Source organism: Streptomyces sp. NPDC036764 (assembly GCF_055609385.1).
Window position 1 is genome coordinate 1,695,916 of the sequence record NZ_JBVJPT010000001.1, and the last position, 53,845, is coordinate 1,749,760.

The 53,845-nt window shown below is 71.8% G+C and carries 55 protein-coding genes and 2 pseudogenes (2 of these 57 running past the window's edge); 29 read left to right on the forward strand and 28 right to left on the reverse strand.

Annotated elements, in window-relative coordinates; translation table 11 throughout:
• Positions 1-30, forward strand: partial view of an SDR family NAD(P)-dependent oxidoreductase gene (locus ACZ69Q_RS06610; RefSeq protein WP_471037386.1) — the end only. Its footprint begins 750 nt before the window's first position; only the last 30 of its 780 coding nucleotides appear in the window; the start codon falls outside the window, past its left edge; it ends in the stop codon at positions 28-30.
• Positions 31-49: 19 nt separating this feature from the next.
• Here ACZ69Q_RS06610 and ACZ69Q_RS06615 read toward each other — a convergent pair whose 3' ends face one another.
• Both ACZ69Q_RS06615 and ACZ69Q_RS06620 read right to left on the reverse strand, forming a co-directional pair.
• A complete protein-coding gene (locus ACZ69Q_RS06615; RefSeq protein ID WP_471037389.1) occupies positions 50-622 on the reverse strand; it encodes a GNAT family N-acetyltransferase in 573 nt (190 codons plus the stop codon).
• Between the two features lie 57 nt (positions 623-679).
• Positions 680-1,333 carry a phosphoribosyltransferase gene (locus tag ACZ69Q_RS06620; protein WP_471037392.1) on the reverse strand — a complete coding sequence of 218 codons (654 nt, stop codon included), beginning with the start codon at positions 1,331-1,333 and terminating at the stop codon, positions 680-682.
• A 259-nt stretch (positions 1,334-1,592) separates the two neighbouring features.
• On the opposite strand from ACZ69Q_RS06620, the gene ACZ69Q_RS06625 reads away from it, so the two are divergent.
• The 3 genes from ACZ69Q_RS06625 (at position 1,593) to ACZ69Q_RS06635 (ending at position 3,007) form a co-directional block, all read left to right on the forward strand.
• On the forward strand, positions 1,593-1,832 hold the full coding sequence (locus ACZ69Q_RS06625; RefSeq protein ID WP_393504667.1) for a hypothetical protein: 240 nt from the start codon (positions 1,593-1,595) through the stop codon (positions 1,830-1,832).
• A gap of 109 nt (positions 1,833-1,941) precedes the next feature.
• Positions 1,942-2,274 (forward strand): hypothetical protein, encoded by a 333-nt coding sequence (locus tag ACZ69Q_RS06630; protein ID WP_471037394.1) that lies wholly within the window; start codon positions 1,942-1,944, stop codon positions 2,272-2,274.
• Between the two features lie 91 nt (positions 2,275-2,365).
• Entirely contained in the window at positions 2,366-3,007 is a 642-nt protein-coding gene (locus tag ACZ69Q_RS06635; protein ID WP_471037397.1) for a phosphoribosyltransferase, read from the forward strand.
• A 3-nt stretch (positions 3,008-3,010) separates the two neighbouring features.
• Here ACZ69Q_RS06635 and ACZ69Q_RS06640 read toward each other — a convergent pair whose 3' ends face one another.
• The gene (locus ACZ69Q_RS06640; RefSeq protein ID WP_471037400.1) at positions 3,011-4,129 is read right to left on the reverse strand and encodes a CapA family protein; all 1,119 of its coding nucleotides are present in this window, start codon (positions 4,127-4,129) and stop codon (positions 3,011-3,013) included.
• Between the two features lie 49 nt (positions 4,130-4,178).
• Entirely contained in the window at positions 4,179-4,634 is a 456-nt protein-coding gene (locus tag ACZ69Q_RS06645) for an archease (RefSeq protein WP_471040112.1), read from the reverse strand.
• Between the two features lie 105 nt (positions 4,635-4,739).
• Between ACZ69Q_RS06645 and ACZ69Q_RS06650 the strand changes: the two genes are divergently transcribed.
• The 3 genes from ACZ69Q_RS06650 to ACZ69Q_RS06660 all read left to right on the forward strand — a co-directional run bounded on the left by ACZ69Q_RS06650 (position 4,740) and on the right by ACZ69Q_RS06660 (position 8,049).
• The gene (locus tag ACZ69Q_RS06650) at positions 4,740-5,192 is read left to right on the forward strand and encodes a TIGR03668 family PPOX class F420-dependent oxidoreductase (RefSeq protein ID WP_471037403.1); all 453 of its coding nucleotides are present in this window, start codon (positions 4,740-4,742) and stop codon (positions 5,190-5,192) included.
• Between the two features lie 153 nt (positions 5,193-5,345).
• Positions 5,346-6,683, forward strand: a complete 1,338-nt coding sequence (locus tag ACZ69Q_RS06655) for a gluconate:H+ symporter (protein ID WP_471037405.1) — start codon at positions 5,346-5,348, stop codon at positions 6,681-6,683.
• A 37-nt stretch (positions 6,684-6,720) separates the two neighbouring features.
• Complete coding sequence (locus tag ACZ69Q_RS06660) at positions 6,721-8,049, forward strand: enolase C-terminal domain-like protein (protein ID WP_471037407.1); 1,329 nt, start codon at positions 6,721-6,723, stop codon at positions 8,047-8,049.
• Between the two features lie 17 nt (positions 8,050-8,066).
• Here the strand turns inward: ACZ69Q_RS06660 and ACZ69Q_RS06665 are convergent, their stop codons facing one another.
• Positions 8,067-8,330 (reverse strand): amidohydrolase family protein, encoded by a 264-nt coding sequence (locus ACZ69Q_RS06665; RefSeq protein ID WP_471037408.1) that lies wholly within the window; start codon positions 8,328-8,330, stop codon positions 8,067-8,069.
• A gap of 196 nt (positions 8,331-8,526) precedes the next feature.
• Here ACZ69Q_RS06665 and ACZ69Q_RS06670 point away from each other — a divergent pair, with 196 nt between their 5' ends.
• Positions 8,527-9,006, forward strand: a complete 480-nt coding sequence (locus ACZ69Q_RS06670; protein WP_471037410.1) for an SRPBCC domain-containing protein — start codon at positions 8,527-8,529, stop codon at positions 9,004-9,006.
• Between the two features lie 108 nt (positions 9,007-9,114).
• Positions 9,115-10,002, forward strand: coding sequence for a polyphosphate kinase 2 (gene ppk2, locus ACZ69Q_RS06675; protein ID WP_471037413.1), 888 nt, complete (start codon positions 9,115-9,117; stop codon positions 10,000-10,002).
• A gap of 24 nt (positions 10,003-10,026) precedes the next feature.
• On the opposite strand, the gene ACZ69Q_RS06680 is transcribed toward ppk2, so the two are convergent.
• From ACZ69Q_RS06680 to ACZ69Q_RS06700, 5 genes are all read right to left on the reverse strand, one after another.
• Entirely contained in the window at positions 10,027-10,410 is a 384-nt protein-coding gene (locus tag ACZ69Q_RS06680; RefSeq protein ID WP_471037417.1) for a luciferase domain-containing protein, read from the reverse strand.
• A 103-nt stretch (positions 10,411-10,513) separates the two neighbouring features.
• Positions 10,514-11,416, reverse strand: a complete 903-nt coding sequence (locus ACZ69Q_RS06685) for a YceI family protein (RefSeq protein WP_471037420.1) — start codon at positions 11,414-11,416, stop codon at positions 10,514-10,516.
• Positions 11,417-11,483: 67 nt separating this feature from the next.
• Positions 11,484-12,566, reverse strand: a complete 1,083-nt coding sequence (locus tag ACZ69Q_RS06690) for a maleylacetate reductase (RefSeq protein ID WP_471037423.1) — start codon at positions 12,564-12,566, stop codon at positions 11,484-11,486.
• Positions 12,563-13,420, reverse strand: a complete 858-nt coding sequence (locus ACZ69Q_RS06695) for an intradiol ring-cleavage dioxygenase (protein WP_471037425.1) — start codon at positions 13,418-13,420, stop codon at positions 12,563-12,565. The genes ACZ69Q_RS06690 and ACZ69Q_RS06695 overlap by 4 nt, the downstream gene beginning before the upstream one ends.
• Positions 13,421-13,512: 92 nt before the next feature.
• Positions 13,513-15,252, reverse strand: a complete 1,740-nt coding sequence (locus ACZ69Q_RS06700; protein WP_471037428.1) for an FAD-dependent oxidoreductase — start codon at positions 15,250-15,252, stop codon at positions 13,513-13,515.
• A gap of 172 nt (positions 15,253-15,424) precedes the next feature.
• On the opposite strand from ACZ69Q_RS06700, the gene ACZ69Q_RS06705 reads away from it, so the two are divergent.
• Positions 15,425-17,188, forward strand: a complete 1,764-nt coding sequence (locus ACZ69Q_RS06705; protein WP_471037431.1) for a helix-turn-helix domain-containing protein — start codon at positions 15,425-15,427, stop codon at positions 17,186-17,188.
• Between the two features lie 12 nt (positions 17,189-17,200).
• On the opposite strand, the gene ACZ69Q_RS06710 is transcribed toward ACZ69Q_RS06705, so the two are convergent.
• A complete protein-coding gene (locus tag ACZ69Q_RS06710) occupies positions 17,201-17,785 on the reverse strand; it encodes an AMIN-like domain-containing (lipo)protein (RefSeq protein ID WP_471037433.1) in 585 nt (194 codons plus the stop codon).
• A gap of 193 nt (positions 17,786-17,978) precedes the next feature.
• On the opposite strand from ACZ69Q_RS06710, the gene ACZ69Q_RS06715 reads away from it, so the two are divergent.
• The 4 genes from ACZ69Q_RS06715 to ACZ69Q_RS06730 all read left to right on the forward strand — a co-directional run bounded on the left by ACZ69Q_RS06715 (position 17,979) and on the right by ACZ69Q_RS06730 (position 22,753).
• The gene (locus tag ACZ69Q_RS06715; RefSeq protein ID WP_471037435.1) at positions 17,979-19,133 is read left to right on the forward strand and encodes an FAD-dependent oxidoreductase; all 1,155 of its coding nucleotides are present in this window, start codon (positions 17,979-17,981) and stop codon (positions 19,131-19,133) included.
• Positions 19,134-19,264: 131 nt separating this feature from the next.
• Positions 19,265-21,364, forward strand: a complete 2,100-nt coding sequence (locus ACZ69Q_RS06720; RefSeq protein WP_471040114.1) for a xanthine dehydrogenase family protein molybdopterin-binding subunit — start codon at positions 19,265-19,267, stop codon at positions 21,362-21,364.
• A 22-nt stretch (positions 21,365-21,386) separates the two neighbouring features.
• The gene (locus tag ACZ69Q_RS06725; protein ID WP_471037437.1) at positions 21,387-21,842 is read left to right on the forward strand and encodes a (2Fe-2S)-binding protein; all 456 of its coding nucleotides are present in this window, start codon (positions 21,387-21,389) and stop codon (positions 21,840-21,842) included.
• 44 nt (positions 21,843-21,886) lie between these two features.
• Complete coding sequence (locus ACZ69Q_RS06730) at positions 21,887-22,753, forward strand: fructosamine kinase family protein (protein ID WP_471037440.1); 867 nt, start codon at positions 21,887-21,889, stop codon at positions 22,751-22,753.
• Positions 22,754-22,803: 50 nt separating this feature from the next.
• Here the strand turns inward: ACZ69Q_RS06730 and ACZ69Q_RS06735 are convergent, their stop codons facing one another.
• On the reverse strand, positions 22,804-23,670 hold the full coding sequence (locus ACZ69Q_RS06735; RefSeq protein ID WP_471037442.1) for a hypothetical protein: 867 nt from the start codon (positions 23,668-23,670) through the stop codon (positions 22,804-22,806).
• Between the two features lie 91 nt (positions 23,671-23,761).
• The gene (locus ACZ69Q_RS06740; protein ID WP_471037445.1) at positions 23,762-24,598 is read right to left on the reverse strand and encodes a helix-turn-helix transcriptional regulator; all 837 of its coding nucleotides are present in this window, start codon (positions 24,596-24,598) and stop codon (positions 23,762-23,764) included.
• 101 nt (positions 24,599-24,699) lie between these two features.
• On the opposite strand from ACZ69Q_RS06740, the gene ACZ69Q_RS06745 reads away from it, so the two are divergent.
• Complete coding sequence (locus ACZ69Q_RS06745; protein WP_471037448.1) at positions 24,700-25,407, forward strand: SDR family NAD(P)-dependent oxidoreductase; 708 nt, start codon at positions 24,700-24,702, stop codon at positions 25,405-25,407.
• 21 nt (positions 25,408-25,428) lie between these two features.
• Here ACZ69Q_RS06745 and ACZ69Q_RS06750 read toward each other — a convergent pair whose 3' ends face one another.
• Positions 25,429-26,622: a CaiB/BaiF CoA transferase family protein gene (locus tag ACZ69Q_RS06750; RefSeq protein WP_471037450.1), complete on the reverse strand. Its 1,194-nt coding sequence runs from the start codon at positions 26,620-26,622 to the stop codon at positions 25,429-25,431.
• A gap of 122 nt (positions 26,623-26,744) precedes the next feature.
• On the opposite strand from ACZ69Q_RS06750, the gene ACZ69Q_RS06755 reads away from it, so the two are divergent.
• On the forward strand, positions 26,745-27,668 hold the full coding sequence (locus tag ACZ69Q_RS06755) for an NADP-dependent oxidoreductase (RefSeq protein WP_471037452.1): 924 nt from the start codon (positions 26,745-26,747) through the stop codon (positions 27,666-27,668).
• Between the two features lie 27 nt (positions 27,669-27,695).
• On the opposite strand, the gene ACZ69Q_RS06760 is transcribed toward ACZ69Q_RS06755, so the two are convergent.
• The 4 genes from ACZ69Q_RS06760 to ACZ69Q_RS06775 all read right to left on the reverse strand — a co-directional run bounded on the left by ACZ69Q_RS06760 (position 27,696) and on the right by ACZ69Q_RS06775 (position 32,493).
• A complete protein-coding gene (locus ACZ69Q_RS06760) occupies positions 27,696-28,154 on the reverse strand; it encodes a MarR family winged helix-turn-helix transcriptional regulator (RefSeq protein WP_471037455.1) in 459 nt (152 codons plus the stop codon).
• 453 nt (positions 28,155-28,607) lie between these two features.
• On the reverse strand, positions 28,608-29,600 hold the full coding sequence (locus tag ACZ69Q_RS06765; RefSeq protein WP_471037457.1) for a helix-turn-helix domain-containing protein: 993 nt from the start codon (positions 29,598-29,600) through the stop codon (positions 28,608-28,610).
• 449 nt (positions 29,601-30,049) lie between these two features.
• The gene (locus ACZ69Q_RS06770; protein WP_471037459.1) at positions 30,050-31,024 is read right to left on the reverse strand and encodes an alpha/beta hydrolase; all 975 of its coding nucleotides are present in this window, start codon (positions 31,022-31,024) and stop codon (positions 30,050-30,052) included.
• Positions 31,025-31,260: 236 nt separating this feature from the next.
• A complete protein-coding gene (locus ACZ69Q_RS06775; RefSeq protein ID WP_471037462.1) occupies positions 31,261-32,493 on the reverse strand; it encodes an MFS transporter in 1,233 nt (410 codons plus the stop codon).
• Positions 32,494-32,549: 56 nt separating this feature from the next.
• Here ACZ69Q_RS06775 and ACZ69Q_RS06780 point away from each other — a divergent pair, with 56 nt between their 5' ends.
• The gene (locus tag ACZ69Q_RS06780; RefSeq protein ID WP_471037464.1) at positions 32,550-33,530 is read left to right on the forward strand and encodes an ArsR/SmtB family transcription factor; all 981 of its coding nucleotides are present in this window, start codon (positions 32,550-32,552) and stop codon (positions 33,528-33,530) included.
• Positions 33,531-33,598: 68 nt separating this feature from the next.
• Entirely contained in the window at positions 33,599-34,480 is an 882-nt protein-coding gene (locus ACZ69Q_RS06785) for an LLM class F420-dependent oxidoreductase (RefSeq protein ID WP_471037467.1), read from the forward strand.
• Positions 34,481-34,490: 10 nt separating this feature from the next.
• Here ACZ69Q_RS06785 and ACZ69Q_RS06790 read toward each other — a convergent pair whose 3' ends face one another.
• Positions 34,491-34,715 carry a hypothetical protein gene (locus ACZ69Q_RS06790; RefSeq protein WP_471037469.1) on the reverse strand — a complete coding sequence of 75 codons (225 nt, stop codon included), beginning with the start codon at positions 34,713-34,715 and terminating at the stop codon, positions 34,491-34,493.
• A 116-nt stretch (positions 34,716-34,831) separates the two neighbouring features.
• On the opposite strand from ACZ69Q_RS06790, the gene ACZ69Q_RS06795 reads away from it, so the two are divergent.
• Entirely contained in the window at positions 34,832-35,737 is a 906-nt protein-coding gene (locus tag ACZ69Q_RS06795) for a LysR family transcriptional regulator (RefSeq protein ID WP_471040116.1), read from the forward strand.
• A 61-nt stretch (positions 35,738-35,798) separates the two neighbouring features.
• Here the strand turns inward: ACZ69Q_RS06795 and ACZ69Q_RS06800 are convergent, their stop codons facing one another.
• On the reverse strand, positions 35,799-36,362 hold the full coding sequence (locus ACZ69Q_RS06800) for an NAD(P)H-dependent oxidoreductase (RefSeq protein WP_471037472.1): 564 nt from the start codon (positions 36,360-36,362) through the stop codon (positions 35,799-35,801).
• 100 nt (positions 36,363-36,462) lie between these two features.
• Between ACZ69Q_RS06800 and ACZ69Q_RS06805 the strand changes: the two genes are divergently transcribed.
• From ACZ69Q_RS06805 to ACZ69Q_RS06820, 4 genes are all read left to right on the forward strand, one after another.
• Complete coding sequence (locus tag ACZ69Q_RS06805; RefSeq protein WP_471037474.1) at positions 36,463-37,137, forward strand: TetR/AcrR family transcriptional regulator; 675 nt, start codon at positions 36,463-36,465, stop codon at positions 37,135-37,137.
• Positions 37,138-37,216: 79 nt separating this feature from the next.
• Positions 37,217-38,263, forward strand: a complete 1,047-nt coding sequence (locus tag ACZ69Q_RS06810; RefSeq protein ID WP_471037476.1) for a LacI family DNA-binding transcriptional regulator — start codon at positions 37,217-37,219, stop codon at positions 38,261-38,263.
• Positions 38,264-38,359: 96 nt separating this feature from the next.
• Positions 38,360-39,538 carry a 4-hydroxybenzoate 3-monooxygenase gene (locus ACZ69Q_RS06815; RefSeq protein WP_471037478.1) on the forward strand — a complete coding sequence of 393 codons (1,179 nt, stop codon included), beginning with the start codon at positions 38,360-38,362 and terminating at the stop codon, positions 39,536-39,538.
• A gap of 30 nt (positions 39,539-39,568) precedes the next feature.
• Positions 39,569-41,005 (forward strand): benzaldehyde dehydrogenase, encoded by a 1,437-nt coding sequence (locus ACZ69Q_RS06820; protein WP_471037481.1) that lies wholly within the window; start codon positions 39,569-39,571, stop codon positions 41,003-41,005.
• A gap of 46 nt (positions 41,006-41,051) precedes the next feature.
• Here the strand turns inward: ACZ69Q_RS06820 and trxA are convergent, their stop codons facing one another.
• Entirely contained in the window at positions 41,052-41,438 is a 387-nt protein-coding gene (trxA, locus tag ACZ69Q_RS06825) for a thioredoxin (RefSeq protein WP_471037484.1), read from the reverse strand.
• A gap of 122 nt (positions 41,439-41,560) precedes the next feature.
• On the opposite strand from trxA, the gene ACZ69Q_RS06830 reads away from it, so the two are divergent.
• Entirely contained in the window at positions 41,561-42,994 is a 1,434-nt protein-coding gene (locus tag ACZ69Q_RS06830; protein ID WP_471037487.1) for a dihydrolipoyl dehydrogenase family protein, read from the forward strand.
• 23 nt (positions 42,995-43,017) lie between these two features.
• On the opposite strand, the gene ACZ69Q_RS06835 is transcribed toward ACZ69Q_RS06830, so the two are convergent.
• Positions 43,018-43,665, reverse strand: a complete 648-nt coding sequence (locus ACZ69Q_RS06835) for a peptide deformylase (protein WP_471037489.1) — start codon at positions 43,663-43,665, stop codon at positions 43,018-43,020.
• A gap of 145 nt (positions 43,666-43,810) precedes the next feature.
• On the opposite strand from ACZ69Q_RS06835, the gene ACZ69Q_RS06840 reads away from it, so the two are divergent.
• Positions 43,811-45,223, forward strand: a complete 1,413-nt coding sequence (locus tag ACZ69Q_RS06840; protein WP_471037492.1) for a PepSY-associated TM helix domain-containing protein — start codon at positions 43,811-43,813, stop codon at positions 45,221-45,223.
• Between the two features lie 76 nt (positions 45,224-45,299).
• Here ACZ69Q_RS06840 and ACZ69Q_RS06845 read toward each other — a convergent pair whose 3' ends face one another.
• The 3 genes from ACZ69Q_RS06845 to ACZ69Q_RS06855 are packed head-to-tail and all read right to left on the reverse strand — an operon-like array spanning position 45,300 to position 46,652.
• Positions 45,300-45,647, reverse strand: a complete 348-nt coding sequence (locus ACZ69Q_RS06845; RefSeq protein ID WP_471037495.1) for a tetratricopeptide repeat protein — start codon at positions 45,645-45,647, stop codon at positions 45,300-45,302.
• A 49-nt stretch (positions 45,648-45,696) separates the two neighbouring features.
• Positions 45,697-46,152 (reverse strand): MarR family transcriptional regulator, encoded by a 456-nt coding sequence (locus ACZ69Q_RS06850; protein ID WP_471037497.1) that lies wholly within the window; start codon positions 46,150-46,152, stop codon positions 45,697-45,699.
• Entirely contained in the window at positions 46,149-46,652 is a 504-nt protein-coding gene (locus ACZ69Q_RS06855; RefSeq protein WP_471037499.1) for a MarR family winged helix-turn-helix transcriptional regulator, read from the reverse strand. Before ACZ69Q_RS06855 ends, ACZ69Q_RS06850 begins: the two co-directional genes overlap by 4 nt.
• A gap of 113 nt (positions 46,653-46,765) precedes the next feature.
• Between ACZ69Q_RS06855 and ACZ69Q_RS06860 the strand changes: the two genes are divergently transcribed.
• Positions 46,766-47,731 carry a pirin family protein gene (locus ACZ69Q_RS06860; protein WP_471037501.1) on the forward strand — a complete coding sequence of 322 codons (966 nt, stop codon included), beginning with the start codon at positions 46,766-46,768 and terminating at the stop codon, positions 47,729-47,731.
• Between the two features lie 976 nt (positions 47,732-48,707).
• Here ACZ69Q_RS06860 and ACZ69Q_RS06865 read toward each other — a convergent pair.
• Together ACZ69Q_RS06865 and ACZ69Q_RS06870 are read right to left on the reverse strand one after the other, a co-directional pair.
• Positions 48,708-48,872, reverse strand: a pseudogene (locus tag ACZ69Q_RS06865) (MFS transporter); the annotation flags it as partial.
• A 371-nt stretch (positions 48,873-49,243) separates the two neighbouring features.
• Positions 49,244-50,197, reverse strand: coding sequence for a LysR family transcriptional regulator (locus ACZ69Q_RS06870; RefSeq protein ID WP_471037504.1), 954 nt, complete (start codon positions 50,195-50,197; stop codon positions 49,244-49,246).
• A 172-nt stretch (positions 50,198-50,369) separates the two neighbouring features.
• Between ACZ69Q_RS06870 and ACZ69Q_RS06875 the strand changes: the two genes are divergently transcribed.
• Both ACZ69Q_RS06875 and ACZ69Q_RS06880 read left to right on the forward strand, forming a co-directional pair.
• Positions 50,370-51,488 (forward strand): PrpF domain-containing protein, encoded by a 1,119-nt coding sequence (locus ACZ69Q_RS06875; RefSeq protein WP_471037507.1) that lies wholly within the window; start codon positions 50,370-50,372, stop codon positions 51,486-51,488.
• Between the two features lie 107 nt (positions 51,489-51,595).
• A complete protein-coding gene (locus tag ACZ69Q_RS06880; RefSeq protein WP_471037510.1) occupies positions 51,596-52,849 on the forward strand; it encodes an SLC13 family permease in 1,254 nt (417 codons plus the stop codon).
• A 109-nt stretch (positions 52,850-52,958) separates the two neighbouring features.
• Here ACZ69Q_RS06880 and ACZ69Q_RS06885 read toward each other — a convergent pair.
• A pseudogene (locus tag ACZ69Q_RS06885) lies at positions 52,959-53,183 on the reverse strand (ANTAR domain-containing protein); the annotation flags it as partial.
• A 473-nt stretch (positions 53,184-53,656) separates the two neighbouring features.
• Between ACZ69Q_RS06885 and ACZ69Q_RS06890 the strand changes: the two are divergent.
• A protein-coding gene (locus tag ACZ69Q_RS06890) for a hypothetical protein (RefSeq protein ID WP_471037513.1) crosses the window boundary here: on the forward strand, positions 53,657-53,845 show its start. 258 nt of this gene lie beyond the right edge of the window; 189 of the gene's 447 nt are visible here — the first part of the coding sequence; the start codon lies at positions 53,657-53,659; its stop codon lies off the right edge, out of view.

The window sequence follows — 53,845 nt, forward strand, 5'->3', positions numbered from 1 at the left end:
TTCGTCGACGGCGGATTCTCGGTCCACTGAGCCCGCGAGGTCCGACCCGTCAGCGCAGGTCGAGCCGCATCAGGATCCGGGGGTGGCCGGCCAGTACCGAGGTCGTGTCGGCGACGTGGACGAACCCCGCGCGCTCGAAGTTCTTGCGGATCCCGGCGTACGCCATCGTCAGGTCGACCCGGGCGTCGCCGTTGTCGAGCGGATACGCCTCGATCGCCGGAGCGCCCCGCTCGCGGGCGAACTCGACCGCTCCGGTGATCAGGGCGTGGCTGATCCCCTGCTTGCGATGGCCGGGGCGGACGCGAATGCACCACAGCGACCACACCGGCAGGTCGTCGACGTGCGGGATCTTGCGGTTGCGGGCGAAGGACGTGGCCGAGCGCGGCGCCACCGCGGCCCAGCCCACCGGCTCGTCACCGTCGTAGGCGAGCACCCCCGGAGGGGGATCGGCGCGGCACAGCTCCGCGACGAACTCGCCGCGGGCCGGTCCGCGCAGCTCGTTGTTCAGCTTCGACGGGATGCGGTAGCTCAGGCACCAACAGACGCTCGCCGTGGGCGACTTCGGGCCGATGACCGGACGTACGTCCTCGAAGACGGATGCCGGGCGGACTTCTATGGCCATGGCGCCACCCTGTCATGGGCGCCGACCAACCGGTGAGAGGAGCCGGCCGGACCCGCGTCAAGCCGTGGCGTGGAACCCGTGCAGCGTCTTGGTGACCTGTGTGTCGGAGACCCAGCCGAAGTCGTCGTACCACTCACCGACCACATGCAGGCCCGGCGGCTGTTCGAGGCAGACGAGGTCGTCGCACTCGGGGCGCAGGGCGGCGACGGTCCGCGCGCTGCCGACGGGGACGGCCAGGACGAGCCGCGCAGGACCGTGACGGCGCAGGAAGCGCAGCGCGGCGGTGGCGGTCAGGCCGGTGGTCAGGCCGTCGTCGACCAGGACGACGGTGCGGCCGTTGACGGACGGGGGCGGGCGGCGGCCGCGGTAGAGGTATTCGAGGCGGTGCAGCTCGTTGCGTTCGTGTACGACGACGTCGCCGAGCCGATCCTCGGACAGATGCATCATGGCCAGGCTCCGCCGGTCGTACAGCGGCGGGTCGTCGGCGACGACCGCTCCGATCGGCGTCTGCGGCCGGATCGGCGTGCTGATCTCCCCGGCGACCAGTACATCCAGCGAGGCGCGCAGCGCACGTGCGACCTCGCAGGCCACAGGCACGCCACCCGGGGGCAGGGCCAGCACGAGCACGTTGACCGGGTCGCCCGACCCGGCCCGATCGACCAGCCGCAGGCCGAGCTCCAGTCCGGCGTGGGTACGGTCGCGAAATGGCACGGCGGTCCTCCCTCACGTTGGGCGCAGCCGCCGAGTGCCCGGCGCGACCTGGGCGAAACGCCTGCCGAAGCCGAGTGTGGCCGTCACCCGACCGGGTAGTGCGCCCATGACAGCCGTCGGACTCAACGGTCCGGCGTTCGACGACCACGCGATGGACACCCGCCGGTACGCCGAACGCCGACAACCCGAATTGATGACGATTCAACCGTGGCCGGTACGCCGGGCTGCGTACCCGCCACTCAGAATGCATGGTGGTGGCATGAGCACGCGTCCCCCCGTGGTGGTGTCGCCGCCGGAGCCGGACGGCGGGCGTCAGGTGACGATCCGTGACGAGCCGACGGGCACCGCCTACAGCCTGTTCGACGTCATGGACCTGGTGCACCGCGCGGGCCTGCCCGCCGAGGACCGGGCCGTCGACGACCCCGAGCTGATCGAGTGGCGCGGCGGCGGGCCGTACGACTGGAACAGCCCGGACCCGTCCGACAAGGCGAAGGGGTGAAGGGCGAGTGCCGCCCCCACCCTGGTAAGTCCGAGGTTCCCGGCGACGAGTCCGTGGCCTTCACTGAAGTCGGAAAGTCCGAACGGACCACGACTTCACGGGGACTCACATGAACCGCAGGAAGAGCATCGTCACGGCAGGCCTGACCACCACCCTGTCCGCCCTCGCCCTCACCCTCGGCGGCCTGGCCGCCCCCGCGCAGGCGGCGGGCACCGTCGACTGCGACGGCTGGGTGCACAACAACAACCCGGACCACGGCATCGCGGGCTGCCACAACAACACCGACCGCACCATCACCTTCCGTGCCGAGGTCGTCTGCGGCTGGGCCCCGGACGTCTCCGGGCAGTGGGTGACGCTGGCACCGGGTCAGTACGGCGAGTCCTCCGGCGTCTGCGCGATCTACAGCTCGGGCGTCGGCAGCGTCGGCTGGACCATCCAGTAACGGCCGTCCGGCCCTGACCCGGCGGGCGAGCCCGGAGGGGTGTCCGGTACCGGAGGGCGGGGTACGCGGCGACGGACGGAAGGGGAGACCCATGCAGTTCCGTGACCGCGCCGAGGCCGGCCGGGAGCTGGCGGAGCAACTGCGTATCCGGCAGGACAAGGGGGACCTTCCGCAGCCGGTCGTCCTCGCGCTGCCCCGCGGCGGCATCGCGGTCGCCCGGGAGATCGCCCGGGTTCTTCGGGCCCCGCTGGACGTGCTCGTGGTACGCAAGATCGGGGCGCCGTTCCACGAGGAGTTCGGCGTCGGCGCGCTCGCGGGCGAGGACCCTCCGCTCTTCGACGAGCAGACCCTGTTCCAGTTGGGGCTGAGCGAGGCCGACCTCGCACCGGTCGTCGAGCGGGAGCGCAAGGAGCTGCGGCGGCGCGAGGAACGCTATCGGCAGGGCCGCCCGGCTCCGGAGCTGGGCGGCCGTACCGCCGTGGTGGTGGACGACGGGGTGGCGACCGGCTCCACCGCGCGCGTCGCGCTGCGCGCCGTACGCAACCGGTCGCCCGAGCGCCTGGTCCTCGCCGTACCCGTCTGTGCTCCGGAGGCGGCCGAGGAACTGCGCCGGGAGGTGGACGACTTCGTCTGTCTGCACCAGCCGCGCCTGTTCAGCGCGGTCGGCGAGTGGTACGAGGACTTCCGGCAGCTCACCGACGCCGATGTGCTGGAGGCGTTGCGGGGCGACTGAGGCTCACCCCAGGGCGGCGGGCTTGCCGAGGGCGAGCGCGCCGTCCGGGCCGAGGGTGACATGGACGCCGTAGCCGATGCGGTCGAGGGTCGTGTGCAGCCAGCCGCGGGCCTCGGCCGGCGCCGGCTCCAGACGCATCCGGCGGGCCAGCAAGGGCTCCATGCGCAGGCCGGCGAGTTCGCCCGTGTCCGACGTCAGTGTCACGAAGTAGGCGATGCGCAGGTCGTCGCGGTACTGCTCGTAGCCGGGGATGCCCTCGTAGTCGTCGATGAAGTCGCCGCAGCCGTGCAGGATGAGCCGGTCCCGGTAGACCTCGACGGCTCGCGGGTGGTGCGAGGAGTGGCCGTGGACGACGTCGGCGCCGCCGTCCACCAGGGCGTGGGCGAAGCGGCGCTGTTCGCGGGGGACCGGGTAGCCCCAGTTGGAGCCCCAGTGCACGGACACGACCACGATGTCGCCGGCCCGCTTCACCTGCCGAATCCGCCGTACCGCCGCGGCGGCCGCGGCCGGCGACAGTTCGGGCACGTAGGCGACACCGGGCAGGTCCTCGGTCGCCGCCCAGCCCGCCGGGATGCCGCTGTCGGCGGCGCCCAGGGCGAAGACGAGCACGCGGCCGCCATGGGGGAGCCCCAGCGCCACGGGCGCGTACGCCTCCTCCGCGCCACGCCCGGCACCCGCCGTGTGCAGGCCCGCCCCGTGCAGCACGTCGAGCGTCTCCTTGAGACCGGGGCGGCCGAAGTCCTGGACATGGTTGTTGGCCAGGACACAGACGTCGGGCCGGGCCACCGTGAGGGCCGGCAGGTTGGCCGGGTGCATGCGGTAGTGGACCGCCTTGCCGGGCTCGAACGCGTCACTGCGCGTGACGGACGTCTCCAGGTTGACGATCCGGACGTCCGCACCGCTCGCCTCCAGCAGCCGCAAGGCCTCGCCCCACGGCCACGACGCGTCCACCGGGACCGGGATCCGGCCGCTCACCGACTCCGCCATGCTCACGTACGCGCGGGCGTCCGTGATGTATCCCTCCCGCAGCACCGGATCGCCGGGCCGGGCCAGGATCTGGTCGACGCCGCGTCCGAGCATCACGTCGCCACAGACGAACAGCGTCACCGTGCCGCCGCTCATGCCTCCACGGTACGAGCCCTGCGCGCCCGTGCCGAGCGCCGGGTGCGCCTCATACGTCCACGGTCAACCTGCACGACCACCCGTACGGATCCGGACCGATGCGCAGCCCGTGCCAGGAGACGTCCTCGAGACTGGCGCCGGTGACCTCCACGTCGGACAGATCGGCGAGGGCGATCCGTACGTCGACGTCGCCCTCCGTGGCGTCGGCCTCCAGGTCCACCGGTACCCGGCCGTCCTCGTCGAGGCGCACCGCGACTTCATCGAGGAGCGCCGTCAGGAGCCCCTCGTCGGTGTCCTCGGCGAGCCGCACCCGCTCCACCGAGGTGGGTCGTACGGTGGTGACGTCGGCGAAGCACTCCACCATCCCCAGCGCGGCCTCCACCAGACACCGCTCGCGACTCACCGCCCACGCCTCGATCCGTACGTCGGCCGCGTGCGGCACGGCCCGATGGCCGCTCTCGCCGCGTCGCCGCGCCTGGATGACGTCGTCCGTGTCGCCGACCATCGGCATCACCTGATCCACCGAGTCGTCCCCGAGGAGTGCTACACGGACAGGGATACCCGACCACGGGCACGGCATACCGCCACCGCCGAGGCCGAAGGAGCCGACATGCCGGACATGGAGCAGGACGAAGCACGCGGGCGGTTCGCCGCGGCACCCGTCGCGCGGCTGGCGACGGTCGACCCCGAGGGCCGGCCGCATCTGGTGCCGGTCGTGTTCGCGTCCAACGGCGACGAGATCGTGACCGCCGTGGACGCCAAGCCGAAGCGGTCGAAGGGGCTCAAACGGCTGCACAACATCTCCGTGCGCCCGGCTGTCTGCCTGCTGGCTGACGAGTACGACGCCGACTGGGACCGGCTGTGGTGGGTCAGAGCGGACGGCGGCGCCCGGATCCTGCAGCCCGGTGCGGCGGATCAGGCCACGAGCGCCGAGTACGCCGACGCCGTGGAGCTGCTGCGGCAGAAGTACCCCCAGTACCGGCAGGAGCCCCCGAACGGGGCCGTAATCGTGATCACGGTGCTGCACTGGAGCGGCTGGCGGGCCGTGCCGGGCGACGAGTGATTCCACTGGCTCGGTAATCCACAGCCGCAGACCCATTGACCTTGACCATCCACGAACATAATCTCCGTCCTCATATGTAGACGAGGTCTGCATGTGAGGACCCCATTCAGTGGGGTGAACGTAAGCGGCCGGCGTTCAAAGGAGAACTGACATATGCCGCTCGTGGTGGTCGGGATCAGCGTCCTGGTCCTGCTCGTCCTGATGACCAGACTCAAACTGAACGGCTTCGCGGCCCTGCTCCTGGTGGCGGTCGGCGTCGCCCTGGTCCAGGGGATCGCGCTGGAGGAGATCCCCGACGTCCTCGCCGAGGGCATCGGCGGCCAGATCGGCGACACGATGCTCACCATCGGGCTCGGCGCGATGGTCGGCCGGGTGCTGGGCGACTCCGGCGCCGCCCAGCGAATAGCCGGCCGGCTCCTCGACGTGTGCGGGCCGCGCTGGGTGCAGGTGGCCATGGTGCTGACCGCCATGCTCATCGGCGTGACGATGTTCTACGAGGTCGCGTTCGTCATCATCGTCCCGATCGCCTTCACCCTCGTCCGGGTCACCCGGGCGAACCTGCTGTGGGTGGGGCTGCCGATGTCGATAGCCCTGTCCACCATGCACAGCTTCCTGCCGCCCCACCCGGGCCCCACCGCGGTGGCCGCCACCTTCCACGCCTCCGTCGGACTGACCCTGTTCTACGGCCTGTTCATCGCCGTCCCGGTCGGCGCGTTCATCGCCCTGCTGTGGCCGCGCCTGCCGTTCGTGCGGGCCATGAACCCCGCCATCCCCGAGGGCCTGGTCAGCGAACGGGTCTTCGAGGACGACGAGATGCCCGGCATGGGCATCTCGCTGTCCGTCGCCCTGCTGCCCGTCGTGCTGATCGCCGGGGCGGCCGTGGCGGACCTGGCCGGGGCCGGCGACGGCGGCCCGATGCACTTCGTGGCGTTCATCGGCTCCGCGCCGATCGCCCTGCTGCTCACCCTGCTCGTCGCGATCTGGGCGTTCGGGCCGCGCATCGGGCGCAGCCTCGCCGAGGTCAGCGCCTCGTGCAAGGAGGCCGCCCAGGCGATGGCGATGATCCTGCTCGTGATCGGCGCGGGCGGAGCCTTCAAGAACGTCCTCGTCGAGGGCGGGATATCCGACTACATCAAGGACGCCACCGGCGGCTGGTCGATCTCCCCGATCATCCTCGCCTGGCTGATCGCGGCCATCCTGCGCGTCGCCCTCGGCTCCGCGACCGTCGCCGTCGTCACCGCCTCCGGCGTGGCGCTGCCCCTGCTCGCGGGCAGCGGCGTCCACCCCGAGGTCATGGTCCTCGCCGTCTCCTGCGGCTCGATCGCCTTCTCCCACGTCAACGACCCGGGCTTTTGGATGTTCAAGGAGTACTTCAACCTGTCCGTCCTGGACGCCATCAAGGCCCGCACCACGTACACGACGGTCCTCGCGATCCTCGGCCTCGGTGGCGTACTGGTCCTGGAACAGGTCCTCGACGCCCTCAAGGTCTGACCCACCGCCCGCCCTCACGAGAACGGCACCTCCCGCCATGAGTCAGCCCGTCGTCACCCGCTTCTCCGTGTATCCGGTCGCCGGCCGGGACTCGATGCTCCTGAACCTCTCCGGGGCCCACGCCCCGTACTTCACCCGCAACGTCGTCGTTCTGGAGGACTCCGAGGGCCGCACCGGCCTCGGCGAGGTACCCGGCGGGGAGAAGATCACACGGACCCTGCGGGACACCGAACCCCTGGTCGTCGGCGCGCGCGTGGGCGACTACAAGAACGTCCTGCGGGCGATCGGGGCCACGTTCGCCGACCGTGACGCGGGCGGTCGCGGCGCGCAGACCTTCGACCTGCGCACGACGGTGCACGCGGTCACCGCCGTCGAGTCCGCGCTGCTCGACCTGCTCGGACAGCACCTGGAGGTCCCGGTCGCCGCCCTGCTGGGCGACGGCAAACAGCGCGACTCCGTACGGGTCCTCGGCTACCTCTTCTACGTCGGCGACCCGGACCGCACCGACCTGGACTACGTCCGCGCGCCCGACGCGGACGTCGAGTGGTACCGCGTCCGGCACGAGGAGGCGCTGACCCCCGAGGCGATCGTCCGCCAGGCCGAGGCCACCTACGACCACTACGGCTTCCGCGACTTCAAGCTCAAGGGCGGCGTCCTGGCCGGCGAGGAGGAGGTCAAGGCCGTGACCGCGCTCAAGGAACGCTTCCCCGAGGCGCGGATCACCCTCGACCCCAACGGCGCCTGGTCCCTGAGCGAGGCCGTCGAACTGTGCCGCCCGCTCCTGGGCACCCTCGCCTACGCCGAGGACCCCTGCGGGGCGGAGGCCGGCTACTCCGGCCGGGAGATCCTCGCGGAGTTCCGCCGGGCCACCGGCCTGCCCACGGCCACCAACATGATCGCCACGGACTGGCGCCAGCTCACCCACGCCCTGGCACTCCAGTCGGTGTCGATCCCGCTCGCCGACCCGCACTTCTGGACCATGCAGGGCTCGGTCCGGGTCGCCCAACTGTGCAACGCGATGGGGCTGACCTGGGGCTGCCACTCCAACAACCACTTCGACATCTCGCTGGCGATGATGGCCCACTGCGGAGCCGCCGCGCCCGGTGAGTACAACGCCCTGGACACCCACTGGATCTGGCAGGAGGGACGGGAACGGCTCACCGTCGAGCCGCCGCGGATCACCGGCGGCGAGGTCGCCGTGCCGGACACACCCGGACTGGGAGTCGACCTGGACATGGACCGGCTACTCGCCGCGCACGCGCTCCACGAGGAGAAGGCGCTGTCCGGCCGGGACGACGCCGTCGGCATGCGGTACCTGATCGAGGGCTGGACCTTCGACCCGAAGCGGCCCTGCCTCGTGCGCTGAACCACTTCCGGATGCCGTCACAGGGCGAAGACGCGGCGGGCGTTGCCGTGCAGGAACAGCTCCCGCGTCTCCTCGTACAGACCCAGCCCGTCCAGGTGCTCCAGCGCCCGACTCGGCGTGATCATCGGGTAGTTGGAGCCGAACAGCACCTTGCGCCGGCCCCGGCCGCGCAGATACTCCACCAGCTCCGGCGGATACCGGCACACGGTGCAGGCGCTGGTGTCGGTGAAGACGTTCTCGGGTTCACCCGGACCACGGCCGCGATGCGGGCACTGGCCCACTGGGGAGCCTCTGACGGGGGCGGCTGAGCGGGCTCCTGAGGGCGATTTGCTGACGCGGGGTGGGTGACCGGAATCCTGGGCGCCCCCTGACGCGGGATGGATGACCGGGAGTCCTGGGCGCACCCTGGCGCGGGCGCGTGACCGCGGCTCCGCCGTGGCCGACCGCCGCTGCCTGCCCCGCCACTATCGTGAGCCCATGCACTCGACGCGAGTCTCCCGGCATGTCGACGCCCCGCGTGCGGCCGTCTACCGAGCGCTCCTCGACGCGGACGCCGTCGCGCGATGGCGGGTGCCGGACGGCATGACCGCCCGGGTGCACGAGTTCGACGGCCGGGAAGGCGGGACGTTCCGCGTCTCGCTCACCTATGACCTGCCCACCGGCACGGGAAAGTCGGACGAGCGGACCGACACCTACCACGGCTCCTTCGTGCGGCTTGTGGCGGACGAGCTGGTGGTCGAGGAGGTCGAGTTCGAGACCGACGATCCCGCCCTGCACGGCACGATGACCATGACCACCACCCTCGCCGACGCCTCGGGCGGCGGCACCGACGTCACGATCGTGCACGACGGGATCCCCGACGTCGTGCCCGCCGCGGACAACGAGGCCGGCACCCGCATGGCCCTCGCCAACCTGGCCCGGCTCGTGGAGAGCGCACCGCCGCCGCACCACGTGTGAGCCGACGCTCACGACGCGTCGGACCTCACTTACAAGTGACCTGGCGCTTACGTGATCTTTGCCTGGGGTTCGCCGCCCGTACGAAAGCGCTCGCTTCGATGCGGAAGTATGGACACCGAACTGCTGGCAGGGCTGCGCGTCGACTACACCGACCAGGACGACCCGGTACTGATCCGGCCGGATGGCAGCCCGGTGGACACCTGGCGCGAGAACTACCCGTACCAGGAGCGCATGGAGCGCCCCGAGTACGAGTGGCACAAGCGGCTCCAGCAGATCGAACTGCTGAAGCTCCAGAGCTGGATCAAGGAGTCCGGCCGCCGGCTCGTCATCGTGTTCGAGGGGCGGGACGCGGCAGGCAAGGGCGGCACCATCAAGCGCTTCACCGAGCACCTCAACCCGCGCGGCGCCCGGGTGGTGGCATTGGAGAAGCCGACCGAGCGTGAACGCGGGCAGTGGTACTTCCAGCGGTACGTCGAGTATCTGCCGACGGCCGGCGAGATCGTGCTGTTCGACCGGTCCTGGTACAACCGGGCCGGCGTCGAGCGAGTGATGGACTTCTGCACCGACGACGAGTACCGGCGCTTCATGCGGCAGGCCCCGGCCTTCGAGCGGATGCTCGTGGACGACGGCGTGGACCTGGTCAAGTTCTGGTTCTCGGTCTCCCAGAGCGAGCAGCGCACCCGCTTCACCATCCGCCAGGTCGACCCCGTACGGCAGTGGAAGCTCAGCCCCATGGACCTGGCCTCGCTGGACCGCTGGGACGACTACACCGCCGCCAAGGTCGCCATGTTCCGTGAGACGGACACCGAGCACGCGCCCTGGACCGTGGTGAAGAGCAACGACAAGAAGCGGGCCCGTGTCGAGGCCATGCGCAGCGTGCTGGCCCGCTTCGACTACACCGACAAGGACGAGGAGGTCGTGGGCACTCCCGACCCCCGGATCATCGGTGCCGCCGCCGGACTGCTGGAGGCCGGCGAGGACGACACCGGGCACTAGGACTGAGGTCCCGCAGCCCAGGCGCTAGCCGCGGGGGAGCACTGTGACTCGACGGAAGTTGCAGGGCTTTCCCGGCGTCTGCCCGGCGGGCGCCGACCGGTGCTGATGGGCCTTGAGCGCGGCGCTGACCAGGCTCATCAGCAGGTCGACGTCCGTGTCGCAGTCCAGGTGGACGGTCACCCAGTCCGATCCCGGGACGAGCCTGATCGCGGTGGAGACCTGAAGGTCGTCGCGCAACCGCCGGATGGCCGGCACGGTCAGGTGCAGGTCCACATCCCGGTCGGAGTGGAAGTGCACGATCTCGCTGTGGACGGTGCGCAGTGCCCGCCCGGTGCCGCAACCGGCCGGGCCCGAAGTGAGATCGGGCCAGGCTTGCAGTTGTTCGATGGCACGTTGGGCCAGTGTCATAGCCCCATGGTCACCCGATCACCGCGTCGCAACCAGAGGTTGAGCGATTCGTAACCGGTGTGTGAGGTGTCTGACAGCCGCCCGCCGTCGGCCGTGAGGACCCTCAGTCCGGCGGTGTCGGGGTGTCGTGCGTGCGGTACATCGCCTGTACGTCCAGCTCGAGCTGCACCGTCGGCCCGACCACCGCGATGCCGCGGGCCAGCATGGTGCGCCAGTTCAGGGTGAAGTCCTCCCGGTGCAGCTCGGCCTTGGCCAGCGCCGCGCACCGCAGTTCCTCGCCGTAGCCGCCGTTGACCGAACCCAGGTAGGTGGTGTCCAGATCCACGGACCGGCTCACGCCGTGCATGGTGAGCGAACCGTGCAGGGTCCACTTGGCGCCGCCGCGGTAGGCGAAGCGGGTGCTCACGAAGTCGATGTACGGGTAGCGCTCGACGTCCAGGAAGTCCCCCGAACGCAGATGGGTGTCCCGGGTGTTGTTGCCCGTCGTGATGCTGGCCGCGTCGATCCGCACGGACACCTGCGACTCGGCCATGTCCGGTGCGACGCGGATGCCGCCGGTGAACCGCTCGAAGCGGCCGTGGACATGGGCCATGCCGACGTGCTTGGCGATGAACCGGATCGCCGTGTGCGGCGGGTCGAACAACCAGGTGCCGGGCGCCGGCAGCTCCAGTTGCCGGGCCGACACGAGCTGGACCCGGACGGTCTGCTGGGCGGGACCGGCGACCACGTCCACGGGTTCGCGGTGCGGGGACAGGCCCTCGGCCGTGATCATGAGGCTGTACCGGCCCGGGGGCAGGGCGGCGAAGAAGAGGCCATACGGGTCCGTCGTACCGGACGCCACGACCTGGTGCGAGTCCAGCGCGGTCACGGTCACGTCGGCGCCGCGCATCGGCAGCCCCAGCGGATCCACGACCTCACGGCCCACGACGCCCGCTCCGGGCGGCACGGGCAGGGGAACGCCCGGAGCTCCTCGGGAGCGTCGACTCCTGAGCAGACCGAGGGGCATGCTGATCACCTTTTCTTCCAGCGTGGGGGGAACTTCGAACGGGTGGGGGGTGAGTTCGGGGGAGGGGTCAGCCGGCGACCGTGGCCGGCGGAGCGCCCTCGTAGGCCGCCCGCAGCACGGCGAGCACGCCGTCGGCCGTCACCGGGCGGGGATTGGCGTACGCCTGGCCCGCGGTCTGCTCGGCGGCCGTCGCCAGGTCTGCTTCGGTGAGGCCCAGTTCGGCCAGCGAACGGGGCGCGCCGAGGCGTCCGGCCAGCTCCCACAGGGCCGTCGGCGCGTCGGCCGTGTCCAGCGCGCGAGCCACCGCGGCGGCCGCGTCCGGCGCGGCGGAGGCGTTGTAGGCGAGGACGTACGGCAGCACCACAGTGTGCGTCTCGGCGTGCGGCAGCGAGAAGGTGCCGCCCAGGACATGGCACAGCTTGTGATGCAGGCCCATGGTGGTGGCGCCCAGACAGGACCCGCACAGCCAGGCCCCGTACAGGGCACGCCCGCGGGCCTCCCGCGAAGCCGGGTCGGAGGCCACCGCCGGGAGCGCCCGCGCCATCGCCCGTACGCCCTCCTCGGCCATCAGCGCGACCAACGGCGAGGTGTCGGGGGCGTACAGGGCCTCCACGGCGTGCGCGACGGCGTTGACGCCGCTGGTCACCGAGAGCGGCACGGGCAGTGAGAGGGTGAGCTCGGGGTCGTACACCACGCTGCGGGGCAGCACCTTCGGATCGCGGCCGGTGCGCTTGACGCCGTGCTCGGTCAGGCCCCACACCGGGGTCATCTCCGAGCCGGAGTACGTCGACGGCACGGCGATCAGCGGCAGGCCGGTGCGCAGGGCGATCGCCTTGCCCAGCCCGATCGCCGAGCCGCCGCCCACCGCCACGCACCCGTCCGCGGCCGCCGCGCGGGCCGCCTGGACGGCTCCGTCGGCGACCTCGGCGGGAACGTGCATCCGCGCCCGGTCGTGCAGCCCGGCGCACGCCGGACCGAGCGCGTCGGCGACCGCCCGCGCGGTGTCCGCGCCCCGCGTCCCGCACACCACCAGCACCCGCCGCAGCCCGAGCCGTTCCACCTCGCCGGGCGTCGCCGACACCGCAGCGCCGGCGCGGAAGACGACCCGCCCGGGCCGGCTCTCGTAGGAGAAGTCGAGGACGTCCGTCACGACGGCTCCAGTACGAGGTCGAACCGAGCCTGCCGGAAGGGGTTGGCCACACCGAACTCGTCTGCCGCGGACGGGTCGTCGACGGGGGCGAAGTCGGTGACGAGGCCCGGCTTGACGGCGAACACCGCGTCCGAGTCCAGGTAGTCGCTGCCCGCGACGAAGATGTGCGTGGTCACCGGGGTGTGTCCGGCGGCGGAGGCGATGAAGTGGATGTGCGCGGGCCGGTAGGGGTGCCGTCCGGTGGCCCGCAGCAGCCCGCCCACCGGCCCGTCCGTCGGGATCGGGTACGGGCTCGGCACGCACGTGCGGAACCAGAACCGTCCCTCGCCGTCCGCGGTGAACAGGCCGCGGCCGTTGCCCGCGGGCTGCACGTCCGGCTGCTGCACGTCGTAGAAGCCGTTGCCGTCGGCCTGCCAGACATCGACCAGCGCGCCGGGCAGCGGGGTGCCGTCCCGGGACAGCACCCGCCCGCTCACCACGCACGGCTCGCCGCCGCCCACAAGGTCGATGTCCGTGCCGAGTTCGCGCACGGGCGAGGCGGTCATGTGGAAGGGGCCCAGGACCGTCGACTCGGTGGCGCCGGGGCCGTGCCGGTCGTTGAGCGTCTCCACCAGCATCGAAAGACCGAGCACGTCGGACAGCAGGATGAACTCCTGCCGGGTGTCCGTGCACATCTGCCCGGTCGCCGTCAGGAAGCCGATCGCCCGCTCCCACTCCTCCTGCGTCAGCCGCGTCTCCCGGGCGAAGGCGTGCAGATGCCGCACGAGCCCGGTCAGCAGCTCCCGCAGCCGCGGATCGGCGGTGTCCCGCACGCTGGCGACGACCTCGTCGGTGACTGTCGGCTCGTCCGCCATGCCGGTTCCCTCTCCGTGCTCCTGTGCGCCCGTCCCATCTGTGCCCGTCCCGGCTGCGCTCATTCCGGCCGTGCCCATTGCGGCTGTGCCTCTCAACCGTGCCCGAGGATCCGCCGCAGCGCGTCCGTGAGCAACCGTTCGGCGTCCTCGGCCGCGTCGGTGTGCCGGAACGCCACATACCCGTCGGGGCGGACCAGAAGGGCGCCCGCGTCGGAGATCTCGCTCAGGCCGGCCCAGTCGCCGTAGGGGTCCTCGTACTGCTGTCCGGGGCCGACGACGACCGTCGCGATGTCGAGGGGCTGGGCCTCGGCAGCCCGCAGCCAACCGTCGCCACCGATGCCGGTGAGCAGCGTGAAACGTCCCTTGCCGACGGTGTCGAGGGTGGACAGGGTCCGCGTCCCGGAGGTGATCCAGGCGTGCGGGAGCTTCGCGCCGGGGCGGGAGGTGGGCTGGTGGTGCAGCTCGGGATCGCGGGCACAGGCCGGGTCGGGGGTGCCGTCGGGGACGATCGCGGCGGAGGCGTAGCGCTGGTTGAGGTCGACGCCGTGCGCGTTGAACTCGTACGCCTTGAAGGCGATGGCCTCGCGCAGCGCGGCGCGCTGCTTGGCGGCGGCCTCGGTGGCGTCCTTGCGGGCGGCGATGTTGGCCCACAACTGCTCGGGCGTCTGCGGGGACAGCCCGTCGAGCGCCTCGAAGATCGGGGCGGTCTCGGCGATGGACTTGTTGGCGCGGGTCACGATCTGCCTGCCGACCGGCGCGCGCTCCACGGTGTAGGTGTCGAGGAGCCGCGGCGAGGCCTCCCCGCCGAGGACGAGCTTCAGCTTCCAGGCCAGGTTGTAGGAGTCCTGGATGGAGGTGTTCGAGCCGAGCCCGTTGGACGGCGGGTGCCGGTGCACGGCGTCCCCGGCGCAGAACACCCGCCCGTTGGCGTACGTCTCGGCGTACATCTCGTTGACCGTCCACGCCGAGGACGACTTGATCGTCACGGGGATCTCGTCGTCGCCGACGAGCTGCCGTACGACGGACAGGGCGTACTCCTCGGTGAGGTCGGGCGCGCCCGCCGTCACGTCGTAGCCCCACACGATCAGCCACTCGTTCCACGGCCGCACACAGCGCACCAGGCCCGCGCCGATGCCGCCGACCGTGGCGCCGGGCGCGAGCACCCAGTACAGGGTGGAGGGGCGGTGCGCGGTGTACTTGCTCAGGTCCGCGTCGAAGACGATGTTGATGCTGCCCGCGACACCCATCTGACCGCCCATCGGCAGCCCGGCGTCCTCGGCGACCTGGGAACGTCCGCCGTCGGCCCCGATCAGATACCGGGCACGGATGGTGTACTCGTCGCCGCGCAGCCGGTCCTCGACGGTGACCGTGACGCCCGAGTCGTCCTGGACGAAGGACTTGGAGACCGTGCTGAAGCGGAAGTCGGTGCCGCGGGCGATCGCCGCGTTCACCAGCACCGGCTCCATCAGGTGCTGCGGCATGTCGCACATGCGGGTCGGGCTCGCCAGCTCGTGCGCGGCCTGCACGAGCGGATCGTTGCCCCATGAGCGGACCCGGCCGAGTTCCTCACCGGCCAGGCTGGTGCAGAACGTCGTGTTGCCCATCAGATGCTGGGGCGTCGCCTGTGCGATCACGTCCTGCTCGACGCCCAGATCGCGCAGCACCTCCATGGTGCGCTGGTTGGTGATGTGCGCGCGGGGAGTGTCGGCGAGGCTCGCGTACCGCGTGACGACCATGTTGCGCACGCCGTAGGTGCTCAGCGCGAGTGCCGCCGACGCGCCCGCCGGGCCGCTGCCCACGATCAGTACATCGGTCTCGACGACGGTGTGCACGACAGAACGCTCCAGGAGATGAGAACAGACCCCGACCTTTCAAGATCATGGAGCGCGACGGCCGGATGCGGGTGTCTCATTACGAGACAACCCGCCGGTCGCCGACGTGCGGTGGAGCGGGACGACCCGCCGTCGCCACCGTCGCGACGCCCCGGATACGGTGAGGGACGCCATGACCACAGCGGAACACTCTCCTGCCCTCGCCCCGCTGCGCCAGGCCCGCGAAAGGTTCCTGACGGGGCGACCCCTCCCGGACGGCGTACCGGACGACGTCCTGGCCGCCTGGCGCCGCGCCCGCTTCTTCGGCGTACGGCCCGATCTCGACGGCCCGCTGCGGGAGTCGGCCCACCCGGCCGACTCGCCCCTGCTGGAGGCGGCCCGCCCCGCGCTCACCCGGATCGCCCCGGCCCTGGACGCCGGCCGCATGGCGCTCGTGCTCACCGACGAACGGCTCAGAGTGCTCTGGTCGACCGGCAGCGCGCCCGGCGACGACACCTGCGCCGACCTGTCCGAGCGGGAGGTCGGCCACAACAGCGCCGCCCTCGCCCTGCGCACCCGCAGCCGGGCCGAAGTGCACGGCCCCGAGCACTTCCTCGACGTCTGGCAGGACGTCTCCGCGGTCAGCGTGCCGCTGTTCTCCCCGCAGACGGGGCAGGTGCTCGGCACGGTGACGGTGGCCCGCGCCCTGTGGGCGGACCGCCGGCCGCATCCCGGCACCGCCCTCGCCGAGGCGGCCGCCTGCGCGGTGGAGGCGGAACTGCGGGCACGCGCGCGTACCGCGGAACGGGCGCTGCTCGACGCCTACGAGCTGGCCGCGCGCGGACGCGAGCGGGCGGTGGTCGCACTGGACGGCCGCAACCGCCTGATCAGCGAAGCGGCGGCCGGCCTCGCCTCGCCCCAGGTGCTGGAGGCGCTGGAGCGCGGCGCGCGGTCCTGGGGGAGGGAGACCGGCGAGGCGTACGACATCCCGCTGCCCGAGGACGCCGGCTGCACCGCCGAGATCACTCCGGTACGGCACGAGGGCCGAGCCCTCGGCCTGGTCGCCGTGCTCGCCCCGCGTCCCGCGGAACCGGTGCCGTCGGCGCCGGGCCCGGCGGCCGCGCTGGCGGGCGGTTCGGTGCCCTGGCGGCACGCCGTCGCGCGGGCGACCGAACTGTTCCGCACGCCGGGGCCGGTGCTGGTCACGGGCGAGCGGGGGACGGGCAAGACCGCCCTCGCCCTCGAACTCCTCGACGGCACGGCCCCTTTGGTCCTGGACGCCGCCGAGTCACCCGAACTCGGCCTCAAGGACGGCGAACGCGGCGAGCCGGGGGTCCCTGCGGCCGGAGCCTGGGGGAGGACCGGCGGCCGGCCCCTGCTCCTGCGCCACGCCGAACGCCTCTCCCAACCGGACGTCGCCGCCCTCAATTCCCTCCTGGAGGAGAACCCGGACGCCCGCCTGGTCGCCACCCACACCCCCGGAACCTCGCCGGGCCCCTGCCTCCAGCGCCTCCTCGACACCCTCGCGGCCCGCTCGGTGACCCTGCCCGCGCTGCGCGAACGCCCCGGCGACATCAGGGAGTTGCTGCCCGCCCTCGCGCCCAGGCCCACCCCCGGCAGCCCGCCACTGACCTGGACGCTGGACGCGCTGCGGGCGCTGGAGCAGCATCCGTGGCCCGGGAACGTCACGGAACTCGCGCATGTCGTACGGGCGTTGGCGGGCCGGCGACGGATGTTCGGGCCGGTGCGGCGCGCCGAACTGCCCGACCCCGTCCGCGAAGGGCCGGCGGGACGCACCCTCAGCCCGATGGAGCTGGCCGAACGGGCCGCGATCCTGGAGGCGCTGCGCCGCCACGGCGGCAACAAGGCACGCGCTGCTGCGGCGTTGGGGATCGCCCGCGCCACCCTGTACCGGAAGCTGCGCGAGTACCAGGGCCGGGGCGCTGAGCGCCCCTGACCCGTGAGGTGTTCAGCGCGCTCCGGTCCAGTTGTGCGCGACGTCGACGACGATGCGATCGGCGGCCACCCACACCCGGAACGGCAGCCGCGCCCGGACGCCGAGCCCGATCTGCGTGTCCCCTTCGAAGCTGCCGGCGAACCGTGCGTCCCGGAACGTGCGGTACCCCGTGAGGTTCACGCCCGTCAGGCGCTGACCGGCCTTCGCGGGATATGTGGGCTTCCCGGTGGCGGGGTCGTACGCGGGCGCCGCCACGCGGACCTCGATGACGGCGCCGCCGCCGACGTCGATCCGCCGGCCCGAGCCGTCCTGGTAGAGACGGCTGACGTACTTGACGGAGTAGCCGAGTTCGCCGGTGCCGGCGCCCGGGACGTCGACGACCATGCGGTCGAAGCAGGCGTGCCGGCCGGTCCTGATGTTCGTCACCGGCTCCGACGTGGCGGCGGAGCGGGTCTCGGCCTGGCTGCCCCAGCCGGTGGGGCAGGCCGTGGCCTGCGCGGTGGTGGCGGCGGTGGCTTCGGCCGGGACCGCCGCCACACCCAGCGCGGCGACCATGAGCGCGGCTGCCGTCGCCCAGGTGGTTCTGTTTTGTGCCATTGCGTCCCCCAAGAGGTGAAGTGCCTGATATTAGGGGAGACAACCTTCTTGGCCGAATGGTTGCACTGTTGCGGAGCCCGGCGGTCCGGACTTCTCCGCGGTCGGCGGCTCGCTCGGGAACCCGCGCCGGACCTGGGACGTTCTACGAGGGACGGCCGCGATCAGCGGGTGGGGAAGACCTGGCGGGGGCGATGTGACGCGGTTACTGGTCGTAGGGGGCGGAATCGCCGGCACGGGCGCGGCACTGGCCCTGCACAAGGCCGGATGCGACGTCGCCGTGTACGAGGCGCACCCCGACTCCGCGGAGGACATCGGCGCGTTCCTCACCCTCGCGAGCAACGGCATGCGTGCCCTGGCGGAGGTGGACGCCTCGGCGGCGGTCACCGCGACCGGCTTCCCGCTGACCTCGATGCGCGTCCTCGACGACACCGGCGCCGAGGTCGCCCAAGTGCCGCTGGGCGAGCCCGGCACGCCGCATCTGCGGTACCGGTGCGTGCGGCGCGGCGACCTCAACGCCGCCTTGCAGAGCGAGGTCACCCGCCGCGGCATCCCCATCCGGCACGGCATGCGCCTGGTCTCGGTCGCCGACGGCCCCGACGGCGTCACCGCCCAGTTCGCCGACGGCACCACGGCCACCGGCGACCTCCTCATCGGCGCCGACGGCCTCAACTCCACCGTCCGCGCACTCACCAACCCCGACAGGCAGCCGGCCCATGCCGGACAGCAGGTCTTCTACGGCTACACCCGCGAAGCGCCCCCGGCAGCCCGACCCGAGACCATCACCATGGTGCGCGGCAGCGCCGTCGCCTTCGGGTACGCGGTCTCACCCGAGGGGGAGACGTACTGGTTCGCGCGCGTCGCCGCCGAACCCCTGGCCCCGGACGACCTCGCGCACGCCACGCCGGCCCGTCTGCGCGAGATGCTGCTGCCGCTGCTGGCCAAGGACACCACCCCGGCCGCGGACCTCGTCGCCGCCACCTCCGACGACCTCATGGTCACCAACGCCACCGAACTGCCGACCGGCACGACCTGGCGCTCCGGCCGGACCCTGCTCATCGGCGACGCGGCCCACGCCGCGTCCCCCGCCACCGGGCAGGGCGCGTCGATGGCGCTGGAGGACGCCGTCGTCCTCGCCAAGTCCCTGCGGGACGCGCGGGACACGGACGCCGCACTGTCCCTCTACGAGACCCTGCGCCGCCCCCGCGTGGAACACAACGTCACCGTCAGCGGCAACATCTCCCGAGGCACCCACAACCCGGCAGGCCGCGGTCCCGCAGGAGCCGGCCCGTCCCGGCCCGGCGACGACGAACTCGTAGGGCACCTGGAGTGGGACACCGAGCTCCGGTAGCCCGCGACGTAAGTCGATGCAATGGCCAACCGGCGCAACCCCACAGCACCCAGGCCCCTCATAGAAGTCGAACCATCCGGGTTCGCCGAGAGGAGCGCCTGTTGGCCCGTCAGTTGTCCCGTCGACAGTTCGTGGTCTATTCGGTCGCGGCGACCACCCTGACCGTCGCGGCACCGCTCGGCTGCGACGGCTCGACCGCCGAGGGCGCCGAGAACGCCGCCGACGGCGCACGCCGCTCGTCCGACGTCCTGGTCACCGGAACCGACGAGGAGATGCTGGTCCTTGAGGTCACCCAGGCCAACAAGGTCGTCGTACGGCTGCCGCGCGTAGAGGTCGGCCAGGGCGTCACCACCGCCGTCGCCATGATGATCGCCGAGGAGCTCGACGCCCGGCTCGCCGACGTCGAGATCCCGCTCGCGGAGGCCCGCAACAAGGGCAACCAGTACACCGGCGGCTCCAGCTCGGTCCGTTCGCTGTACGGCCCGGCCCGGCAACTCGCCGCCATGGCCCGCGCCAAGCTCGTCACCGCGGCCGCCCGCCGCTGGCACGTCCCCGCGCGGACCCTGCGCACCCGTGGTACCCGGGTCATCGCACCGGACGGCCGCATGGCCACCTTCGGATCGCTGACCAGGAGCGCCGCCCCGATCACCAGACCCACCGTGCCGGCCACGCCCAAACCGGCGTCCCAGCACCGGGTGATCGGCCGGCCGACGAACCGCATCGACGCCCGCGACATCGTCACCGGCAAGGCCGACTACACCGGAGACCTCGCGGTGGCCGGAGCGAAGCCGACGGTCGTGGCCCGGCCGCCGACGCTCGGCGGGAAGATCGTGTCGGTCGACTCCACGGCCGCCCGTGCCATGCCGGGCGTCCACGCCGTCGTCCGCTTCAGCGGCGGTGTCGCCGTGGTCGCGGAGACCTTCCACCACGCCCTGCAGGCCCGCGACGCCCTGCGCATCAAGTGGGGACCGGGACCGCTGGCCGGCGTCTCCGACGCCCAGATCCGCTCCCGGCTGCGCGCCGCCGTGCCGAAGCTGGGGAACCCGCCGAGCGGATCGCGGCAGACCGAGGCCGAGTTCGAGTTCGCCTTCGTCAGCCACGCTCCGATGGAGGTCCTCACGGCCGTGGCGGACGTTCGGCCGGGGCGGGCCGAGATCTGGTTCTCCTCCCAGACACCCTCCTCCGCGCGGGAGGACATCGCCGCGACGATCGGCGTGCCCGTGTCGAAGGTGCGCATCCATGTGATGCGCGGCGGCGGCTCGTTCGGACGGCGCCTGAACCACGACGCCGCGGTCGAGGCGGCCGTCATCTCCAAGCAGGCGCGCCGCCCGGTGAAGCTGATGTGGAGCCGGACCGACGACATCCGGCACGGCCGGATGCGCCCGGCCTCCCACCACCGCATCCGGGCCAGCCACGCCCAGGGCAGGGTGGTCGCCTTCGCCCACGCCATGGCCTCGGTCAGCGAGTCCTTCGGCGAACGGGGCCTGTCCGCCCAGGGCGGCGCGCGCACCGCCGTACGCGCTCCCGCGGCGGCCCCTCTCCCCAGCGACAGCGGCCTGTACAACTTCGGCCGCCTGTCCGGCGATTCGGGCTCGGTCGAGCTGGCGATACCCCTCGGCGCCTGGCGCTCGGTGGACTCCGGCACCGTGCGCACCGCCGAGGAGATCGTCGTCGACGAGATCGCCCGCGCCCTCGGCAAGGACCCGGTCGCCTTCCGCCGTACGACACTGCGGAGCAAGGCGGTCGAGGCCGTACTGGACAAGGTCGCCGCCGCCGGGAAATGGGGCCGGACCCTGCCCCGGGGCCACGCCCAGGGGGTCGCCGTGCACGAGGAGTACGACTCCTGCGTGGCCTGTCTGGTCGAGATCGACGCCGTCGATCCGAAGAACCCCCGGGTGACCAAGGTGGTGATGGCGGCCGACGTCGGAACGGCCGTCAACCCGCGCGGACTCGAGGCCCAGCTCATGGGCACCGCCGTCGACGGCATCTCCACCGTGCTGCGGGCCGGCCTGCACATCGACAAGGGCGCCGTCCGCGAGTCCAGCTTCGCCGACTTCCACTACGCCCGCCAACGGCACGCCCCACAGCACTTCGAGGCGCACATCCTGCCCTCCCGGCGCGAACCCGGCGGAGCCGGTGAACTCGGCGTCCCCGCCGCGGCCGGAGCCGTCGCCAACGCCTACGCCCGGGCGACCGGCACCAAGCCGCGCCGCTTCCCCCTGAACTTCTGAGACACCCGAAGAGAAGGTCTTGATGCCCTCCTACTCCTTCACCCTCAACGGGAAGCGGGTCACCGTCGAGGCACCCGCCGACATGCCCCTGCTGTGGGTGCTGCGCGACCTGCTGAACGTCACGGGCCCCAAGTACGGCTGCGGTATCGGCGCCTGCCGCGCCTGCACCAGCCATCTCGACGGCGACGAGATCCAGCCGTGCGTCGTCCCCGTCGCCGACTGCGCCGGCCGTGAGGTCACCACCATCGAGGGCCTCGCCGACGGCGACCGCCTGCACCCCGTGCAGCAGGCCTGGCTCGACTGCGACGTCGCCCAGTGCGGCTTCTGCCAGCCGGGTCAGATCATGGCCGCGGCGGCCCTGCTGAAGAAGACGCCCCGGCCGACGGACGCCGACATCGACAGCATCGAGAACGTCTGCCGGTGCGGCACGTACTCCCGGATCCGCGAGGCGATCAACAAGGCCGCCGCCAACGGCTGACCGGTGGCTTCGCTGCGGCGCGGGGCCGCCGTACGCTGACGTGCGTGCACCACACCTTCGAGGGCCCGTGCGCCGTGGCGGCGCGGTTCACCGGGCGCGCGGCGACCGGTGAACGTCGCCGGGCCGCAGCGCTCGCCGAAGTCACCCTCGACGACGGCCGAGTGGTCATGGTCAAACGCGGTGACGGCGACCGGGCCACCTGGGCCGAGGCCGCCGGACTGCGCTGGCTGGCCGAGGCCGGCACCGTCCATGTCCCGGCGGTGCACGGCCGGGACGCGCGATGGCTGGTCACCGACCTGGTGGCGACCGGCCCGCCCGATGCCGGGGCGGCCGAGCGGCTCGGCCGTGAACTGGCGGCCCTGCACGTGAGCGGGGCTCGCGCGTTCGGCGCCCCGCCGCCCGGCGGCCCCGAGGACGCGTACATCGGCCTCGCCCCGATGCGCAACGTCACCGGCCCCGACTGGCCTCGCTGGTACGCAGAGCACCGGGTGCTGCCGTATCTGCGGCGCGCGGTCGACGACGGCACGATCCGCGGCACCGAGGCGCCCGCCGTCGAGCGGGTCTGCGAGCGGCTCCCCGAACTGGCGGGACCCGCCGAACCGCCCGCCCGACTGCACGGCGACCTCTGGAACGGCAACGTCCTGTGGGGAGCCGACGGCCACGCCTGGCTGATCGACCCGGCCGCGCACGGCGGGCACCGCGAGACCGACCTGGCCATGCTCCACCTCTTCGGCTGCCCTCACCTGGACCGGATCCTGGACGGCTACCAGGACGCCGCGCCCCTGGCCGACGGCTGGACGGACCGCATCGCCCTCCACCAGTTGTTCCCGCTCCTGGTGCACGCCGTGCTCTTCGGCCGCGGCTATGCCGAACAGGCCCTGGCCGCAGCCGGCTCGGCCCTGACGCGCTGACCGACCCCCTGAGGGTCCGTGTCCGTGAAGGTCCTTCAGGCTGCCTCGACCTAGACGGCCCCGCGCACGGGGCTGCCCGTGAACGCGTCCAGCAGGACCCGGTCGCCGAGCGGGCGGTCCAGTTCGACCGTCACCTTCTTGGACAGCAGTTGCGCCGTGCAGATCCCGTCACTCGTTCCGACCATGTAGCCGGACAGCACCACACTGCCCTCCGTCTCCAGCGCCTCGACGCCCGGTCCGTCGTCGCATGCACCGTGGTGGGCCAGCACCGTGACGGACCGGCCGTCGGCGGCCACTTCGACCACCTGATTGAGTTCCCACAGCTCGGAACTGGGGCTGTCGAGCGGCCTGATCGGCGGCTTCGGCGGCTTCGAGGGGTTGAGTGCGAGGCGCTTGAGCGGGGTGTCGTAGCCCTCGATCGTGAACAGCCAGGCCGGGACGGTGGCCGGGCCGCGGCTGGTGCTCAGCGTCGTCTCGCCCAGCTTCGCTCCGGTCACGGTCAGGCGCGGGCCGGGTCCGCTGCCGCCCCCCAGCTTGTCGTACGCCGCCTGCGCACCCATGAGCGGAAGGGTGAGCGAGTCACCGTCGCGCCATGTCACCTTCGCGTCCTTGGGCGCGGTCTTGGGGAGCTCGCCGCGCAGGGCGAAGTTCTGGGCGGCGTACGCCTCCTTGTCGGCGGCGCTGTGGAAGGCGTCGTCGGGCAGTTGCTCCGGGTCGCCCAGCGGGTAGTAGCCCGCGCGCCAGGTCTCGGCGGCCGCCGAACCGTCCCAGGCCTCAGCCACCTTCAGCGCACGGGGCCTGGTGTCCGGAGCCGGCTCGGATTCGTCGCCGCCCCCGGCGGCCTCGGCGCCGCATCCGGCGGCGAGCAGGCCAAGGGCGGCGAGTGACAGGACGGTGCGCAAAGCGGTCGTACGCATGGATACCCCCGAGTGGACGGCGACGAGCCGGTCAGGGCGGCGTCGGCGCGCCGCCCGACACTGTGACGCACGAAGCACGCGCCGCGTTCGGTCAGACCAGTGACTGAGTGCCGAGCACGGCGAGCAGCGCGAGGCGCTCCGCGTCCTCGGTGCCGGGTGCGGCCGTGTAGACCATCAGCCGCAGATCGCTGCCCGCCACGACCAGGATGTCGCAGTCCAGGGTCAGCGGGCCGACCTGCGGATGGTCGATGAGCTTGTGGCCGGCCTCGTGGCGACCGACCGCGCCCGTCTCCCACAGCTCCGCAAAGCGCGGGCTGTTCGCGCGCAACTCCGCGATCAGCCGCCGCAGTTGAGGGTCCGACGGGTAACGGCTCGCGGTCGTGCGCAGGTCGGCCACGATGCCGGCCTCGAACGCGGCCCGCTCCTGCACGGTCTGCCGTGCCCGTCCGCGGGGGCCGAGGAACGCCCGCCACACGCCGTTGCGTTCGAAGCCACGCCATCCGGAGGGGTCGCCCATGAGCGCGGCGTAATGGGGATTGGCCATGAGCAGCGTCCAGGCGGCGTCGTAGACCCCGACGGGTGTGCCGTTCAGCCGGTCCAGCAGCCGCTGCACGCTCGGCGTGAGATAGGCGGGAACCGTGTCCGGGCCGGGTGGTGCCAGGCCGGCCAGCCGGAACAGGTGCGCGCGCTCGTCCGCCGACAGCCGCAGCGCCCGGGCCAGGGCCTCGACGATCTGCCCGGACGGACTGCTCGCCCGGCCCTGTTCGAGACGGGTGACGTAGTCGACCGAGATCCCGGCCAGCAGCGCGAGCTCCTCCCGGCGAAGCCCCGCCGCCCGCCGCTGACCACCCGCGGGCAGACCCGCCGACTCGGGCGTGACCCGGTCCCGCCAGCGGCGCAGGGCCTGTCCGAGTTCCGTCGCCGTCATGCCCCCAGTGAACACCGTCGGGCAGACGCGTGCCTGGTACCCGCAGTCCCAGGAAGACGGGACGGCTGGCTGACCCTCGCGCGGTGCAGGACGCTGAAGCCATGACGACAACACTCATCACCGGAGCGAACAAGGGACTCGGCTTCGAGACCGCCCGTCGGCTCACCGAAGCGGGTCACACCGTCTACATCGGCGCCCGGGACGCCGAGCGCGGCCGCCGCGCCGCCGAACAGCTCGGCGCCCGGTTCGTCCAGCTCGACGTCACCGACGACGCCTCCGTACAGGCCGCCGTGAAGACCATCGAAGCCGACGGCGGGCTCGACGTCCTGGTCAACAACGCCGGCGTCGAGGTGCGGGGCGAGAACAACGGCATCCCCGCCGCCGCGGACACCACCGCCGACGAGATACGAACCGTCTTCGAGACGAACGTCTTCGGCGTCGTGCGTGTCATCCACGCATCCCTGCCGCTGCTCCAGCGGTCCGAGGCCCCCGTCGTGGTGAACGTCAGCAGCGGACTCGCCTCGCTGACCACACTGTCCGACCCGGACTCACCGGCCCACTTCTACCAGGCCGTCTCGTACCCGACCTCGAAGACGGCGGTCAACATGATCACCGTCCAGTACGCGAAGGCGTTCCCGCAGATGCGGATCAACGCCGTCGAGCCCGGCTTCACCGCCACGGACCTCAACGGCCGCACCGGCACCCAGACCGTCGCGGAAGGCGCCGAGATCATCGTCCGGATGGCACAGGTCGGCCCCGACGGCCCCACCGGCGGCTATGTCGACCGCAACGGGCAGCTTCCCTGGTGACCCCGGGCCCGGCCGGGCCCCTCAGATGACGGCGTCGGCGCGCAGGGCCGCGATCTCCTCCCCGGTACGGCCGAGTTCGGTGAGGATCGCCTCGGTGTGCTCGCCCACCGCGGGCACCGGGTCCATGCGCGCGGGCACGCCCGCGAGATCGGCCGGCGGCAGCAGAGCCTGCACCGACGCGCCACCGGGCACCGCCACATCGCGCCAGCGGCCACGGCCGGCCAGCACCGGGTGGTCCAGGAACGCGGCGACGTCGTTGACCCCGGCGCAGGCGATGTTGATGGACTCCAGGTCCTTGAGGATCTCCTCGGCGTCGGAGCGGGCGCAGCGCTCTGCGACGACGGCGTTGAGCTCCTCGCGATGGGCGACCCGGGCCGAGCTGGTGGCGAAGCGCGGGTCGTCGGTCAGGTCGTCCCGGCCGAGGAACTGCGCGCACAGCACGGCCCACTCCCGCTCGTTCTGGATGGAGAACAGCACCTCCTTGCCGTCGGCGGCCGGGTAGGCGCCGTACGGGGCGAGGGTCGGGTGCTGGGTGCCCAGGCGCGGGGGCTGCACGCCGCCGTACTGGGTGTAGTAGGCGGGCTGGCCCATCCACTCGGCCAGCGCCTCGAACAGGGAGACCTCCACCGGGTGGGCCGTGCCGGTGGTGGCACGGGTGTACAGGGCGGTGAGGATGCCGCTGTACGCGTACATCCCGGCAGCGATGTCGGCGACGGAGATGCCGACACGCGCGGTCTCGTCGGCCGTACCGGTCAGTGACACCAGCCCGGTCTGGCACTGCACCAGCAGGTCGTACGACTTCCGCCCGGCCCAAGGCCCGGACGTGCCGTACCCGGAGATCGTGCACGGGATCAGCCGCGGCCACCGCTCGCCGAGTGCCTCGACACCGAGGCCGAGACGATCGGCGGCGCCCGGCGCCAGGTTCTGCACGAACACGTCCGCGGTGTCGAGGAGCCGATGCAGGATCTCCTGGCCCTTCGGGGCCTTCAGATCCAGCGTGAGGGATTCCTTGGACCGGTTGAGCCAGACGAAATAGCTGGACTGCCCGTGCACCGTGGTGTCGTACCGGCGGGCGAAGTCCCCGTCCCCCGGCCGCTCGACCTTGATCACCCGCGCCCCGAGATCGGCGAGCTGCCGGGTGGCGTACGGGGCGGCCACGGCCTGCTCGAGGCTGACGACGGTGACGCCGGACAGGGGAAGGCGGGGCGCGTTCATGAGGCCATTCGTACGGCCCCGGCGGAGATCCCGTCAACGCCGCCTTGCGGAGGACCCCGACATGCGCATGCGGATGCATATATTGCGCATGCGGGTAGAGGTCGTGTGGTTCCATGGTCGCCATGAAGGCCATCACATTGCAGCACTACGGTCAGCCCGAGGATCTGAAGCTGGTGGAGCACCCCGACCCCAAGGTGGCTCCCGGTGAGGTTCTCATCCGCGTGAAGGCCGCCGGGGTCAACCCGGTGGACTGGAAGCTCGGGGCGGGATACCTCGACCCGATCATGGAGACCCACTTCCCCGTCATCCCGGGCTGGGACGTCGCCGGCGTCGTCGAGCGGGTCGGACCGGACGTCGGCGAGTTCGGGCCCGGTGACGAGGTCTACGGCTATGTCCGCAAGGACTCCGTCCAGCTCGGCGCCTACGCCGAGCTGGTGTCCGCGCATGTGCGGATGCTGGCCCGCAAGCCGGCCGCACTGAGCTGGGAGCAGGCCGCGGGCGTGCCGCTCGCGGGACTGACCGCCTATCAGTCGATCAAGCGCGTGGGATTGCGCGAGGGCGAGACGGTCCTGGTCCACGCCGCGGCCGGCGGGGTCGGCATGTTCGGCGCGCAGATCGCCGCCGCGCTCGGTGCCCGGGTCATCGGCACCGCGAGCGAACGCAACCACGACTTCGTACGGGAGCTGGGCGCCGAGCCCGTGACCTACGGCGACGGCCTGGCCGACCGGATCCGCGAGCTGGCTCCGGACGGCGTGGACGCGGCGCTCGACTTCGTCGGCGGTGACGCGGTGGACGTCTCCCAGGAGGTCCTCAAGCGACGGGACCGGGTGGTGTCCGTCGCCGACCCGGACGCGCTCGCGAAGGGTGCCCATGTGCTGTGGGTGCGCCCCGATCCGGCCGACCTGACGGTCCTGGCCGAACTCGCCGACGCGGGCCGGCTCGCCGTACACGTGGAGCGGGTGCTGCCGCTCGCGGAGGCGGCCGAGGCGTGGCGCATCAGCCGTGAGGGGCGGGTGCGCGGAAAGCTGGTGCTGTCGGTCGGGTAACCGGGTGCCGACGGGCGCGGTGTGGCCTCAGACCGGGACGCGCAGGGTCTCGACGGCCCGGACGAGCGGCGCCAGTTCGGGGTCCTCTGCTGCCGTGTCCAGTGCTTCACGCAGCGCCGACTCGTTGGTGGGGCGGGCTTCGTCGAGGAGCTTCAGGCCTGCTTCGGTGACGTCGGTGTAGATGCCGCGGCGGTCGGTGGGGCAGAGGTAGCGGGAGAGCAGGCCGCGGTCCTCGAGGCGGGTGACGAGGCGGGTGGTGGCGCTCTGGCTGAGGACGACGGCGTCGGCGACCTGCTTCATCTGGAGGTGGCCGCCTTCGCCGTTGTGCTGGCGGCTGAGGACGTCGAGCAGGGAGTACTCGCGGACGCTGAGGTCGTGTCCGGCCTGCAGGGCGCGCTCGATGTGCGTCTCGATCCTGCCGTGGAGCAAGGAGAGGGCGCACCAGCCCTGGGCGAGGGCGGTGAGTGCGGGGTCCGTCGCGGTCATGACGCCGGTGACCTCCATCGGATGTGCATGACATTCAGGATAGGGCATCTGCGAAATTTCCAGCGATTGCGTGTAGAGCGCGCTTGCAAGGATCCGGGGCGAACTCCGTGGCCGTGATTGCGCATGAATTCCTCTGACGGGGCTGACGGTGGCCGGCATCCCTGGCCTTGCTAGCCCCGTGCGAGGTGTCGCGCGAACTCCTTGGCTTTGACTCCGCACGAGTTCCGTTGACGGGGCTGACGGTGGCCGGCATCCCTGGCCCCGCTGGCCCCGTGCGAGGTGCCGTGCGGACTCCATGGCTTTGACTCCGCACGAGTTCCGTTGACGGGGCTGACGGTGGCCGGCATCCCTGGCCCCGCTAGCCCCGTGCGAGGTGCCGTGCGGACTCCATGGCCGTGGCTCCGCGCGAATTCCGCTGACGGGGCCCGACGATGGCCGGCCTCCCTGGCCCCGCTAGCCCCGTGCGAGGTGTCGCATCGCCAGTGCCAGGCCCAGCCTGAACCGGCCTTGAGGGGTGCGCAGTGGCCAGCCCAGCAGGTGCTCGGCCTGCGCCAGCCGCTCCTGGAGCGTGGAGTGGTGGACGTTGATCTCGGCGGCCGCCGCCCGCAGACTCACCGTCGCGGCGACCGCGTGCAGCGTGCCGAGCAGCCAGGGCGCGGCTGCCGAGGCCGTCTCCAGGGCCTGTACGTCGGGCGGCGGCTCGGCGCCCGGTACGACGAGGTCGGCGAGGAGCGCGATGCCGCCCAGCTCGTCGGCGTGGACAACGCCGGGGCCGGGGTCCTGAGCGGTGCCTTCGGCCGTGAACCGCAGGGCGACGCGGGCCTCGGACCAGGATCGCGGCAGGTCGAGCACCGCAACGGCGGGACCCACGCCGACGCGGCCGACGGGCGGCACGACGTCCAGGTGCGCGGAGACGACCGAGGGGCGGCCGTCCAGCGGGGCCAGAACCCGGGCCGGGGCGGCGGGGTCGAGCCCCAGACGCCGGGCCGCGTGCAACCGTGCCGCCTCCGGCGCCGAGGCGTCGAGGACGGTCTCGACCAACGCCGGATCATCGGCGGGTGCCCGCCCGCGCGTCCGGTCGAGAACGACCCGTATGACCCCTGCGGCCCGCTCCAGGATCACCGCGTCCACGACACTCGGCGCCGCCTGCTCGGCCCGCTCCAGCCACAGCGCCGTGGCGCCGCCCGGCGTCAGCGCGACGGACGGCCAGGCGGGGTCGGGCGACAGCTCGCTCTCGCGCCGCGTCCCGTCCTCCTCGACCCGGACATGCACCCGCCGCTCCACGTCGACCAGCCGCGCCGGCACACCCGAGAGCACGGCAGCCCCACGCACCAGCGCCTCCAGCCCGGCCCGCGACTCGGCAAGCCGATCAAAGTAGGCAATGACCCGAACAGCGGCCCCCGCATCCGGATCCAGCGCAGTCAAACGCCCGGCCAGCTCTTTCATGCACCAATGGTGCGGCATGACCCCAAAAACCGGGGAGGCCACCGCCAGCCCCAATACGCCGACCACGGGGCCCACCTCAAGGACCGCGGAGAACCGCGCGCCTGGACACGCCGTTCACGGCGGCCGACCTCTAGGGGCGCGGGGAACGGCGCGACCGGCCACAGTCAACCGGCACCCGCACAACCACGGAACCCGGCAGGCGAGCAGCCTCTGACCCGCTCCTAGACACGCCGTTCACGGCGGCCGACCTTTAGGGGCGCGGGGAACGGCGCGACCAGCCACAGTCAACCGGCACCCGCACAACCACGGAACCCGGCTGGCGAGCAGCCTCAGACCCGCGCCTAGACACGCCGTTCCGGCGGCCGACCTCTAGGGGCGCGGGGAACGGCGCGACCAGCCACACTCAACCCGCACCCGCACAACCACCGAACCCCGCAACCAACCCCCCGTCACCGGCTCAACAACCGCCGCAACCACCCCAGATGCGCTCCCCGACACGCCCGCGACACCGCCGCCTGCGGAGCAAACCCGTCGAACCCGTGGAAGCCCCCGGGCCACACATGAAGCTCGGCCACACCCCCCGCCTGCCAGATCCGAGAGGCATACGCGACGACCTCGTCCCGGAACGTCTCCGCGGAGCCCACGTCCAGAAACGCCGGCGGCAGCCCGGACAGATCCGCGGCCCGGGCCGGCGCCGCGTACGCGGACACGTCGGGCCCACCCCGGCGCTCACCGAGCAGCGCGGTCCAGCCCGTCTCGTTCGCCGTACGGTCCCACACACCGAGCCCCGCCATCTGATACGTGGACGGACTGTCGTTGCGGTCGTCCAGCATCGGGCACATCAGCATCTGCCCGATCAGCTCAGGCCCCTTCCGGTCCCGGGCCAGCAACGCGAGCGCCGCCGAAAGTCCGCCACCGGCGCTCGCACCCGCCACCACGACCCGCCCCGCGTCGCCACCGATCTCGCCCGCGTGCTTCGCCGTCCACTCCAGACCGGCGTACACGTCCTCGATCGGCGCCGGATGTGGATGCTCGGGCGCCAGCCGGTACTCCACCGACACCACCACCGCGTCCAGTTCCTTCGCCCAGGCCAAAGGAGCGTCGACGCCGACACGGTTGTTACCGATGATCATTCCGCCGCCGTGAACGTGGTAGATGACAGGCCGCGGTCCCGCGTCCGCCGGCGCGGCAGGCCGGCAGATCAGCAGCGATATCTCCGGCGCACCCTCGGGCCCCGGCACCGTACGGTCCTCGACCTCGAAGTACCCGTCCATGGTCAGGTCCAGTTCGGCCAGTAGCTGGATCCCCGGACCCTGGCGGACCTCGGCTATGTCGTCCATCGTGAGGCCGGGTGAGATCACGTCCTTGATGAGCTCCAGCGCGGCTGCGAGCTCAGGGTCGAACGGGGGCGGGGCCTGGGTCATGGCAACTCCTCACACAAGGGGCACACACGTGCCTCGCGGCTCTGCGGTCAGCATCCGTGCACCGGCCCGGCCGCGGAGGCCGCCGGACGGCGGAAGCTGCCCGCCGTCCGGCGGGTGGCACACCTGTGGCCCGGAGCCTGCCAGGACATGACCCCCTTTTCACCCACCGGGGGTGGAACGAACAGACGAGCACGGCCTGTCGATCACCCTCGGCCTCATCGTGCCCGTCCCCGCGGTCACGACGGTGACCAGCCTGCCCGCTTCGAGGAGGCGGCAGGAGCGGGCAGCGGCGGAACGCGTCTGAACAGATGGCGGGCGAGCGCCACGCCGGTGAGCACCGCGACCAGCGCGCACACTCCCGTCCAGCCGAAGCGGCCGTAGGCGCCGGCACCCAGCCAGGACCCCGCGGTGCCGCCGAGGTAGGCGCAGGTCATGTACGCCGTGTTCAGCCGACTGCGGGCATCGGCGCCGAGGCCGTAGATCCGTACCTGGTTGGCCACCTGTCCGGACTGCATGCCGACGTCCAGCAGCAGGGTGCCCACGACCAGCGCGGTCAGCCCGGGCGCGCCGCCGAGGCCGCCGAGGGCCAGGACCGGCGCCGACGCGCCGACCAGGAGCAGGCACGCGAGGTTGACGCGGTCCGGGCCGTTGTGGTCCACCAGCCGTCCCGCGACCGGCGTGCACAGCATCGTCGCCGCGTTGACCAGCGCCAGCAGTCCCGCAGCCTTCGCGTCCAGGCCGTACACCGGGCCCGTGAGCAGCAGTGCCACGCCCGTCCACACGGCGGAGAACCCGGCGAACACCATGGCCTGGTAGAGGCACGAGCGGCGCAACTCGGGCTCGGTGCGCAGCAGGCGCAGCGGCGCGGCGAGCAGCGCCGGGTAGGGCGCCGCGGTGGATGGGGCCGGCGTCGGCTGCATGCGGGACAGCAGGGCGGCGACCGTGAGGGAGAGCACGGCGGCGGCGACGTACGGCGCCCGCCAGCCCAGCCAGTCGCCGAGGGCGCCGCCGAGCGCGCGGGAGAGCAGCATCCCGGCGAGGGCGCCGCTGAGCAGGGTGCCGCCGACCACGCCCTGCCGCTCGGCGGGCACCAGACCGGCCGCCAGCGGGCCGGCGAGCGGGGCGATCACCGTCGCGGTGCCGACGAGGACGCTCGCGGCGACGAGCGGCATCAGCGACTGCGCCGTGGACGCGGCGAGCAGGCCGAGGCCGGTCAGGGTGAGCAGGGTGACGAGCAGCCGGCGGGGCGGCAGCCGGTCGCCGAGCGGGACGAGCAGGAAGATGCCGGCCGCGTAGCCGAACTGGGTCGCCGTCACCACCGAGGTCGCCGCGTCCGGAGAGACACCGAGGCCGGAAGCCACCAGCGGGCCGATCGCCTGCGGGAAGTACACATTGCCCACGGCAACTCCGCAGGCGAGGGCGAGCAGCGCGATCGCGGAGGTACTCTGCCGGTGGTTGGGATCCGTCATGTGCCGAAGTCCACGCCGGTGACGGCCGGTTGCCAAAGGATGTAGCCCGGGGCTTAATGATCAGCTTCCTGCTCGACGTCGACGACCTCGCGGACACCCGGTTCGCGATCTCGCCGCTGCGCGAGGTCATGGGCAGCCTGCGGGCCCTGCGCGCCCCCGCCCTCTTCCCCCTGCACACTCCGTGGCGCCGCTTGGTGCTCGACCGCCTCGACCCCGCCGACGCCCGGTTGCTGCGGGCCCTGGTCGGACAGACCCTGGTCCTGCCCGACTTCCTCACCCCGCGCCCGACGACCTTCGCACCGGCGTTGGCCGACCAGCTCGCCGTCGTACGGGCGACGCCACCCGAACTCGTACGCCGTGATCTGCTCGCCACCCATGCCCCGCACCCCCTCCCCGAAGCCCTGCGGCAGATCACCGCGCCCGGCGACGGGCCGGTGGCGGAGCTGCTGGAAGAGCTGACCGAACTGCTGCTTCGCTACTGGGAGTTGGCCATCGAGCCGGACTGGCCGCGGATGCGGATGGTGCTGGAGGCCGACATCACCCACCGCGCCCGGCAGTTGGCCACCGGTGGCGCCCAGCTCCTCTTCGGCGATCTGCACCGCAATGTGCGCTGGCGCGACGGTGTCCTGCGCGTCGGGCAGATGATCGGCCGGCACGAGGTGGACGGATCCGGGCGCGGACTGCGCCTGGTGCCGTCCCTGTTCGCCCACAAACCCGCGCCGCCGGTCAGTGCCGACGAACCACCGATGCTCGCCTACCCGAGCCGGGGCGCCGCGACCTTGTGGGAACCGCGGCCCGAGCCCGACGCCTCCGCGCTCACCGCCCTGCTCGGCGCACCGCGCACCACGGTGCTGCGCCTGCTCGCCGAACCGCTCCCCACGGTCGAACTTGCCCGGCGCCTCGGTGTGACGCCCAGCGCGGTCTCCCAGCACCTGAAGGTGCTGCACGCGACGGGGCTGGTCACCCGGACCCGCGACGGACGGCGCGTGCTCTACCGGCGCACCGGACTCGGCGACCAGTTGGCCGACCGGGCTTGACTTCGAGAGCGCTCGAAGTTCTAGCGTCGTCAGGGACGGGGCAGGGTCCGGGCGAACGGAGACAGGACATGCGGGTCGGCGTGCACATCAACCGGTTCGACCATCCCGGAGGAGGTCCCGCGCTCGGCGCCGAACTCGCCGCCGCGGGTGCCGCCGCCGAGGCCGCGGGCGTGAGCTGGCTGTCGGTGATGGACCACTACTTCCAGATGGAGTTCAACGACCGCGCCGAGGACCCCATGCTGGAGGCCTACACGACCCTCGGCTTCCTCGCGGGTCACACCTCCACGATCCGCCTCGGCGCTCTGGTGACCGGCGTGACGTACCGTCACCCCGGCCTGCTCGCCAAGATCGCCACCACGCTCGACGTGCTCTCCGGCGGGCGTGCCACCCTCGGGATCGGCGCGGCCTGGTACGACCGGGAGCACGCGGGGCTCGGCGTGCCGTTCCCCCCGGTCGCCGAACGCTTCGAGCGGCTGGAGGAGACCTTGCGGATCTGCCTGCAGATGTGGGACCCGGACCAGAACGGCCCGTTCGAGGGCAGGCACTACCGGCTCGCCGAGACCCTCGGCGTCCCGGCGCCGGTCAGCGCCCCGCACCCCGAGATCATGATCGGCGGGGGAGGGGAGAAGAAGACGCTGCGGCTGGTGGCCCGGTACGGCGACGCGTGCAACCTGTTCCTCACCTCGCCGGAGGAGGTCAGGCACAAGCTCGACGTGCTGCGCGGCCACTGCGACACCGAGGGGCGAGACTACGACGAGATCCGCAAGACCGTCGTCTACTCGGGCGAGGCCGCCATGACGGGCGACGTCGAAGCCTTCACCCGCGAGATCGCGGGCTACACCAAACTCGGCATCGACACGGTGATCCTCGGTCCCCGTACGGGGGAGCCGGCGGCGTTCATCGAGAACTTCGCGGCTCCCGCCGTACAGCGGCTGGCCGGGCTCGACTGAGCGCCGGCGGCTATCGGCACGCTGTGCTCGACCGGGTGCCGGCGTCGGCGGGGCGACTGCGGGAGACGATCCGCATCCCGCGGGCGTCGACGACCCGGACCTGCAACGAACCGCAGCCGCAGCGCGTCCACACCGTGCTGCCCGCCGCCGTGGTGTGCCGGGAGACGACCTGGAAGGGCTCGGCGCCGTCGGGCCACCCGCAGTGCGGGCAGAGGGTGCCGGTCGTGCTGGTCATGGTGACTCCTCGCTCCTGGTGTGGCTGATCGACCGTCGCGACACCACCAAGGGTGCGATGAGCATTCGTACACGTCCAGGTTGACTTTGTGGACCTCACCTTGAAGCGTGGGCTTCATGATTGACCTGCGCCGACTGCACGTACTGAGGGCCGTGGCGCACTACGGCACGGTCACCGCGGCCGCCCGCGCCCTGCACTTCACCCCGTCCGCCGCCTCCCAGCAGATCCGGCAACTGGCCCGCGATCTGGGCGTCGACCTGCTGGAGCCGCAGGGCCGCGGGGTGCGCCTGACTTCGGCCGCCGAGAGTCTGCTCGCGCACGCGGACGCCATCCAGGCCCGCTGGGAACAGGCAGAGCTCGATCTGCGGGCCGACCACGGAGCGCCGGCGGGGCTGCTGCGTGCCTGCGGCTTCCCGCTGGCCGTCTCGGTGCTGCTCGCGCCCATGGCGTCCCGGCTGCGCACGATCCATCCGCGCCTCAGCGTCCGGATCCAGGAGACGGTGGTGCCGGTCAGCTTCGACCTGCTCTTCGAGGGCGAGAGCGACCTGGCCGTCGTCGAGGCGACGATCTACAACCCGCCCCTCGGTGACGGCCGTTTCGACCAACAGCCGCTCCTGGACGACCCGTTCGACCTCGTCGTCCCCGAGGACCATCCACTCGCCGGGCGGGACGCCGTCGGCCTGGCGGAGGCGGCGCGTGAGGAGTGGATCGCGCCGGTGCCGGAGAGTCCCTGCCGTCCCCATGTGCTGTCGGCGTGCGGCGAGGCCGGGTTCACCCCGGACATCGTCCACCACGCGATGGACTGGAACGTCATGGCCCACCTCATCGCCCATCGCCTCGGCGTCGCCCTGATCCCGCGTCTCGCCCAGTTGCCCCCGCACCTGCCGATCACCCGGGTCCGCTGCACGGGCAACCCGCACCGCAAGCTCCTGACCTGCACACGGGGCGGCGGCCACGAACGCCCGGCGGTCGCCGCCGCACTGAAGGAACTGCGCGAACTGGCACCCAAGGCGGTGGCCTGAGACGCGGGAAAGGGCCGGAGCACCAGGCTCCGGCCCCTCGGGGTGACCCGTGGTGGTGGGGTCAGGCGGCGACCGCCTCGCCCGCGTGGCCGTGGACGCGTGCGACGACCTCGGTGAGCTGGGCGGCGACCTCGGCGTCGTCGACGGGGTGGGTCTCGGCGAAGCGGGTCACGGAGCCGGGGATGGACAGCTTGACGTCCTCCAGCACCTTGGCTCCGGCGATGCCCAGGGACTTGCGGGTCTCGTCCTGCGCCCACACGCCGCCGTACTGGCCGAAGGCGGTGCCGACCACGGCGGCCGGCTTGCCGTCGAAGGCACCGGCGCCGTACGGGCGGGACAGCCAGTCGATGGCGTTCTTCAGCACGGCCGGGATCGTGCCGTTGTACTCGGGGGAGAAGAGCAGGAACGCGTCGGCGGCCTGCGCGGCCTCACGCAGCTTGGCGGCGGCGGCCGGGACGCTGCCCGCCACGTCGATGTCCTCGTTGTAGAAGGGGATGTCGGCGAGGCCCTCGAAGAGCACGACCTCGGAGCCCTCCGGGGCGAGCTTGACGGCGGCCTCCGCAAGCTGACGGTTGTGCGAACCGGCACGAAGGCTGCCGACGAGCGCGAGGATGCGAACAGACATGCGAACTCCAAGGATGCTGAAACACTGCCGTTACGATCCGGACCGAGGTCCGCTTACGTTTCTAGCACCTTAAGCGGACCGCGGTCCAGTTTCATTCCCGATGCTTTACGCTGTCTTCATGTCCGCCGCCCCGCCACCATCTCCGAAGCCCGAGGAGCCCGTCGGAACGCCCCAGTTGCTGGAGGTCGGCTCCGCCCCCGACGAGCCGTGCCTGCGCGCGGACGCGGCCCGCAACCGCGCCCGGCTGCTGGAGGCCGCCTCGCGGCTGATCGCCGAGCACGGAGCGGCCGGGGTCACCATGGAGGCGGTGGCCGCGGCCGCCGGGGTGGGCAAGGGGACGGTCTTCCGCCGCTTCGGGGACCGCACCGGTCTGCTGACGGCCCTGCTCGACCACTCCGCGAGGACGCTCCAGGCCGACTTCCTGGGCGGACCGCCGCCGCTGGGACCCGGGGCGCCCCCGGTCGAGCGGCTGCGCGCGTTCGGCGTGGCGGTGCTCTACCGCTCGGCCGAGCAGCTCGACCTGCAACTGGCGGCCCAGCCCGAGCCGACCCGCCGCTTCAGCCACACCTCGGTCACCGCGCTGCACACCCACGTCACGGTGCTGCTGCGGCAGATCCAGCCGGACGCCGACTGCGACCTCCTCGCCCAGCCCCTGATGGCGTACCTCGACCCCGCCCTGATCCACCACCTGACCAGGCAGTGCGGTATGCCGATGGAGCGGCTGGAGGCGGGCTGGCTCGACCTGGTGGCCCGTGTGACAGGCACGCAGGTGTGAACGTTCCGGGGCTCCCCGGAACACCTCAACCGGGCGGCGGCGGACCCTAATCGGAACCGTGCGCACAGGTTCTGCAAAGATGCCGTACGTCATGGTGCAGATACCGAAAACGCCCGCGCCCGCTTCCCCCGCACAGCGCTCGGTACCCACGAGCGCCGATGTGGCCCGCCTGGCCGGCGTCTCGCGCGCGACCGTCTCCTACGTCCTCAACAACACCAGTGCCGTCCGCATCAGCGAGCCCACCCGCCGCCGCGTCCACGAGGCCGCCAAGGAGCTGGGCTACGTTCCGCACGCCGCGGCCCGCAGCCTGCGCGCCGGGAACAGCCGCATGGTCCTGATGCCCGCGCCGAGCTTCCCCGTCGGCTCCCTGTACAGCCGGTTCCTCAGCGAACTCCAGCTCGCCCTCGGCCGTCTCGACTACACGGTCGTCCAGCACGGCAGCGTCGGCCTGCACGGCGACGAGGCCGCCCGCGCCTGGGCCGAGCTGCGCCCCGTCGCCGTCCTGGTGTCGGGCGCCGGCCTCGGCCCGAAGGGCGTCACGGTCCTCAAGCGCTCCGGCGCCCGGGCCGTCGTGACCCTCGGCCCCGAGTCGGTCGAGGGGGCACACGCCCTGGTGATGGACTACGAAGCCGTCGGCCACTGCGCCGCCGCCCACCTGTACGACCGCGGCAGGCGCCGGATCGGCGTCGTCATGCCCGAGGAGGACGGACTGGAGTCCTTCTCGGCGCCCCGTCTGCAAGGCGTGCGCCGTGCCCTGTACGGCACCGACGCCACCCTCACCGAGCTGCCCCTCGCCTACGAGGAGCGGTCCGCGGCGCGGCTCGCCGCCCGCTGGCGCGACCTCGGCCTCGACGCCGTGTTCGCCTACAACGACGAGTACGCGATGCTGCTGACGCGTGCCCTTCAGGACGAGGGCGTCCGCGTCCCCGCCGAGACCGCCGTCATCGGCGCCGACGACCTGATGCTCGGACGGCTGCTGCGGCCTAGGCTGAGCACCGTCCACATCGAGCTGCCGTCCGGCCGGGACCTCGCGGAGCTGGTCGACCGCGCGGTGCGCAGCCCCGGCGCCGCGCCCGGGACGCACAAGGTGCTGGGGGCGACTGTGGTGCACCGAGAGTCGAGCTGACCCGCGGGGCCTGTCCCGGGCGTCCCGCCCGCGCCGCGGTTCCAGCAGGCCCTGACGAGCCGGGCCGACGTACCGTCGAACTCAGGGAGGCGTGGAATGCGCACGACGGTCGGCATCATCGGCGGCGGCCCCGCCGGGCTGCTCCTCGCCCGGCTGCTGCACCGCGCGGGCATCGACTGCGTGGTCCTGGAGGCCAGGACCCGCGAGTACGTCGAGCAGCGCCAGCGGGCCGGAATGCTGGAGCAGGGCACGGTCGACGCGCTGCGCGAGGCCGGCGCCGCCGAGCGGCTGAGTGCCGAGGGCCTGGTGCACCAGGGCATCGAGCTGCGCTTCGACCGGGAACGCCACCACATCGACTTCCCGGCCCTGACCGGCGGCCGTACGGTGACGATCTACGCCCAGACCGAGATCGTGAAGGACCTCGTCGCGCTGCAACTCGCGGACGGACCACCGCTGTTGTTCGAGGCCGAGGCGCTCGCCGTCGAGGAGCCGAACAGCACCGCGCCCGCCGTGCGGTTCGTGCACGAGGGCCGCGAACGCACCCTGGCCTGCGACTGGGTCGCCGGCTGCGACGGCTTCCACGGCATCGCCCGCGGCGCCTTCCCAGCCGGGGCGGGCCGCTCGTACGCGCACGAGTATCCGTACTCCTGGCTCGGCATCATGGCCGAAGTGCCCCCGTCCTGCGACGAGTTGATCTACGCGCGCGGTGAGCGCGGCTTCGCTCTGCACAGCATGCGCTCACCGTCCGTCTCCCGGCTCTACCTCCAGGTCCCCAACGGCACCGACCCCGACGACTGGTCCGACGGCCGCATCTGGGACGAACTGGCCGCCCGGTTCGCGATCGACGGCGACTGGACCCTGGAGCGCGGCCCCGTCACCGCCAAGTCGGTGACGACGATGCGCAGTTACGTCCACGAACCGATGCGGCACGGCCGCCTGCTGCTCGCCGGGGACGCGGCGCACATCGTCCCGCCGACGGGCGCCAAGGGCCTCAACCTCGCCGTGTCGGACGTAAGGGTGCTGGCCCGCGCCTTCATCGAGCTGCATCGCACAGGGAGTACGCAACTCCTCGACACGTACTCGCAGTCGTGCCTCGGGCGGGTGTGGCAGGCCACCCGGTTCTCGGACGACATGACTAAGATGTTGCACGCTCAACCAAACGGGGATGCGTTCGACCACCGGATGCAGCTCGCACGTCTGCGCCGGATCACCGCATCCCGCCACGCCGCCGCCGAACTGGCGGTGAACTACTCGGGACTTCCGCTCCCGCTGTGAGTCCCGCCGGTGATCGAACGGAGAGTCGCAATGCCGTTGCTCGACCCCAGCACCTGGCAGTCCCCCTCCCTGTCGGGAGGCGAGTACACCGTCACCGAGCCCGCCACGGGCGACAAACTCGGCACCGTCACCCTGGCCACCGCCGAGGACGTCGGCACCGCGACCGAGGCCGCCCGCACCGCCCAGGCGGAGTGGGCCCGCCTCCCGCACTTCGTCCGTGCCTCGGTGCTGCGCAAGGCCGGCGACCTGTTCGCCGCGCACGCCGACGAACTGCGCGGATGGCTCGTCCGCGAGTCCGGCTCCATCCCCGGCAAGGCCGACTTCGAGCTGCACGTCGCCGCCCAGGAGTGCTACGAGGCCGCCGCCCTCGCCTCCCGCCCGGCCGGGCACGTCCTGCCCAGCGAGGCACCCCGCCTGTCGTACACGCGCAGGGTCCCGGTCGGCGTGGTCGGCGTGATCGCGCCGTTCAACGCCCCGCTGATCCTCTCCATCCGCTCCGTCGCCCCGGCCCTCGCGCTCGGCAACGCCGTGGTCCTGAAGCCGGACCCGCGCACGGCGGTCTGCGGCGGTCTGTCGCTCGCCGCCGTCTTCGCGGAGGCCGGTCTGCCCGAGGGGCTGCTGCATGTGCTGCCGGGCGGCCCGGAGGCGGGCCAGGCACTGGTCGCGGACCCGCGCGTGCCGGTCATCTCCTTCACCGGCTCCACGGCCGCGGGCCGGGCCGTCGGCGAGGCGGCCGGCCGCCATCTCAAGCGCGCGCACCTGGAGCTCGGCGGCAACTCGGCCCTGATCGTGCTGGAGGACGCCGACCTCGACGCCGTGATCTCCACGGCCGCCTGGGGATCCTTCTTCCACCAGGGCCAGATCTGCATGACGACCGGCCGCCACCTCGTCCACCGGTCGCTGTACGAGGAGTACGTCGAGCGTCTCGCCGCCAAGGCGGACTCACTCGCGGTCGGCGACCCGCACCGCGCCGAGGTCCACCTCGGCCCGCTGATCGACTCCGGTCAGCTCGGCAAGGTGCACGGCCTGGTGGAGGCCAGCACCTCCCGGGGCGCCAAGCTGGCCGCCGGCGGCACCCACGAGGAGCTGTTCTACCGGCCGACCGTGCTCGCCGGCGTGGACGACGACACCCCCGCGTACGCGGAGGAGGTCTTCGGCCCGGTCGCGCCGGTTCGTTCCTTCGCGACAGCCGACGAGGCCGCGGCCCTCGCCTCGGCGAGTTCCTACGGCCTCTCCCTGGGCATCGTCACCCGGGACGCCGCCCGGGGCCTGGACCTGGCCGAGCGCATCCCGACCGGCATCGTGCACATCAACGACCAGACCGTGAACGACGAGGCCGTCGCACCGTTCGGAGGTGTCGCCGCCTCCGGCACCGGCGCCCGGTTCGGCGGCGAGGCCAACCTGGAGGCGTTCACCGACGTGCGCTGGACGACGGTGCGCGGCGACGTGGCGCCGTACCCCTTCTAGGTCCGGCCCCTCGAGGCCGCCTTGCGGATCCGGTCCCTGCCGGTTCCTACTGGCCGTCCTGCTCGGCCTGCGCCTGCTGGGCGGCGACGGCCTTGTGGACCTCGTCCATGTCGAGCTTGCGGGCCTGCCCGATGACGTCCGTGAGGGCGGCCTCGGGCAGGGCGCCCGGCTGCGCGAACACGGCGACACGGTCACGGACGATCATCAGCGTCGGGATCGACTGGATGCCGAAGGCGGCGGCCAGCTCCGGCTGCGCCTCGGTGTCGACCTTGCCGAACACGAGGTCCGGGTTCTCGTCGGCTGCCTTCTCGTAAACGGGGGCGAACTGACGGCAGGGCCCGCACCAGGACGCCCAGAAGTCGATCAGAACGAACTCGTTGTCCGTGACCGTCTGGTCGAAGTTCTCCTTGGTGAGCTCCACGGTGCTGCTCATGGCGTAATTCCCTCTTCCTGGTGTCGGGGGCGAAGCCGTCGGCGACAACACGACCGTACGGTCACGTATTCCGCGCGCGTACCCGTGTGGCCACGCCGCACACCACCCGTAAGACTGAGCCCATGACGGAAACGGATTCCATCGCTTACGACGTCGTAGTGCTCGGTGCAGGGCCCGTGGGGGAGAACGTCGCGGACCGCACCCGTGCGGCCGGCCTGTCCACCGCGGTCGTGGAGAGCGAGCTCGTCGGCGGCGAATGCTCGTACTGGGCCTGCATGCCCAGCAAGGCCCTGCTGCGCCCCGGCCTCGCCCAGGCCGACGCCCGCCGCCTCCCGGGCCTCTCCCAGGCCGTGCAGGGCCCCCTGGACGCGGCCGCCGTCCTCGCCCGCCGCAACGGATTCACCGGGGACTGGAACGACGACGGCCAGGTCCAGTGGCTGTCCGGCATCGGCGCCGACTTCTACCGCGGCCACGGCCGCCTCGCCGGGCCCCGAACGGTGGAGGTGACCGGCTCGGACGGCGTCCGGCACGTCCTGACCGCCCGGCACGCCGTCGCCGTGTCCACCGGCAGCCGGGCCGTCCTGCCCGACCTGCCGGGGCTCGCCGAGATCAAGCCCTGGACCAGCCGAGAGGCCACCAGCTCGCAGACCGTGCCCGGCCGGCTCATCGTGGTCGGCGGGGGAGTTGTCGCCACCGAGATGGCCACGGCCTGGCACGCCCTCGGCTCGCACGTCACGCTCCTGGTGCGCGGCAAGGGCCTGCTGAACCGTATGGAGCCCTTCGCCGGCGAAATGGTCGCCGAGGCGCTCACCGAGGCGGGCGTCGACGTCCGCACCGGCACCTCGGTCACCTCGGTGACCAGGGAGAACGGCAACGTCGTGGCCGTCACCGACACCGGCGACCGCATCGAGGCCGACGAGATCCTCTTCGCGACCGGCCGTGCCCCGCGCACCGACGACATCGGCCTGGACACCGTCGGCCTGGAGCCAGGCACCTGGCTGGAGGTCGACGACAGCCTGCGCGTCACCGGCAGCGAGTGGCTGTACGCGGTCGGCGACATCAACCACCGCGCACTGCTCACCCATCAGGGCAAGTACCAGGCCCGTATCGCGGGCGCGGCCATCGCCGCCCGTGCCTCCGGCGTACCCCTGCTCGAATCGGACCCGTGGAGCGCCCACACCGCCACCGCCGACCACGCCGCCGTCCCCCAGGTCGTCTTCACCGACCCGGAGGCCGCCGCCATCGGTCTGTCCCTGGCGGAGGCGGAGCAGGCCGGCCACCGGGTGCGCGCGGTCGACTACGACCTCGCCTCGGTTGCGGGCGCCTCGCTGTACGGCGACAACTACCGGGGCCGTGCCCGTATGGTCGTCGACCTGGAGCGCGAGATCCTCCTCGGCGTGACCTTCGTCGGCCCCGGTGTCGGCGAGCTCATCCACTCGGCGACGATCGCGGTCGTCGGGCAGGTGCCGATCAGCCGGCTCTGGCACGCGGTCCCGTCGTATCCGACGATCAGCGAGGTGTGGCTGCGGCTGCTGGAGTCGTACCGGGACAACTGACGCATACGCTGACCGGCTGCGGTTCAGTCCGGCAGCGTGAAGCCGAGGGCCCCGGCCGCCCCGTCCGGGGACGGCTGGGCCCAGTACTCCGCCATCGCCTGATTGGAGGAGAGCGAGCGCAGTTCGGCCCGGTCCAGATAGAGCACACCGTCGAGGTGGTCCGTCTCGTGCTGCACGATGCGGGCGGGCCACCCCGTGAACACCTCGTCGACGGCGTGCCCGTGCTCGTCTTCGCCGGTCAGCCGCACCTCGGCGTAGCGGGCGACCACCGCCTGATAGCCCGGGACGCTCAGACAGCCCTCGAAGAACGCGGCACGCCGGGCGCCCACTCCTTCGTACGACGGGTTCACGAGCACCCGGAACGGCTGCGGCACCCGCCCGCGCACCAGCCGTACCTCCTCCGGCACCGGTGCCGGATCCTCGATGACCGCGATCCGCAACGACACGCCCACCTGCGGCGCGGCGACGCCCACGCCCGGCGCCGCGTGCATCGTGAGGCGCAGGGCCGCCACGAAGCGGGCCAGCAGGGCCGGGTCGAGCTGACCGTCGAAGCGCTCGGTGGGGCGCCGGAGCACCGGGTCGCCGGCGGCCACGATGGGCAACGGGCCCTCGGTGGCCAGGAGTTGCTCGACCTGCTCGGCCAGCGGTGCGCGATGGTTCGGAAGTGGCATCGCGCCAGAATGCCATGGCGCCCGCGCGACGTGTGGACTCCCCTGTGGCGTACGTCACTTGAGATGCCGGGAACTCGGCGGTCCCGCTCTCCGACTACTGGACCGCCACAGCAGAGAAACTCCCCACTCCCCGGAGAAGCCGCCGATGTCCACCGCTCCCACGACCGCCACGGCGGAGACGTCACCGTCCGACGCCCCGGCGTCGTCGCCTCGCAGATGGGCACCGCTGCGCCCGCTGATCCTGCGTCTGCACTTCTACGCCGGAGTCCTCGTCGCGCCGTTCCTCCTCGTCGCCGCGGCCACCGGATTCCTGTACGCCGGGGCCTTCCAGGCCGAGAGGTTCGTCTACTCACACGAGATGACCGTCCCGGTCGGTGACGCGAAACTGCCGATATCCGAGCAGGTCGCCGCCGCACGCAAGGCCCACCCCGAGGGCACGGTCTCCGCGGTACGGCCCTCCCCGGCCGACGACGAGTCGACCCGGGTCATGTTGTCCGGCGTCGAGGGCGTCGACGCCGACCACGCGCTGGCCGTGTTCGTCGACCCGTACACCGCTGAGGTGCGCGGCGCCCTCGAACAGTACGGCTCGACCGGCGCGCTGCCGCTGCGCACCTGGATCGACGAGTTCCACCGCGACCTCCACCTCGGCGAAACCGGCCGTCTCTACAGCGAGTTGGCGGCAAGCTGGCTGTGGGTGATCGCGGCCGGCGGACTGGTGCTGTGGTTCTCCCGACGCCGGGCCCTGCGCAAGGTGCGCGGCACCAGCGGTCGCCGCCGCACGCTCGGCCTGCACGGCACCGTGGGCGTCTGGGCCGCCCTCGGCTTCCTCTTCCTCTCGGCGACCGGCCTGACCTGGTCGACGTACGCCGGCGCCAACATCGACGAGTTGCGCACCTCGCTGCGTCAGGCGACCCCGTCCATCTCGGCCTCGGCGGGCGGCGAGCACGGGGGGCACGGCGGCGCCGCCGGTGCGGGCGGGAGCGGCGACCACGGCGTCGGCCTCGACAAGGTCCTGGCGGCCGCGCGCGCCGAGGGGCTCGGCGACCCGGTGGAGATCGTGCCGCCCGCCGACGCGTCCTCCGCGTACGTCGTCAAGCAGGTGCAGCGGAGCTGGCCGACCAAGCAGGACTCGGTCGCGATCGACCCGGCGAGCGGCGAGGTGACCGACGTGCTGCGGTTCGCCGACTACCCGGTGCTCGCCAAACTGACCCGCTGGGGCATCGACCTGCACACCGGGGTCCTGTTCGGGCTGGTCAACCAGATCGGGCTGATGGCGCTCACGCTCGCCCTGATCCTGCTGATCGTGTGGGGCTACCGCATGTGGTGGCAGCGCGGCCGCGGCTCCGCCTTCGGCCGGCCCATTCCGCGTGGCGCCTGGCAGCAGGTGCCGCCGCAGATCCTGGTCCCGCTGGTGGCGGTCGTCGTGGTGATCGGCTACTTCGTGCCGCTGCTGGGCATCTCGCTGGCGGCCTTCGTCGTCGTGGACGTCGTGCTCGGCGAGATATCCCACCGGCGGGGGAAGCGGACCCCGGCGGAGGCGAGCGGCAGCGCGAGCTAGGACGCGTGCATGACTTGGGGCCCGGTTCCGGGGGGGAACCGGGCCCCATTTGCCGCTCCGCGCTTGCCGAACCGGCTCAGAGCTGCTCGAAGTCACCCGCCAGCGCGGAAGCCAGACGCATGTGCGGCTCCGCCTCCTCGTTCCGCCCCTGGCGCTGGAGGGTGCGGCCCAGCATCAGCCGGGCGTACTGCTCGACAGGGTCGCGCTCGATGATGACGCGCAACTCGGCCTCCGCTCGCCGCAGTTGGGCCGAGTGGTAGTAGGCCCGCGCCAGCAGCAGCCGCGGACCCGTCTGCTCCGGCACCTCCTCGACCAACTGGACGAGGACGCGCGCGGCACCCGCGTAGTCCTTGGCGTCGAAGAACAGCAGCGCGCGCTCCCAGCGCTCGGCCGGTGTTCCGTGGTCGTAGTACATCGTCTCCACTCTGACCTCCTTCGTCGCGCTCAACGAAGGGCAGTGGTTCAATATTCCACTACTTCCCGCCGGTGGTCAGGGCGGCGAGCTCGGCGTTGGCGCGCTCGGTGATGAGGGTCAGCACCCGTCCGGCGGTGGCCAGGTCCTCCTTCGGGATGCCGTCGTAGATACGGGCGGTGATCGGAGCGGTTGCGGCGGACGTGCTCGCGTACCGCTCCCGTCCGGCGTCCGTGATCCGCACCGCGGACGGCTCCTGAGCGGCCAGCAGCTCCGCCGCGATCAGCTCGTCGATCACGGAGTGGACCTCCGACGCGTCGATCTTCAGCGCGCCGACGACGCCGTCGACCAGGGCGGCGCGGTCGACCGGCGCATCGGCCACGGCCACCAGCCGGAGGGTGACGGACTGCTGGAAGGTCGATCCGTGGCGGGCCAGCACGTTCTCGAGCAACGCGCGGCCGGCGTAGTGGGCCAGGGCTATGACCCGGGGGTCGACCAGGGGAGTGGTGGTGGTCATGACTGCTCCTTGTCGGGCTCACCGTCGATGACGAACGGGTCGAGTGATACGTCGAGTGGTACGTCGAGCAGGGTCGTCAACTCGCGGGTGAACTCCCGTGTGCGAGCGCTGTCCAGTCCGCCGAGCGGCGCGAGTAGCTGTTGCAGAAGCGCCTGTACGACCTTGATCGCCTGCCGGGTCCGCTCCCGCCCCTGCTCGGTCAGTGCGAGCTGTACGGCGCGCGGGTCACGGGGGTCCCGGGTGCGTTCGAGGAGGCCGGCCGATTCCAGGGAACGCGCCAGCTTGGAGACGTACAGCGGTTCCAGCCCGGTGTGGTCGGCGAGGCGCCGCTGACTGGGGCGCTCTCCGCGGCGCTGCATGCCGTGGAGCGAGGCGACCAGCGCGTACTGCGCGTGGGTGAGCCCCAGTGGGGTTACGGCCCGGTCGACCGCGACCCGCCACTTCGTGGACAGGCGCCACACCAGGAACCCCGGTGAGGCGTTCTCGGATCCCTTGCTCATGGCAAATACAGTACATGGCGACTATAGCCATGGCTACTATTCTCTCGAACGCATCGAGCCAGCCGCGGGTTACGGACTGACGAGGCGGCCCCGGCAGGGCTAGGTTGGGCCTCATGAGCAATCTTGATCGCGAAGCAGTGCCCGCCGTCTGCGGCGGCCGCGGCTTCGTCGTGGCGGAGCCCGTACGCGAACTTCTCAGCCCTCGCCGCGTCAAGCTCGGCGAATCCACCGAAGTCCGCCGCCTGCTGCCCAACCTGGGCCGCCGCATGGTCGGCGCCTGGTGCTTCGTCGATCACTACGGACCCGACGACATCGCCGAAGAGCCCGGCATGCAGGTGCCGCCGCACCCGCACATGGGCCTGCAGACGGTGAGCTGGCTGCACGAGGGCGAGGTGCTGCACCGCGACTCGACGGGCAGCCTCCAGACGATCCGTCCGCGAGAGCTGGGCCTGATGACCTCCGGCCGGGCGATCAGCCACTCCGAGGAGAGCCCGAAGTCGCACGCCCGCTTCCTGCACGGCGCACAGCTCTGGGTCGCCCTCCCGGACAGCCACCGGCACACCGACCCGCACTTCGAACACCACGGCGAGCTGCCGACGGTCACGGCACCGGGCCTGCGCGCCACGCTGATCCTCGGCGGCCTCGACGGCGCGGTCTCGCCCGGCACGACGTACACGCCGATCGTCGGCGCCGACCTGGCCCTGACCCGCGGCGCCGACGTACGGCTCCCGCTGGAGCCGGACTTCGAGTACGCCGTCCTGTCCATGTCCGGCGAGGCCCACGTGGACGGCGTGCCGGTGCTGCCCGGCTCCATGCTCTACCTCGGCTGCGGCCGCACCGAACTCCCGCTGCGCGCGGAGTCGGACGCCGGCCTGATGCTCCTCGGCGGCGAGCCGTTCGAGGAGGAGCTGATCATGTTCTGGAACTGGATCGGGCGATCTCAGGAAGAGATCGGACAGGCCCGTCAGGACTGGATGGAAGGCTCCCGGTTCGGGGAGGTGAAGGGGTACGACGGTGCTCCCCTGCCCGCACCGGAACTGCCGCCGGTGCCGTTGAAACCGCGGGGAAGGGTGCGCTGACCTGCGGGAACGCGTCAGCATTGGTGGCCGCGGGTCAGAAGACGGTCGGGCCATTCTCGCTGCCTTCCACCTGCTTGCCGGAAGGCGTCCGAACAGCCGGCCGGCTCAGGCCGGTGCGGTTGGCGATTCCACGGTGTGGCTGTCTGTGGGTGGCTTTGGCAGGACTCTTGCTGACCTGATGCTGACTTTGCTGACGCCTTGTCAGGCTCGGAGTAGGGACTCTTTTCCCAGCTTCGGCGCTTGCGTAGGCGTTTGCAGGTTCGGTGGTGTCCGGACCGATGCTGACCTGACTGGCGGTCGAGTCAGGCGTTGCGGAAGGCCCGTCTCGCCGAGGACAAGATCCGGACCATTCCCGGGCCGGCTGCTCCAACGAGCCATACCTGCCCACGTTCTACGCAGGTCAGCGACACCCGACGCCTGTACTACCAGGCGCGCTGCCAGTGTCCGATCCGAAATGCGCTGCGCCGGAGAGTGGCTAGCAGGTTCTTGGTACACGCGGCCGCCGCGCCGGATGGTGGTGAGCCTGTTCCCCCCGGGCAGCAGGCACCCCGGTTGGCTGGTGTGCCAGGAGCAGGACGGGTAGCTCGGGGTCGGCGCCGTTCAGGGCTCCGGCGAGGGCCGAGCTGTACACGCCGACTCGTCAGCGCCACGCGTTCGCGGTCAGCCTGGTCATCCGTCGACGCCGTATCCCTCGGCTCGTGGACCGCCGGACATTCACACGCGTACCGGTTGTGCCGGGACGCCGCACCCGGCATCGACCTCCAACTCTCCGGCCACACCCCACGGCGGCCAGATCTGGCCCTTCCACCACCTCGTCCGCATCGACCAGCGTGATGACGACGTCCCCAACTCGATGGACATCAACGCTCTGTTGCAGAGGTGCATTGACCGGCTGGGTACGCACGGCCGTGGTCTGCAGGCCGAGGAAGGCGACCCCTGCCTCAAGGGCCGGCCCGGTGTACCGGAAACGGGCACTACTGAGTGTTCCGCCGACCACGAAGAGGCCCTGCTGGCTGAAGGTCCGCAGGCCCGGGACGAAGCCGACCATCCACCCCGCCATGCCGAACGTGGTGCCGAGGTGCTCGGCCAGTAACGGCAGGACGGCGTAGAAGCTGCTGCTGAAGGTGAGTTGGGTCAGGACCGGCTGGTTCGGCGGGTCAGGACGAGGGTGATGAGATCGGTCATGGAGGTGTCCGTCATTCTCCGAGGTCCCGTCAGTGACCGGCCTCCGTTTGGCCGTGGTCGGCCTGGACATCTCATCGGGCCGAGTCTCGCCCGCCGCGGGTCTGGTCGATGATGCGGGCGCCCACACCAGCAGGTCCACACCGGTTACCTGTTGATGCTGACCCCGATACCCCGAGCGTTGCTGTCGCTCTCTGCGCCTTGCATCCCACGAGGCCGTCCCGAGGACCTGCCCTTTGCCGCCGTCGACGACAACAGCGGTCGGCGGCTCCACCTTGTCCTTCGCCATCTGTGCGCCGAGTACCGGCTGGACCCGCTGTGGCCGCGCCGTCAGTTCCGCCGGACCGCCCCGAGCTGGGCCCGGTGCAGGTCTGGGGTGGTGAATCGCTGCGCCACCGTGCGCAGGACGCGGGCCATCGCCTGGGCGGGTGGGGTGGCGGGGCGTGCCGCGGCGCGTGCGAGGAGGATGCGGCGGGTGGGGGCCGGGACGTCGGAGGCGAACGGCAGGAGGCGTACGTCGCTGCGTCGGCTGGTGAGGGCCAGGCGGGGTGCGAGCGCGATGCCGAGACCGGCGGCGACCATGGCCTGCGCCTCCTGGTAGTCGTGCGATGAGTAGGCGATGCGCGGCTCGAATCCCGCCTGGCGACAACTTCGGCGCAGGACGTCGGCGACGGGGTGGTTGTCGGCGCGGATGATCCACTCCTGGTCGGCGAGGTCGCCGAGGCGCACGGAGGGATGTGTGCGCAGGGGCGAGTCGGCGGGGACGACCAGCACCGTCGGGTCGTCCAGCAGGTGGGTGAGGGAGAGCGCCGGATCGTCGAGGCGGTTCCATTCGTAGTCCCAGAGCAGCCCCTGCTCCACCTCGCCGGTGTGCAGCATCTCCCTGAGCTCCGCGAGGACTCCGGCGCGTACCTCGATGCGGATGCCTGCGTGGCGGCGTCGGAAGCGGGTGAGCGCGAGCGGCAGCAGGGATGCGCTCGCCGTGGGGAAGGAACCGAGCCGCAAGGTGCCCTGGTCGAGGGCGGTGAAGGAGTCCAGGTCGGCCTGGGCGGCACGGAGCTCCCGGCGGATGGCCTGACCGCGTTCCGCCAGCGCGGCACCCGCCGGGGTGGGGCGGATACCACGCGGCAGCCGCTCGATGAGGGGCTGCCCTGCCTCCTGCTCCAGCAGGGACATCTGCTGGGAGGCGGCGGAGGTGGTCATGCCGAGGGCTTCCGCCGCGGCAGTGAGTGATCCGCGTTCGGTGGCCTCGGTGAGCAGCAGCAGGCGACGCACGTTGAGCATGCCATCGACTTTAGCTGAGCTAAACCCAGGTGAAGCGAACTGCGATTGTTCCGAAGTCATGCCTCTGCGAAGGTCTCCGCAATCGCCGAGCGGTTCACCGGCCCGCAATGCGCCCGTAACCGCTGCCTCGGCCCTTTTCCCTACCTCCGTTGACCCAGGAAGAGCCTCAGACGTGCACATTCCCGCGACCCTGGTGCGTGGCGGCACAAGCAAGTGCTGGCTGTTCAACCAGGTCGAAGTCCCGACCGACCGTGGCGACCTCGAAAGGCTGCTGGTCGCCGCGTACGGCGCCACCGATCCCGTGGAGCTGGACGGTGTGGGCGGGGCGACCCCCACCACCTCGAAAGCGGCCGTGGTCAGCGCCTCACCCGAGCCCGGCGTCGACGTCGACTACCTGTTCGCCCAAGTCGGCATCGGGACGGGCTCGGTGGAGTGGACGAGCAACTGCGGCAACTGCGCCACCGGCGTCGCCCTGTACGCGGTGACCAAAGGAATGGTTCCGGTCACCGGCGACCGGACGCGCGTGGTGATGCGCAACACCAATACCGGCGCGGTCCTTGAAGGGATCGTCGACACCCACGGAGGCGTGGTGCAGCACTTCGGCCGCCAGACGGTACCCGGCACCCGTGCCGGCGGGGTCGCGGTCGGCCTCACCTTCCGCGACCCCGCCGGTACCACTGCCTTACTGCTCCCCACCGGCCAGGCCGCCCAGGACCTGCGGGTCGGCGGCGCCGAGCCGGTACGCGTGAGCATGGTGACCGCGGGAGCGCCGGTCGTCCTTGTCGATGCCGCCAGCGCCGGGCGTACCGGTGCCGAGTCGCTGGAGCGGATGACCGCGGACGTTCCCTGGCTGCGCACCGTCCGTCATACCGCCGCACCCCTGATGGGGCTGCTCCGGCCGGGCGAGGAATCGGGCGACGCGGTGCCCAAGGTGGGCCTGGTCGGCCCGCCGGTGCCGTACACCACCACCCTCGGTGAACCGGTCGCTGCCGAGGACTACGACGTGTCGGTGCGCATGCTCAGCATGAACGCCCCGCACCCCGCGATCGGCCTGACCTCTGCCGTCGCCGTCGCGGCGGCCGGGCTGCTGGAGGGGTCCGTGGTCTCCCGGGCCACGGGCGGCCCGACCGACGAGTGGTTGCGGCTCGGCACGCCCGCCGGAGTCGTCGCGGTCCGCTGCACCGATGTGAGGGACGGCCTGCCGCACCGGGTCACCGTGCAGCGCGCGGCCCGTCTCCTCGCCGACGCCCGAATCTACGTACCGGAAGCAGGCAGCCCGCAAGCCGCCTGAGCCGCGACGAACATCACCTCGGTCAGGCCGGCTCGCAGCCGTCCACACCGGGATACTCTCGCGCCCTCGGGGCGCGCCACCCCGTCCCCACCGCACCAAGGACAATGATGTCTGCTGAAGTGATCTCCATAGGCGCCCTGCTGGTGATGTTCGTGGTCGGCACCGTGCTGCCGATCAACCTGGGCATCCTCGCCTTCGTCGCCACCTTCGCCGTCGGGACCGCCTCGCTCGGCCTCACCGAGGACGAGATCTTCGAGGGGTTTCCGGCCAAGCTCTTCGTCACCATCGTCGGAGTCACCTACCTGTTCTCCGTCGCCCGCCGCAACGGCACCATCGACTGGCTCGTCGCGGCCGGGGTAAGGCTGGTACGCGGCAAGGTCGAGCTCATCCCCTGGGTGCTGTTCCTGGTGGCCGCCCTGCTGACGGCGTTCGGTACGTTCACCCCGGCCGCGGTCGCGATCCTCGCGCCGATCGGCATGAACTTCGCCTACCGTTACAAGCTCAACCCGCTGGTCGTCGGCATGATGGTGATCAGCGGCGGGCACGCGGGGGCGTTCTCCCCGCTGGCCGTCTCCGGTGCGCTGGTGCTCGGCCTCGTCGACAAGACCGATCTGCATGTCTCCGCCGTGGCGCTGTTCAGCGCCAGCTTCGTGATCAACCTGGTGCTCTCGATCCTCACCTACGCCCTGCTCGCCAAGCGTCCTGCTCCGCTGGTCGAGGGGGCCGCGGAGGCAGCCGACGACGAGGACCTCGCCGTCCCCGGCAGGCCCGATTGGCGGCAGTGGCTCACCCTCGCCTGTCTGGTGGCCCTCGTCGTCGGCGCGCTCGGCTTCCACCTGGAGATCGGCTTCCTTGCGCTGGCTGCCGGCGCCCTGCTGGCCCTGGTGGACATGAAGCGGCAAGAGAAGGCCGTGGACGGTGTCAGCTGGTCCACCCTGCTTCTGGTCGCGGGCATGATGACGTACATCGCGATGCTGGAGAAGGCCGGCATCATCGAGGAGATCTCCGAACACGCGGCGGGCATGGGCGCCCCGGTCGTCGTCGCCCTGCTGCTGTGCTTCACCGTGGCCATCACCTCCGCCTTCGCCTCCTCCACCGCGATTCTCACAGCGATCATCCCCATCGCCGTACCGCTGCTGCTCTCCAGCCACCTCAGCGCCGTCGGACTGATCGCCGCGCTCGCCGTCTCCACTACGATCGTCGACACCTCCCCCTTCTCGACCAACGGAGCACTCGTCCTCAGCAACGCCCGTGGGGTGGACGCGCGCCGCTTCTACCGCCAGGTCATCGGCTACACCGGCGGAATCGTTGCCCTCGGCCCCGTCGTCGCCTGGGGCGCCCTGGTCCTGCCCTGGTCATAGCGCAAAGACCGACGAAGGACAGCGGAGGGCGCCGAGCTGGACGACGCACGGCGCCTTCCCTGCTGATCTGGGTGCAGGACCAGGGGGGCGACGCCGCGCGCCGCTCCCTTCAGCTAGCACTCCGCTCGAGGGCCGCCCTCGACCAGGTAGGCCCGATCACTTCCACTCGAGCGGAGGAATAGCGGCGCAGGACGTCGAAGGCCTGGTCCTCGGTGAGGTGGCGGGCGCCCATGAGGATGCCCATGGCCTCGCCGATGGTGTGGCGGGTGGCGATGGCTTGTTCCATCTGGGCGTGGGAGCGGGCGCTGGAGAAGGCGATGGCGTCGTGGAAGGCCGCGTCACGGATCTGAAGTCGATCAAGAGACAGATGGCGGGACGTGCCGGCTTCCAGTTGCTCAGGAAGCGCGTCCTGCTCGTCGCCGCCAGTCGTCGAACACCGAGAGTGTCGTAGTCCTGGCGGAGGTGGCGCGCGAAGTTTCTGATCACAGGCTGGGCGGCCTCCGAAGCCACCGTGTCGATCCATGCGGGCAGCAGCCGTGCCCCGTCCAGCTTGTCCATGATCTGTGCGAAGTCTCGGACGCGCTGGGCGGTGTCGTTCAACTCCTGGCAGCAGTCGCTTAGTTGCTTGAGTTGCTGGCTCTCTTCGCTGGTGAGCGCGTCGGGGTGGCGGGTGAGCCACGTGGCGACCTCGCGACCGCCATGGGTGTCACCGCGGTGACTTGATGGCGGGTCGTTTGAGCGCCACGGTTCGAGTCGGCGCGGGACGGTGCGTGCACCGCCCTGGTAGCCCAGCCTGAGGAGTTCGCGATGGAGGCGGCCGATGTCGGCGCAGCCCTCCTGCCACCGCTGGTTGAGGTAGCCCGCGTACGGGGCGAGACGACGTGGGCCGCGTACAACTGCGCGGATCATCTGGTCGGCGATGGCGGCGTGGGCATAGCGCCGCACGGTCTTGCGGTCCAGGTCAAGCCGGTCGGCGATACGGCTGATGCCGACGCC

Excerpts from the sequence above, each read along its gene's own strand:
- ACZ69Q_RS06615 (WP_471037389.1), bottom strand. The coding sequence starts at position 622 with ATGGCCATAGAAGTCCGCCCGGCATCCGTCTTCGAGGACGTACGTCCG.
- ACZ69Q_RS06625 (WP_393504667.1), top strand. The coding sequence starts at position 1,593 with ATGAGCACGCGTCCCCCCGTGGTGGTGTCGCCGCCGGAGCCGGACGGC.
- ACZ69Q_RS06630 (WP_471037394.1), top strand. The coding sequence starts at position 1,942 with ATGAACCGCAGGAAGAGCATCGTCACGGCAGGCCTGACCACCACCCTG.
- ACZ69Q_RS06635 (WP_471037397.1), top strand. The coding sequence starts at position 2,366 with ATGCAGTTCCGTGACCGCGCCGAGGCCGGCCGGGAGCTGGCGGAGCAA.
- ACZ69Q_RS06640 (WP_471037400.1), bottom strand. The coding sequence starts at position 4,129 with ATGAGCGGCGGCACGGTGACGCTGTTCGTCTGTGGCGACGTGATGCTC.
- ACZ69Q_RS06645 (WP_471040112.1), bottom strand. The coding sequence starts at position 4,634 with ATGGTCGGCGACACGGACGACGTCATCCAGGCGCGGCGACGCGGCGAG.
- ACZ69Q_RS06650 (WP_471037403.1), top strand. The coding sequence starts at position 4,740 with ATGCCGGACATGGAGCAGGACGAAGCACGCGGGCGGTTCGCCGCGGCA.
- ACZ69Q_RS06655 (WP_471037405.1), top strand. The coding sequence starts at position 5,346 with ATGCCGCTCGTGGTGGTCGGGATCAGCGTCCTGGTCCTGCTCGTCCTG.
- ACZ69Q_RS06660 (WP_471037407.1), top strand. The coding sequence starts at position 6,721 with ATGAGTCAGCCCGTCGTCACCCGCTTCTCCGTGTATCCGGTCGCCGGC.
- ACZ69Q_RS06670 (WP_471037410.1), top strand. The coding sequence starts at position 8,527 with ATGCACTCGACGCGAGTCTCCCGGCATGTCGACGCCCCGCGTGCGGCC.
- ppk2 (WP_471037413.1), top strand. The coding sequence starts at position 9,115 with ATGGACACCGAACTGCTGGCAGGGCTGCGCGTCGACTACACCGACCAG.
- ACZ69Q_RS06680 (WP_471037417.1), bottom strand. The coding sequence starts at position 10,410 with ATGACACTGGCCCAACGTGCCATCGAACAACTGCAAGCCTGGCCCGAT.
- ACZ69Q_RS06685 (WP_471037420.1), bottom strand. The coding sequence starts at position 11,416 with ATGCCCCTCGGTCTGCTCAGGAGTCGACGCTCCCGAGGAGCTCCGGGC.
- ACZ69Q_RS06695 (WP_471037425.1), bottom strand. The coding sequence starts at position 13,420 with ATGGCGGACGAGCCGACAGTCACCGACGAGGTCGTCGCCAGCGTGCGG.
- ACZ69Q_RS06705 (WP_471037431.1), top strand. The coding sequence starts at position 15,425 with ATGACCACAGCGGAACACTCTCCTGCCCTCGCCCCGCTGCGCCAGGCC.
- ACZ69Q_RS06710 (WP_471037433.1), bottom strand. The coding sequence starts at position 17,785 with ATGGCACAAAACAGAACCACCTGGGCGACGGCAGCCGCGCTCATGGTC.
- ACZ69Q_RS06725 (WP_471037437.1), top strand. The coding sequence starts at position 21,387 with ATGCCCTCCTACTCCTTCACCCTCAACGGGAAGCGGGTCACCGTCGAG.
- ACZ69Q_RS06735 (WP_471037442.1), bottom strand. The coding sequence starts at position 23,670 with ATGCGTACGACCGCTTTGCGCACCGTCCTGTCACTCGCCGCCCTTGGC.
- ACZ69Q_RS06740 (WP_471037445.1), bottom strand. The coding sequence starts at position 24,598 with ATGACGGCGACGGAACTCGGACAGGCCCTGCGCCGCTGGCGGGACCGG.
- ACZ69Q_RS06745 (WP_471037448.1), top strand. The coding sequence starts at position 24,700 with ATGACGACAACACTCATCACCGGAGCGAACAAGGGACTCGGCTTCGAG.
- ACZ69Q_RS06750 (WP_471037450.1), bottom strand. The coding sequence starts at position 26,622 with ATGAACGCGCCCCGCCTTCCCCTGTCCGGCGTCACCGTCGTCAGCCTC.
- ACZ69Q_RS06755 (WP_471037452.1), top strand. The coding sequence starts at position 26,745 with ATGAAGGCCATCACATTGCAGCACTACGGTCAGCCCGAGGATCTGAAG.
- ACZ69Q_RS06760 (WP_471037455.1), bottom strand. The coding sequence starts at position 28,154 with ATGACCGCGACGGACCCCGCACTCACCGCCCTCGCCCAGGGCTGGTGC.
- ACZ69Q_RS06765 (WP_471037457.1), bottom strand. The coding sequence starts at position 29,600 with ATGAAAGAGCTGGCCGGGCGTTTGACTGCGCTGGATCCGGATGCGGGG.
- ACZ69Q_RS06770 (WP_471037459.1), bottom strand. The coding sequence starts at position 31,024 with ATGACCCAGGCCCCGCCCCCGTTCGACCCTGAGCTCGCAGCCGCGCTG.
- ACZ69Q_RS06775 (WP_471037462.1), bottom strand. The coding sequence starts at position 32,493 with ATGACGGATCCCAACCACCGGCAGAGTACCTCCGCGATCGCGCTGCTC.
- ACZ69Q_RS06780 (WP_471037464.1), top strand. The coding sequence starts at position 32,550 with ATGATCAGCTTCCTGCTCGACGTCGACGACCTCGCGGACACCCGGTTC.
- ACZ69Q_RS06785 (WP_471037467.1), top strand. The coding sequence starts at position 33,599 with ATGCGGGTCGGCGTGCACATCAACCGGTTCGACCATCCCGGAGGAGGT.
- ACZ69Q_RS06790 (WP_471037469.1), bottom strand. The coding sequence starts at position 34,715 with ATGACCAGCACGACCGGCACCCTCTGCCCGCACTGCGGGTGGCCCGAC.
- ACZ69Q_RS06795 (WP_471040116.1), top strand. The coding sequence starts at position 34,832 with ATGATTGACCTGCGCCGACTGCACGTACTGAGGGCCGTGGCGCACTAC.
- ACZ69Q_RS06800 (WP_471037472.1), bottom strand. The coding sequence starts at position 36,362 with ATGTCTGTTCGCATCCTCGCGCTCGTCGGCAGCCTTCGTGCCGGTTCG.
- ACZ69Q_RS06805 (WP_471037474.1), top strand. The coding sequence starts at position 36,463 with ATGCTTTACGCTGTCTTCATGTCCGCCGCCCCGCCACCATCTCCGAAG.
- ACZ69Q_RS06810 (WP_471037476.1), top strand. The coding sequence starts at position 37,217 with ATGCCGTACGTCATGGTGCAGATACCGAAAACGCCCGCGCCCGCTTCC.
- ACZ69Q_RS06815 (WP_471037478.1), top strand. The coding sequence starts at position 38,360 with ATGCGCACGACGGTCGGCATCATCGGCGGCGGCCCCGCCGGGCTGCTC.
- ACZ69Q_RS06820 (WP_471037481.1), top strand. The coding sequence starts at position 39,569 with ATGCCGTTGCTCGACCCCAGCACCTGGCAGTCCCCCTCCCTGTCGGGA.
- trxA (WP_471037484.1), bottom strand. The coding sequence starts at position 41,438 with ATGAGCAGCACCGTGGAGCTCACCAAGGAGAACTTCGACCAGACGGTC.
- ACZ69Q_RS06830 (WP_471037487.1), top strand. The coding sequence starts at position 41,561 with ATGACGGAAACGGATTCCATCGCTTACGACGTCGTAGTGCTCGGTGCA.
- ACZ69Q_RS06835 (WP_471037489.1), bottom strand. The coding sequence starts at position 43,665 with ATGCCACTTCCGAACCATCGCGCACCGCTGGCCGAGCAGGTCGAGCAA.
- ACZ69Q_RS06840 (WP_471037492.1), top strand. The coding sequence starts at position 43,811 with ATGTCCACCGCTCCCACGACCGCCACGGCGGAGACGTCACCGTCCGAC.
- ACZ69Q_RS06850 (WP_471037497.1), bottom strand. The coding sequence starts at position 46,152 with ATGACCACCACCACTCCCCTGGTCGACCCCCGGGTCATAGCCCTGGCC.
- ACZ69Q_RS06855 (WP_471037499.1), bottom strand. The coding sequence starts at position 46,652 with ATGAGCAAGGGATCCGAGAACGCCTCACCGGGGTTCCTGGTGTGGCGC.
- ACZ69Q_RS06860 (WP_471037501.1), top strand. The coding sequence starts at position 46,766 with ATGAGCAATCTTGATCGCGAAGCAGTGCCCGCCGTCTGCGGCGGCCGC.
- ACZ69Q_RS06870 (WP_471037504.1), bottom strand. The coding sequence starts at position 50,197 with ATGCTCAACGTGCGTCGCCTGCTGCTGCTCACCGAGGCCACCGAACGC.
- ACZ69Q_RS06880 (WP_471037510.1), top strand. The coding sequence starts at position 51,596 with ATGTCTGCTGAAGTGATCTCCATAGGCGCCCTGCTGGTGATGTTCGTG.